Annotated in this window: 50 protein-coding genes, 1 pseudogene, 1 riboswitch and 1 other annotated feature (1 of these 53 running past the window's edge); of the genes and pseudogenes, 42 read left to right on the top strand and 9 right to left on the bottom strand. The window is 33.3% G+C overall.

Annotation, left to right across the window (positions count from 1 at the left end; translation table 11 throughout):
- Positions 1-586 carry the 5' portion of a MocR-like pyridoxine biosynthesis transcription factor PdxR gene (locus HMPREF2897_RS00925; protein WP_038813070.1) on the bottom strand. 779 nt of this gene lie to the left of the window's left edge, so 586 of the gene's 1,365 nt are visible here — the first part of the coding sequence; the start codon lies at positions 584-586; its stop codon lies beyond the left edge, outside the window.
- 96 nt (positions 587-682) lie between these two features.
- Between HMPREF2897_RS00925 and pdxS the strand changes: the two genes are divergently transcribed.
- Both pdxS and pdxT read left to right on the top strand, forming a co-directional pair.
- Positions 683-1,570 (top strand): pyridoxal 5'-phosphate synthase lyase subunit PdxS, encoded by an 888-nt coding sequence (gene pdxS, locus HMPREF2897_RS00920; protein ID WP_001830030.1) that lies wholly within the window; start codon positions 683-685, stop codon positions 1,568-1,570.
- Between the two features lie 2 nt (positions 1,571-1,572).
- On the top strand, positions 1,573-2,130 hold the full coding sequence (gene pdxT / locus HMPREF2897_RS00915; RefSeq protein WP_032603020.1) for a pyridoxal 5'-phosphate synthase glutaminase subunit PdxT: 558 nt from the start codon (positions 1,573-1,575) through the stop codon (positions 2,128-2,130).
- A gap of 575 nt (positions 2,131-2,705) precedes the next feature.
- On the opposite strand, the gene HMPREF2897_RS00910 is transcribed toward pdxT, so the two are convergent.
- The gene (locus tag HMPREF2897_RS00910; protein WP_002458655.1) at positions 2,706-3,920 is read right to left on the bottom strand and encodes a NupC/NupG family nucleoside CNT transporter; all 1,215 of its coding nucleotides are present in this window, start codon (positions 3,918-3,920) and stop codon (positions 2,706-2,708) included.
- 156 nt (positions 3,921-4,076) lie between these two features.
- On the opposite strand from HMPREF2897_RS00910, the gene HMPREF2897_RS00905 reads away from it, so the two are divergent.
- The 28 genes from HMPREF2897_RS00905 (at position 4,077) to tuf (ending at position 35,852) form a co-directional block, all read left to right on the top strand.
- Complete coding sequence (locus HMPREF2897_RS00905; RefSeq protein ID WP_001832288.1) at positions 4,077-4,538, top strand: CtsR family transcriptional regulator; 462 nt, start codon at positions 4,077-4,079, stop codon at positions 4,536-4,538.
- A gap of 20 nt (positions 4,539-4,558) precedes the next feature.
- The gene (locus HMPREF2897_RS00900; protein WP_002475503.1) at positions 4,559-5,122 is read left to right on the top strand and encodes a UvrB/UvrC motif-containing protein; all 564 of its coding nucleotides are present in this window, start codon (positions 4,559-4,561) and stop codon (positions 5,120-5,122) included.
- The gene (locus tag HMPREF2897_RS00895) at positions 5,112-6,119 is read left to right on the top strand and encodes a protein arginine kinase (RefSeq protein ID WP_080035617.1); all 1,008 of its coding nucleotides are present in this window, start codon (positions 5,112-5,114) and stop codon (positions 6,117-6,119) included. Before HMPREF2897_RS00900 ends, HMPREF2897_RS00895 begins: the two co-directional genes overlap by 11 nt.
- Positions 6,120-6,132: 13 nt before the next feature.
- Complete coding sequence (locus tag HMPREF2897_RS00890; protein ID WP_002458652.1) at positions 6,133-8,586, top strand: ATP-dependent Clp protease ATP-binding subunit; 2,454 nt, start codon at positions 6,133-6,135, stop codon at positions 8,584-8,586.
- Positions 8,587-9,290: 704 nt separating this feature from the next.
- Entirely contained in the window at positions 9,291-10,664 is a 1,374-nt protein-coding gene (gene radA, locus HMPREF2897_RS00885; protein ID WP_002458651.1) for a DNA repair protein RadA, read from the top strand.
- A gap of 53 nt (positions 10,665-10,717) precedes the next feature.
- Complete coding sequence (locus HMPREF2897_RS00880) at positions 10,718-11,776, top strand: PIN/TRAM domain-containing protein (RefSeq protein WP_002475537.1); 1,059 nt, start codon at positions 10,718-10,720, stop codon at positions 11,774-11,776.
- A 409-nt stretch (positions 11,777-12,185) separates the two neighbouring features.
- Positions 12,186-13,640, top strand: coding sequence for a glutamate--tRNA ligase (gltX, locus tag HMPREF2897_RS00875; protein WP_038813067.1), 1,455 nt, complete (start codon positions 12,186-12,188; stop codon positions 13,638-13,640).
- 408 nt (positions 13,641-14,048) lie between these two features.
- Positions 14,049-14,678, top strand: coding sequence for a serine O-acetyltransferase (gene cysE, locus HMPREF2897_RS00870; RefSeq protein ID WP_172952487.1), 630 nt, complete (start codon positions 14,049-14,051; stop codon positions 14,676-14,678).
- On the top strand, positions 14,662-16,062 hold the full coding sequence (gene cysS, locus HMPREF2897_RS00865) for a cysteine--tRNA ligase (protein WP_038813066.1): 1,401 nt from the start codon (positions 14,662-14,664) through the stop codon (positions 16,060-16,062). Before cysE ends, cysS begins: the two co-directional genes overlap by 17 nt.
- Positions 16,063-16,066: 4 nt before the next feature.
- Entirely contained in the window at positions 16,067-16,453 is a 387-nt protein-coding gene (locus HMPREF2897_RS00860; protein WP_002486691.1) for a Mini-ribonuclease 3, read from the top strand.
- 7 nt (positions 16,454-16,460) lie between these two features.
- Positions 16,461-17,210, top strand: coding sequence for a 23S rRNA (guanosine(2251)-2'-O)-methyltransferase RlmB (gene rlmB, locus HMPREF2897_RS00855; RefSeq protein WP_070592449.1), 750 nt, complete (start codon positions 16,461-16,463; stop codon positions 17,208-17,210).
- Positions 17,207-17,734, top strand: a complete 528-nt coding sequence (locus HMPREF2897_RS00850) for an NYN domain-containing protein (protein WP_070592446.1) — start codon at positions 17,207-17,209, stop codon at positions 17,732-17,734. The genes rlmB and HMPREF2897_RS00850 overlap by 4 nt, the downstream gene beginning before the upstream one ends.
- Before the next feature lie 69 nt (positions 17,735-17,803).
- Entirely contained in the window at positions 17,804-18,379 is a 576-nt protein-coding gene (locus HMPREF2897_RS00845; protein WP_002458644.1) for a sigma-70 family RNA polymerase sigma factor, read from the top strand.
- A gap of 123 nt (positions 18,380-18,502) precedes the next feature.
- Entirely contained in the window at positions 18,503-18,646 is a 144-nt protein-coding gene (gene rpmG / locus HMPREF2897_RS00840) for a 50S ribosomal protein L33 (protein WP_001832285.1), read from the top strand.
- Between the two features lie 62 nt (positions 18,647-18,708).
- Positions 18,709-18,891 (top strand): preprotein translocase subunit SecE, encoded by a 183-nt coding sequence (secE, locus tag HMPREF2897_RS00835; protein WP_002438679.1) that lies wholly within the window; start codon positions 18,709-18,711, stop codon positions 18,889-18,891.
- Between the two features lie 10 nt (positions 18,892-18,901).
- The gene (gene nusG / locus HMPREF2897_RS00830; RefSeq protein ID WP_002458643.1) at positions 18,902-19,450 is read left to right on the top strand and encodes a transcription termination/antitermination protein NusG; all 549 of its coding nucleotides are present in this window, start codon (positions 18,902-18,904) and stop codon (positions 19,448-19,450) included.
- A 330-nt stretch (positions 19,451-19,780) separates the two neighbouring features.
- Entirely contained in the window at positions 19,781-20,203 is a 423-nt protein-coding gene (gene rplK / locus HMPREF2897_RS00825; RefSeq protein ID WP_001832298.1) for a 50S ribosomal protein L11, read from the top strand.
- A gap of 213 nt (positions 20,204-20,416) precedes the next feature.
- Positions 20,417-21,112, top strand: coding sequence for a 50S ribosomal protein L1 (gene rplA, locus HMPREF2897_RS00820; RefSeq protein WP_001832314.1), 696 nt, complete (start codon positions 20,417-20,419; stop codon positions 21,110-21,112).
- 87 nt (positions 21,113-21,199) lie between these two features.
- Positions 21,200-21,347, top strand: a sequence feature (ribosomal protein L10 leader region).
- A 39-nt stretch (positions 21,348-21,386) separates the two neighbouring features.
- Positions 21,387-21,887, top strand: a complete 501-nt coding sequence (rplJ, locus tag HMPREF2897_RS00815; RefSeq protein WP_001832306.1) for a 50S ribosomal protein L10 — start codon at positions 21,387-21,389, stop codon at positions 21,885-21,887.
- Positions 21,888-21,924: 37 nt separating this feature from the next.
- Positions 21,925-22,293, top strand: coding sequence for a 50S ribosomal protein L7/L12 (rplL, locus tag HMPREF2897_RS00810; RefSeq protein ID WP_001832283.1), 369 nt, complete (start codon positions 21,925-21,927; stop codon positions 22,291-22,293).
- A 191-nt stretch (positions 22,294-22,484) separates the two neighbouring features.
- Entirely contained in the window at positions 22,485-23,093 is a 609-nt protein-coding gene (locus HMPREF2897_RS00805) for a class I SAM-dependent methyltransferase (protein WP_038813071.1), read from the top strand.
- 215 nt (positions 23,094-23,308) lie between these two features.
- Positions 23,309-26,860, top strand: coding sequence for a DNA-directed RNA polymerase subunit beta (gene rpoB, locus HMPREF2897_RS00800; RefSeq protein ID WP_001833083.1), 3,552 nt, complete (start codon positions 23,309-23,311; stop codon positions 26,858-26,860).
- Between the two features lie 158 nt (positions 26,861-27,018).
- Positions 27,019-30,615: a DNA-directed RNA polymerase subunit beta' gene (gene rpoC, locus HMPREF2897_RS00795; RefSeq protein ID WP_162484264.1), complete on the top strand. Its 3,597-nt coding sequence runs from the start codon at positions 27,019-27,021 to the stop codon at positions 30,613-30,615.
- A gap of 327 nt (positions 30,616-30,942) precedes the next feature.
- Positions 30,943-31,203 (top strand): ribosomal L7Ae/L30e/S12e/Gadd45 family protein, encoded by a 261-nt coding sequence (locus tag HMPREF2897_RS00790; protein ID WP_002475490.1) that lies wholly within the window; start codon positions 30,943-30,945, stop codon positions 31,201-31,203.
- A 90-nt stretch (positions 31,204-31,293) separates the two neighbouring features.
- The gene (rpsL, locus tag HMPREF2897_RS00785) at positions 31,294-31,707 is read left to right on the top strand and encodes a 30S ribosomal protein S12 (RefSeq protein ID WP_001833079.1); all 414 of its coding nucleotides are present in this window, start codon (positions 31,294-31,296) and stop codon (positions 31,705-31,707) included.
- A 70-nt stretch (positions 31,708-31,777) separates the two neighbouring features.
- Positions 31,778-32,248: a 30S ribosomal protein S7 gene (gene rpsG / locus HMPREF2897_RS00780; RefSeq protein WP_001137495.1), complete on the top strand. Its 471-nt coding sequence runs from the start codon at positions 31,778-31,780 to the stop codon at positions 32,246-32,248.
- 119 nt (positions 32,249-32,367) lie between these two features.
- Positions 32,368-34,449, top strand: a complete 2,082-nt coding sequence (fusA, locus tag HMPREF2897_RS00775; protein ID WP_001832287.1) for an elongation factor G — start codon at positions 32,368-32,370, stop codon at positions 34,447-34,449.
- A 218-nt stretch (positions 34,450-34,667) separates the two neighbouring features.
- On the top strand, positions 34,668-35,852 hold the full coding sequence (tuf, locus tag HMPREF2897_RS00770) for an elongation factor Tu (protein ID WP_001832289.1): 1,185 nt from the start codon (positions 34,668-34,670) through the stop codon (positions 35,850-35,852).
- A 124-nt stretch (positions 35,853-35,976) separates the two neighbouring features.
- On the opposite strand, the gene HMPREF2897_RS00765 is transcribed toward tuf, so the two are convergent.
- Entirely contained in the window at positions 35,977-37,146 is a 1,170-nt protein-coding gene (locus tag HMPREF2897_RS00765; RefSeq protein WP_038813062.1) for a M20 family metallopeptidase, read from the bottom strand.
- A gap of 532 nt (positions 37,147-37,678) precedes the next feature.
- Between HMPREF2897_RS00765 and HMPREF2897_RS00760 the strand changes: the two genes are divergently transcribed.
- Both HMPREF2897_RS00760 and HMPREF2897_RS00755 read left to right on the top strand, forming a co-directional pair.
- Positions 37,679-38,188 (top strand): GNAT family N-acetyltransferase, encoded by a 510-nt coding sequence (locus HMPREF2897_RS00760; RefSeq protein WP_002475526.1) that lies wholly within the window; start codon positions 37,679-37,681, stop codon positions 38,186-38,188.
- Positions 38,189-38,443: 255 nt separating this feature from the next.
- Complete coding sequence (locus HMPREF2897_RS00755) at positions 38,444-39,394, top strand: ornithine cyclodeaminase family protein (RefSeq protein WP_002475595.1); 951 nt, start codon at positions 38,444-38,446, stop codon at positions 39,392-39,394.
- An 87-nt stretch (positions 39,395-39,481) separates the two neighbouring features.
- Here HMPREF2897_RS00755 and HMPREF2897_RS00750 read toward each other — a convergent pair whose 3' ends face one another.
- Positions 39,482-39,691, bottom strand: a complete 210-nt coding sequence (locus HMPREF2897_RS00750; protein WP_002475516.1) for a hypothetical protein — start codon at positions 39,689-39,691, stop codon at positions 39,482-39,484.
- Between the two features lie 260 nt (positions 39,692-39,951).
- On the opposite strand from HMPREF2897_RS00750, the gene HMPREF2897_RS00745 reads away from it, so the two are divergent.
- The 6 genes from HMPREF2897_RS00745 to HMPREF2897_RS00720 all read left to right on the top strand — a co-directional run bounded on the left by HMPREF2897_RS00745 (position 39,952) and on the right by HMPREF2897_RS00720 (position 47,231).
- Positions 39,952-40,908 (top strand): NAD-dependent epimerase/dehydratase family protein, encoded by a 957-nt coding sequence (locus HMPREF2897_RS00745; RefSeq protein WP_002496960.1) that lies wholly within the window; start codon positions 39,952-39,954, stop codon positions 40,906-40,908.
- A 458-nt stretch (positions 40,909-41,366) separates the two neighbouring features.
- Entirely contained in the window at positions 41,367-42,443 is a 1,077-nt protein-coding gene (locus HMPREF2897_RS00740; protein WP_002458636.1) for a branched-chain amino acid aminotransferase, read from the top strand.
- A gap of 271 nt (positions 42,444-42,714) precedes the next feature.
- Positions 42,715-43,431 (top strand): IspD/TarI family cytidylyltransferase, encoded by a 717-nt coding sequence (locus HMPREF2897_RS00735; RefSeq protein ID WP_002445744.1) that lies wholly within the window; start codon positions 42,715-42,717, stop codon positions 43,429-43,431.
- Positions 43,424-44,455, top strand: coding sequence for an alcohol dehydrogenase catalytic domain-containing protein (locus tag HMPREF2897_RS00730; protein ID WP_002445745.1), 1,032 nt, complete (start codon positions 43,424-43,426; stop codon positions 44,453-44,455). Before HMPREF2897_RS00735 ends, HMPREF2897_RS00730 begins: the two co-directional genes overlap by 8 nt.
- Before the next feature lie 16 nt (positions 44,456-44,471).
- Positions 44,472-46,166 (top strand): CDP-glycerol glycerophosphotransferase family protein, encoded by a 1,695-nt coding sequence (locus HMPREF2897_RS00725; RefSeq protein WP_070592444.1) that lies wholly within the window; start codon positions 44,472-44,474, stop codon positions 46,164-46,166.
- A 369-nt stretch (positions 46,167-46,535) separates the two neighbouring features.
- A complete protein-coding gene (locus HMPREF2897_RS00720; protein WP_002491423.1) occupies positions 46,536-47,231 on the top strand; it encodes an HAD family hydrolase in 696 nt (231 codons plus the stop codon).
- 88 nt (positions 47,232-47,319) lie between these two features.
- Here HMPREF2897_RS00720 and HMPREF2897_RS00715 read toward each other — a convergent pair whose 3' ends face one another.
- The 4 genes from HMPREF2897_RS00715 to HMPREF2897_RS00700 all read right to left on the bottom strand — a co-directional run bounded on the left by HMPREF2897_RS00715 (position 47,320) and on the right by HMPREF2897_RS00700 (position 51,052).
- On the bottom strand, positions 47,320-48,624 hold the full coding sequence (locus tag HMPREF2897_RS00715) for an NtaA/DmoA family FMN-dependent monooxygenase (RefSeq protein ID WP_002499559.1): 1,305 nt from the start codon (positions 48,622-48,624) through the stop codon (positions 47,320-47,322).
- Between the two features lie 48 nt (positions 48,625-48,672).
- A complete protein-coding gene (locus HMPREF2897_RS00710; RefSeq protein WP_002491425.1) occupies positions 48,673-49,425 on the bottom strand; it encodes a 3-oxoacyl-ACP reductase in 753 nt (250 codons plus the stop codon).
- Between the two features lie 100 nt (positions 49,426-49,525).
- A riboswitch (TPP riboswitch) is annotated at positions 49,526-49,625 on the bottom strand.
- Positions 49,626-49,779: 154 nt separating this feature from the next.
- Positions 49,780-50,442, bottom strand: a complete 663-nt coding sequence (locus HMPREF2897_RS00705) for a deoxynucleoside kinase (RefSeq protein WP_002458630.1) — start codon at positions 50,440-50,442, stop codon at positions 49,780-49,782.
- The gene (locus HMPREF2897_RS00700; protein WP_002456016.1) at positions 50,435-51,052 is read right to left on the bottom strand and encodes a deoxynucleoside kinase; all 618 of its coding nucleotides are present in this window, start codon (positions 51,050-51,052) and stop codon (positions 50,435-50,437) included. Before HMPREF2897_RS00700 ends, HMPREF2897_RS00705 begins: the two co-directional genes overlap by 8 nt.
- A gap of 66 nt (positions 51,053-51,118) precedes the next feature.
- Here HMPREF2897_RS00700 and tadA point away from each other — a divergent pair, with 66 nt between their 5' ends.
- The 4 genes and pseudogenes from tadA to sdrG all read left to right on the top strand — a co-directional run bounded on the left by tadA (position 51,119) and on the right by sdrG (position 56,379).
- The gene (gene tadA / locus HMPREF2897_RS00695) at positions 51,119-51,625 is read left to right on the top strand and encodes a tRNA adenosine(34) deaminase TadA (protein ID WP_002491445.1); all 507 of its coding nucleotides are present in this window, start codon (positions 51,119-51,121) and stop codon (positions 51,623-51,625) included.
- 167 nt (positions 51,626-51,792) lie between these two features.
- Positions 51,793-52,671 carry a Cof-type HAD-IIB family hydrolase gene (locus tag HMPREF2897_RS00690; RefSeq protein WP_002486812.1) on the top strand — a complete coding sequence of 293 codons (879 nt, stop codon included), beginning with the start codon at positions 51,793-51,795 and terminating at the stop codon, positions 52,669-52,671.
- Positions 52,672-52,675: 4 nt separating this feature from the next.
- A complete protein-coding gene (locus tag HMPREF2897_RS00685; protein WP_002490265.1) occupies positions 52,676-53,242 on the top strand; it encodes an NADPH-dependent FMN reductase in 567 nt (188 codons plus the stop codon).
- A gap of 442 nt (positions 53,243-53,684) precedes the next feature.
- Positions 53,685-56,379: pseudogene (sdrG, locus tag HMPREF2897_RS00675) on the top strand (MSCRAMM family adhesin SdrG).
- Positions 56,380-56,745: 366 nt separating this feature from the next.
- Here sdrG and HMPREF2897_RS00670 read toward each other — a convergent pair.
- A partial coding sequence (locus HMPREF2897_RS00670; protein ID WP_141751271.1) for a glycosyltransferase family 4 protein occupies positions 56,746-57,671 on the bottom strand: 926 nt, incomplete at its 5' end.

Genomic DNA, 57,671 nt, shown 5'->3' with positions numbered 1-57,671 from the left:
GTGGATAACTTGGCTGTTCAATAATAAACTCTTCTTTTTTTAGTAAATTGGTTATCATATCGAGTAACTGGCTTGTTGATGATCCAATAATAACTTGATTTGGGTGACAAGTGACGCCACGACTATTAAATAAGTAATGTGAAATTTGTTGCCTTAAAATATATTCTCCTTGACGCTCACCTCGTTGTAATAGTGATAGCTGATGATCTTCAAAAACGTCTTTCGCATATTTTCTAAAAATATGCATAGGAAAACTTTCAGAATCAATTTCAGCTAAATTAAAAGCATATTTATATTGTCGTTGCTTCTTTTCTAAGTTATCAGTGTTTAATTGATTTGTTTGTCGATGTATCACTGGCAATGATTCTATATCGGAAACGAAGTATCCAGATCTAGGTTTCGAATAAATGAAACCTTCATCTACAAGTAATTGATATGCATGTTCTATTGTAGTGTGGCTAACAGATAAATAGTTACTTAACTGTCGTTTAGATGGAAATCTATCATTTGATTGATATTGACCTTCGATAATTTGATTTTTTAACTTTTCATATAACGATAAATAAAGTGGTTGATTTACTTTCAATTAACTGACCCCTATCTTTATGTACAAATTGAACCTTTTTAAATATCAGTTTATCTCGTAAAATATATTTAATCAATAAGAAAAGGGGTAAGTAGTATGTCTAAAATAGTAGGATCAGATCGAGTGAAAAGAGGAATGGCTGAAATGCAAAAAGGCGGTGTCATTATGGACGTCGTTAATGCAGAACAAGCGAAAATTGCTGAAGAAGCCGGAGCTGTTGCCGTAATGGCATTAGAGCGTGTACCATCAGATATTCGTGCTGCTGGTGGTGTTGCACGTATGGCAAACCCTAAAATAGTTGAAGAAGTTATGAATGCTGTTTCAATTCCTGTTATGGCTAAAGCCAGAATTGGTCATATTACAGAAGCGAGAGTTTTAGAATCGATGGGTGTTGACTATATAGATGAGTCTGAAGTGCTAACACCTGCAGACGAAGAATATCATTTAAGAAAAGATCAATTTACAGTTCCTTTTGTGTGTGGCTGTCGTAACTTAGGTGAAGCAGCACGACGCATTGGTGAAGGTGCGGCGATGTTGCGTACGAAAGGTGAACCTGGTACTGGTAATATAGTTGAAGCTGTTCGTCATATGCGACGTGTTAATTCTGAAGTTAGCCGTTTAACAGTTATGAACGATGATGAAATTATGACATTTGCAAAAGATTTGGGTGCACCTTATGAAGTATTAAAACAAATTAAAGATAATGGACGTCTTCCTGTAGTTAATTTTGCAGCTGGTGGTGTTGCTACGCCTCAGGATGCAGCACTAATGATGGAATTAGGTGCAGATGGTGTATTTGTTGGTTCAGGTATATTTAAATCTGAAGATCCTGAAAAATTTGCTAAAGCTATCGTTCAAGCTACTACACATTATCAAGATTATGAGTTAATTGGAAAATTGGCAAGTGAGCTAGGTACGGCTATGAAAGGTCTAGATATTAATCAAATTTCACTAGAAGAAAGAATGCAAGAGCGTGGTTGGTAATGATTAAAATTGGTGTTTTAGCCTTACAAGGTGCTGTACGTGAACATATTCGTCATATTGAATTAAGTGGTTATGAAGGCATTGCTATAAAAAGAGTAGAGCAGCTAAATGAAATTGATGGTCTAATATTACCTGGTGGCGAGTCAACAACATTACGTCGTTTAATGGATTTATATGGATTTAAAGAAAAGTTACAACATTTAGATATGCCAATGTTTGGAACATGTGCTGGATTAATCGTTCTTGCAAAAAATGTTGAAAATGAGTCTGGTTATTTAAAGAAATTAGACATAACTGTTGAGCGTAATTCATTCGGTAGACAAGTCGATAGCTTTGAATCTGAACTTGATATTAAAGGGATAGCAAATGATATTGAGGGAGTATTTATTAGAGCACCTCATATTGCTAAAGTGGATAACGGAGTGGAAATACTTAGTAAAGTTGGAGATAAAATAGTAGCCGTCAAACAAGGACAATATCTCGGTGTTTCTTTCCATCCAGAACTAACTGATGATTATCGTATCACTAAGTATTTTATTGAACATATGATTAAACATTAATCATTTTGTAATATTTGATTTTCAAATTACTTTCTATCAAATTTAACAATTTATTTTGAAAGAAGTTTTATAAATTGTAGATTATTTTACTCTACGTATGCGATAACGATTGATTGTTCTAATTATTTGTCAAAATTCTAATATTTAAATCATTTAAAACATACTAAGATTAGCTATGAAGAAATCTATGACGATAGATTTTTTCATAGCTATTTTTTATAGTTATAGAGAGGAGTAGACTGTCCAGACTCTTGGATTTTAAATCCGTATAAAAAACAAGTCAGCTTTACTCTCGCCTTTTGAAATTCGTTTGTAGTATGTTGGGTTCCTGAAACCGTGTATAGGAAAATGAAATGAGAAAGGTTAAGTAAAGTAATGCTTATTTTAATTATAAGTACTTGACTAATCGTAGGAAGAAGTCTGGGACAAACACTTGTCTCAGGCTTTTTCAATACATTGACAGATTGAGTGTCATTGAAGAAGCTCGGAATTTAGAAAAATGTATCTTTACGATTTGAATTAAAATAAAAGCAAGAGAAACAAAACGTTACTCTTGCTTAAATCTACGTATGTTATTAGATGAAGAATCCTGCAATAGCCGCTGATATAAACGAAACAAGTGTTGCACCAAATAATAATTTTATTCCGAAACGAGCAACAACGTCACCTTTTTCATCATTCAATGATTTAATAGCTCCTGAAATAATACCAATTGAACTAAAGTTTGCGAATGATACTAAGAAGACAGAGGTAATTCCTTTAGCATGTTCCGATAATCCAGTCGCTTTACCTAAATCTTGCATTGCTACAAATTCATTAGATAGTAATTTTGTAGCCATTACTGAACCAGATTGAACTGCATCTTGCCATGGTATTCCAGTTAAAAAAGCGAAAGGTGCAAAAATAAATCCAATAAGCGTTTGGAAGTTCCATTTAATAGCACCGCCAGACACAAAGCTTAAGATTCCACTCACCATTCCATTTAATAAAGCAATAATTGCAATATAACCTATTAGCATAGCGCCTACAATAACTGCTACTTTAAATCCATCTAGTATATACTCCCCAAGCATTTCAAAGAAAGATTGTTTTTTTGTTTCGTTCTCATCAATTAATAATTTGTCGTCTTCCTCATTGACTTTATAAGGATTAATGATAGATGCAATGATAAAACCACCAAACAAGTTAAGCACTACTGCAGTCACAACATATTTTGGTTCAATAAGTGTAAAATAAGCGCCTATAATTGATGCTGATACTGTTGACATCGCTGAAGCAGTTAATGTATATAAGCGTTGTTTAGGTATGTAAGGTAATTGTTTTTTTAATGAGATAAAGACTTCAGATTGTCCTAGAATTGCTGCTGCGACCGCATTGTAAGATTCTAAACGGCCCATTCCATTAATCTTTGAAATTAAAAATCCCAGTAAGTTAATAATTAGTGGCAGTATTCGTGTATATTGTAATATACCTATCAATGCTGAAATAAAAACAATAGGTAACAAAACGCTAAAGAAGAATGGTGGTTGTTTAGGATCAACAAATTTAAAGCCACCAAATACAAAATTGACACCGACCGCTGCTTTAGCTAATAAATAATTAAAACCATCTGAAATACCCCCAATAACTGAAATTCCCAAATTAGTTTTGAGTAATATAAATGCAAATATTAATTGAATTACTAATAGTAATCCAACATATCGCCAGCGAATATTTTTTCTGTCTGAACTAAATAAAACTGCTAGTGCTAAAAAGAAAATGATTCCTAATATCCCAATCACAATATGCATATTTTTTCATTCCTTTAAATTTTTTCTATTTTCTATCATACAACAAAATGAACACGCTAACATCATTAATTTGAAATTTTAAAATCAAATTGGTTGAAAAAGGTCAAAGATGGTCATATAATATAGTCAAAGAAGGTCAAAAAAGAGGTGATATCTATGCACAATATGTCTGACATCATAGAACAATACATTAAGCGGTTATTTGAAGAAGCAGATGAAGATGTTGTAGAAATACAACGCGCTCATATTGCTCAACGTTTCGATTGTGTTCCTTCTCAACTTAACTATGTTATTAAGACACGTTTCACCAATGAACATGGTTATGAAATTGAAAGTAAACGTGGTGGCGGTGGCTACATTCGAATCACTAAAATTGAAAATAAAGATGCAACAGGTTATATTAATCACTTACTACAATTAATAGGTCCATCTATTTCTCAACAACAAGGGTATTATGTCATAGATGGTTTGTTAGATAAAGGTTTGATTAATGAAAGAGAAGCTAAAATGATACAGACCATTATCGATAGAGAAACTTTAAAAATGGATGTTGTTGCACGCGATATTATAAGAGCTAATATCTTAAAACGATTACTACCAGTTATTAATTATTACTAGGTTAGGTGAGGTGTTTAAAATTGCTTTGTGAAAATTGCCATTTTAATGAAGCGGAAGTTAAACTTACTGTTAAAGGTATAGATAGTACGCATGAAAAATGGGTATGTTCAGTATGTGCCCAAGGAGAAAATCCCTGGTTACATTCTAACGATGATAATACGTATCATACACACCAAGACGATATAGAAGAAGCATTTGTGGTGAAACAGATACTTCAACACCTTGCTGCAAAACATGGTATTAATTTTCATGAGATGGCATTTAAAGAAGAAAAAAGATGCCCAACATGTCAGATGACACTTAAGGATATTGCACATGTTGGTAAGTTTGGGTGTGCTGACTGTTATGCTACGTTTAAAGAAGACATCATTGATATAGTTCAACGTGTTCAAGGTGGTCAATTTGAGCATGTAGGAAAAACACCACAATCATCGTATAAGAAACTTGCAATAAAAAAGCAAATTGAAGAAAAATCAAAATATCTAAATAAATTGATAAATGATCAAGAGTTTGAAGAGGCAGCGATTGTTCGTGATGAAATTAAAGCTTTAAAAAGTGAAAGCGAGGTGTCTCATGATGAGTAATATCCATACTAATATTAGTGAGTGGATGAAGATGTCTGAGGAGACACCTGTTATTATTTCTTCTAGAATTCGATTAGCTAGAAATCTTGAAAATCATGTCCATCCACTTATGTTCCCTTCAGAGCAAGAAGGATATCGAGTGATTAATGAAGTTCAAGATGTGCTTCCCAACTTAACTTTAAATCGTTTAGATACGATGGATCAACAAAGTAAAATGAAATTGGTTGCGAAACATCTTGTAAGTCCTGAACTAGTGAAACAACCTGCTTCAGCAGTAATGTTAAATGATGATGAATCGGTAAGTGTCATGATAAACGAAGAAGATCATATACGAATACAGGCTCTAGGAACTGATTTATCGCTAAAGGATTTATATCAACGTGCTTCTAAAATTGATGATGAATTAGATAAAGCGTTAGACATTAGTTATGATGAGCATTTAGGATATTTAACTACCTGTCCTACTAATATTGGTACAGGAATGCGTGCAAGTGTGATGTTACATTTACCTGGACTCTCCATTATGAAAAGAATGAACAGAATTGCACAAACAATTAACCGTTTTGGATTTACAATTCGAGGTATATACGGAGAAGGGTCACAAGTATATGGTCATATTTATCAGGTTTCAAATCAACTTACATTAGGGAAAACAGAAGAAGCCATCATCGATAACTTAACTGAAGTCGTAAATCAAATTATAAATGAAGAAAAGCAAATAAGAGAAAGACTTGATAAACACAATCCTGTAGAGACACTAGATAGAGTTTATCGATCATTAGGTGTACTACAAAACAGTAGAATTATTTCTATGGAAGAAGCCTCATATCGTTTAAGCGAAGTGAAACTAGGTATTGATTTGAATTATATTTTGCTTGAAAATTTTAAATTTAATGAATTAATGGTAGCAATACAGTCGCCATTTTTAATAGATGACGAAGATAATAGAACAGTAAATGAAAAAAGAGCTGATTTATTAAGAGAGCATATAAAATAGGAGGTATTTATACATGTTATTTGGTAGATTGACAGAGCGTGCACAACGTGTGTTGGCACATGCACAAGAAGAAGCAATTCGTTTGAACCATTCTAATATTGGAACAGAACATCTTTTGCTTGGTTTAATGAAAGAGCCAGAAGGTATAGCTGCAAAGGTATTAGAAAGTTTTAATATTACTGAAGATAAAGTCATCGAAGAAGTTGAAAAACTTATCGGTCACGGTCAAGAGCAAATGGGCACACTACATTATACACCGAGAGCAAAAAAAGTAATTGAACTGTCTATGGATGAAGCTCGAAAGCTACATCATAACTTTGTAGGAACAGAGCATATTCTATTAGGTTTAATTAGAGAAAATGAAGGTGTTGCAGCACGTGTGTTTGCAAACCTAGATTTAAATATTACTAAAGCACGTGCCCAAGTTGTAAAAGCTTTAGGAAGTCCAGAAATGAGTAATAAAAATGCGCAAGCTAATAAGTCTAATAACACGCCTACATTAGATGGATTAGCTAGAGATTTAACTGTTATTGCTAAAGATGGAACGTTAGATCCAGTTGTAGGACGAGATAAAGAGATTACTCGTGTAATTGAAGTTTTAAGTCGTCGTACTAAAAATAATCCTGTGCTAATTGGTGAACCCGGTGTTGGTAAAACAGCAATTGCTGAGGGACTTGCGCAAGCAATTGTTAAAAATGAAGTACCAGAAACTTTAAAAGACAAACGTGTAATGTCATTAGATATGGGTACAGTCGTAGCTGGCACTAAATATCGTGGTGAATTTGAAGAAAGATTGAAAAAAGTAATGGAGGAAATTCATCAAGCTGGTAATGTTATTCTATTTATCGATGAACTTCATACTTTAGTTGGTGCTGGTGGCGCAGAAGGAGCAATTGATGCATCTAATATTTTAAAACCTGCTTTAGCTCGCGGAGAATTGCAATGTATAGGTGCCACAACATTAGATGAATATCGTAAAAATATAGAAAAAGACGCTGCACTAGAACGTCGTTTCCAACCAATTCAAGTGGATGAACCTACAGTTGAAGACACGATTGAAATCTTAAAAGGATTACGTGACCGTTATGAGGCTCATCACAGAATTAATATTTCAGATGAAGCTTTAGAAGCGGCTGCTAAATTGAGTGATCGCTATGTTTCAGATCGTTTCTTGCCCGATAAAGCCATTGACTTAATTGATGAGGCAAGTTCAAAAGTTAGACTTAAAAGTCATACAACTCCAAGTAATTTAAAAGAGATTGAACAAGAAATTGATAAAGTAAAAAATGAAAAAGATGCTGCAGTTCATGCCCAAGAATTTGAAAATGCCGCTAATTTAAGAGATAAGCAATCTAAACTTGAAAAGCAATATGAAGATGCTAAAAATGAATGGAAAAATGCACAAGGTGGTTTAGATACTGCCTTATCTGAAGAAAATATCGCTGAAGTAATAGCTGGTTGGACGGGTATTCCTCTAACTAAAATTAATGAAACTGAATCAGATCGTTTATTGAATCTTGAAGATACACTTCATAAACGTGTCATTGGACAAAACGATGCTGTCAATTCAATTAGTAAAGCTGTTCGAAGAGCTCGTGCTGGTCTTAAAGATCCAAAACGTCCAATCGGTAGTTTTATTTTCTTAGGACCTACAGGTGTCGGTAAAACTGAATTAGCACGTGCTTTAGCTGAATCTATGTTTGGTGAAGATGATGCAATGATTCGCGTAGATATGAGTGAATTTATGGAGAAACATGCTGTCAGTCGATTAGTTGGTGCACCTCCAGGATATGTAGGACATGATGACGGCGGTCAATTGACTGAAAAAGTTAGACGTAAACCATACTCTGTCATTTTATTTGATGAAATTGAGAAAGCACATCCTGACGTTTTTAATATTCTTCTACAAGTTTTAGATGATGGTCATTTAACAGATACTAAAGGTCGTACTGTGGACTTCCGTAATACTGTGATTATTATGACTTCTAATGTGGGAGCTCAAGAATTACAAGACCAACGCTTTGCTGGTTTCGGAGGTGCTTCAGAAGGTAGTGACTACGAAACTGTCAGAAAAACAATGATGAAAGAATTAAAAAATTCATTCCGACCAGAATTCTTAAACCGTGTTGATGACATTATTGTCTTCCATAAACTTACAAAAGATGAATTAAAAGAAATTGTTACAATGATGGTAAATAAACTTACACACCGTCTTTCAGAGCAAAATATTAATATTGTTGTTACTGATAAAGCGAAAGAAAAAATTGCAGAAGAAGGATATGATCCTGAATATGGTGCTAGACCACTCATTAGAGCAATTCAAAAAACGGTTGAAGATAATTTAAGTGAATTGATTTTAGATGGAAATAAAATTGAAGGTAAAGAAGTAACAATTGATCATGATGGTAAAGAATTTAAGTATGATATTCATGAAAGTACAACCAAAAAAGAAACAACAGAATCATAATTAAATTTTTATAACTTTAATTTCACATATTGAATTACTACAATTATAACGTTAAATATTAAATTAAAAAGAGTGAGATAGAAAGCTTAAGTAATTCGCTGTCTCACTTGGCAATGAGGACTAGAGTTGAAAATTGAGATTAGACTAAGTAAAACTCGGTTGTCAATTGCCAATAAATAAAATGCCTGGGACAATCGTTGTCTCAGGCATTTTATTTACTAAGATAAGTAACACTTGAATGAGGGAAATCAATTTGAAATTTTTAATGACATACTTAACAATATTTGTTAATCATAATATTTTAGTTCATTACTAAATAATTAATCGCTTTTAATCATTGGTTCACGTATTAAATGAAAACAGTATTATGAGATTTTTCATAGGTTATTGTTTTAATTCTTATTAATTATCGATGACATGATTATCTTTATAATATTTTTTTATAAAATTAATAGACCACTAAATCAAAGGTTCCTAGTTTTTATTTAAAAATTCACTTATATTTTTGCTGAATCATCATTAAGGTAATTGCCAGAATGTATAAACAGATAAGCATATGATAAATGTTATAGGTTCATTATAGAAATATTATGAAAGGGTTATAGACTTATAAGTGTTATCAACATCATTATTTATTTTTAATTTGTCAGATTCAACTTGTCAGTTTAAAATAGATTTGTTCATATTAAATCGGAGGTGTCTCAATGGCCAAGAAAAAAGTAATATTCGAATGTATGGCATGTGGCTATCAATCTCCTAAGTGGATGGGTAAGTGCCCTAACTGCGGCGCGTGGAATCAAATGGAAGAAATAGTAGAAAAGGTTGCTCATCCTAAACATGGTGTAAAAACAAAAGAAACAGCAGGTAAGGTACAAAAGTTAAATAGTGTTAAGCATGAAGCTACCCCTAGACTACTTACAGAATCAAAGGAATTTAACCGCGTTTTAGGTGGAGGTATTGTAAGTGGTTCATTAGTACTAATAGGTGGAGACCCAGGTATTGGTAAGTCGACTTTATTGCTACAAATTTGTGCTGCGCTGTCACAAAATAAGAATGTTTTATATATTACTGGTGAGGAATCTATTAATCAAACTAAGTTGCGCGCTGATCGTTTGGAAGAAGATTCTAGTCATCTTAATGTTTTAGCCGAAACTGATTTAGAAGTGATACATCAAACTGTAAAAGAAGAGAGACCTGACTTACTTGTTGTTGATTCGATTCAAACAATCTATCATCCGGAAATTAGTTCTGCACCTGGATCGGTATCACAAGTAAGAGAGAGTACGCAGAGTTTAATGAACATTGCTAAACAGATGAATATTGCCACATTTATTGTGGGACACGTAACAAAAGAAGGACAAATCGCCGGACCAAGATTATTGGAACATATGGTTGATACAGTTCTTTATTTTGAAGGAGACGAGCATCACGCTTATCGTATCCTTAGAGCAGTAAAAAATAGATTCGGTTCTACAAATGAGATGGGGATTTTCGAAATGAAGCAAAGTGGATTAAAAGGTGTACTTAATCCTTCTGAAATGTTTTTAGAGGAACGTTCTACAAATGTTCCGGGCTCTACAATCGTCCCCACTATGGAAGGAACAAGACCACTACTCATTGAAGTCCAAGCGCTTGTTACACCAACTACATTTAATAATCCTAGACGAATGGCTACAGGTATAGATCATAATCGATTAAGTTTACTTATGGCGGTTCTAGAAAAAAAGGAAAACTATTTACTCCAACAACAAGATGCCTATATTAAAGTAGCAGGTGGCGTCAAATTAACAGAACCTGCTGTTGATTTAAGTATTATTGTTGCGACAGCATCAAGTTTTAAAGATCAAGCTGTTGATGGATTAGATTGTTTTGTGGGTGAAGTTGGATTAACAGGTGAAGTACGCAGAGTATCTCGCATAGAGCAACGTGTTCAAGAAGCGGCCAAACTAGGGTTTAAAAGAGCTATTATTCCACAGACAAATATTGGAGGTTGGACATTCCCAGAAGGCATCCAAGTCGTTGGTGTTTCATCAGTACATGAAGCTTTAAAATATGCATTACATTCAAAACCGAGGTAAGCCGTATTATTAAGCCATACTAGGATATAACATCAATGGAAGGAGGATATAAGTTGAATATAACAAAAGCAATTGTTGTAGCAATCTATATCATTGTTGGTGCAGCTCTTGGTGTTATAATTATACCCGAAGTTGTTAAAGATCTTGGCATTCATCATCATGCGGTTATCACTAATTATTATGTAGATAGTTTCATAGGTATTATTATATTTTTTATTATATTTGGATTATTCATTAATAAAGTAACATATGCTTTTAAACAATTTGAACAATTAATCATGAGACGCAGTGCGGTAGAAATATTATTTGCTACAATTGGTTTAATTATTGGTTTATTTATTTCAGTGATGGTTTCTTTTATCTTAGAAATGATAGGTAATTCCATATTAAATCACTTTGTACCTATGATTATCACTATTATTTTATGTTATTTAGGCTTTCAATTTGGTCTGAAAAAAAGAGATGAAATGCTTATGTTTTTACCAGAGAATATGGCACGTTCGATGTCTAATAATACACGAAGAGCGACACCTAAGATTGTAGATACAAGTGCAATTATCGATGGAAGGATATTAGATATTATACGTTGCGGATTTATCGATGGTGATATATTAATACCACAAGGCGTTATAAATGAATTACAAGTTATAGCGGATGCTAAAGATAGCGTGAAACGTGAAAAAGGTCAAAGAGGATTAGATATTTTGAATCAACTTTATGATTTAGATTACCCTACACGCGTTATACATCCAACTCAATCCCATAGTGATATAGATACATTATTAATTAAATTAGCACAACAGTATCACGCACATGTGATTACGACTGATTTTAATTTAAATAAAGTATGTCATGTTCAAGGAATTACTGCACTCAACGTTAATGATTTATCGGAAGCAATCAAACCTAATGTACATCAAGGCGACCAGTTAAGTATTTTATTAACGAAGATAGGTAAAGAGCCAGGACAAGGCGTAGGATATTTAGATGATGGTACAATGGTGGTTGTTGATAACGCGAAGAGTTACATTGGTCAACAGGTTGATTTAGAGGTCTTAAGTTTGTTACAAACATCATCAGGAAGAATTGTTTTTGCGAAATTTGTTGACTGAAAATTTAATAGATTATCTTTGTTAGAATAAGGGTTTCATGTGAAACGTACCTTACGAATTTAGGTGCTATATTTAATTGAAATATTTCAAATTGGTTTTATTTAACAGGTTATACATATTAAACATGTGACTTATCAAAGAGGCCTTTAAGTGCTACAATATTATTGAAATGTTAGGTGGATTAGAATATTCAATATTTAATCAAGTTATTCATCAAGGTATACTTTAGCGTATCCTTATCGTTTGAATAACTTTTTTAAAATTAAACGACTTACAATAAACTACTGCATTTATTTGCATATTTTGTTAGTGGTCATAGTTATCATTTTATTGATGTATAATTTGCAAAGTATTTTAATTAATATTTGGCTATTTATTATCCACACAATTAATAGTAGGAGTGAAAATAATGAGTGAACGTATCAGAGTAAGATATGCGCCAAGTCCAACAGGATATTTGCATATTGGTAATGCAAGAACAGCATTATTCAATTATTTATTTGCTAAACATTATAATGGTGATTTTGTTGTTCGCATCGAAGATACAGATAGTAAACGTAATTTAAAAGATGGTGAATCTTCACAATTCGATAATCTAAAATGGTTAGGTTTGGATTGGGATGAATCCGTCGATAAAGATAAAGGTTTTGGACCTTATCGTCAATCTGAACGTGCAGAAATCTATAATCCACTAATTCAACAGCTATTAGAGGAAGACAAAGCATATAAATGTTATATGACTGAAGAAGAGTTAGAAGCAGAGCGTGAAGCTCAAATTGCCCGTGGAGAGATGCCAAGATATGGTGGACAACATGCGCACTTAACAGAAGAACAGCGTCAACAGTACGAAGCGGAAGGGCGTAAACCATCAATTCGTTTCCGTGTGCCTAAAGATCAAACATATACGTTCAATGACATGGTTAAAGGAGAAATTTCCTTTGAATCTGACAATATCGGAGACTGGGTAATTGTAAAAAAAGATGGTGTTCCGACTTATAATTTTGCAGTTGCCGTAGATGATCATTATATGCAAATATCAGATGTTATACGTGGTGATGACCATGTTTCGAATACACCTAAGCAGTTAATGATATATGAAGCATTTGGATGGGAAGCACCTCGTTTTGGTCATATGTCACTCATTGTTAATGAAGAGCGTAAAAAGTTAAGCAAGCGGGATGGTCAAATCCTACAATTTATCGAGCAATATCGTGATTTAGGATATCTTCCAGAAGCATTATTTAACTTTATTACATTATTAGGTTGGTCACCTGAAGGTGAAGAGGAAATCTTTTCTAAAGAAGAATTTATAAAGATTTTTGATGAAAAACGCTTGTCTAAGTCTCCAGCTATGTTCGATAGACAAAAACTTGCTTGGGTTAACAACCAGTATATGAAAACAAAAGATACAGAAACAGTATTTGAACTTGCATTACCTCATTTAATCAAGGCTAATCTTATACCTGAAAACCCATCAGAAAAGGATAGAGAATGGGGACGTAAATTAATAGCGTTGTATCAAAAAGAAATGAGTTACGCTGGTGAAATTGTTCCATTATCAGAAATGTTCTTCCATGAAATGCCGGAACTAGGAAAAGATGAACAAGAGGTATTACAAGGAGAACAAGTGCCAGAACTAATGAACCATTTATATGGTAAATTAGAATCTTTAGAATCATTTGAGGCAACTGAAATTAAAAAAATGATTAAAGAAGTTCAAAAAGAAACTGGTATTAAAGGTAAACAATTATTTATGCCTATTCGTGTTGCTGTTACTGGACAAATGCATGGTCCTGAATTACCTAACACAATTGAAGTATTAGGCAAAGATAAAGTATTGTCACGCTTAAAAAAACTTGTTTAAATAAATAGGATTAGTTATTTATTTAATAAATATTAAGTCATAAAGTGTTTACGACTTGAAATTTTACAAGTGACAACATATGATTATAAATATAAAATGATTCAAAGGATTAGTAGTTAAATGTTTATGTGTCAGAGAGTGTGCGGGAGCTGTGAGCACATCATAAATATTAATGAATGCACCTTTGTTAATAAAAATAAATAATTGAGATGAGAATAGTAATAAATCAAATATGAGTATTGCTATTAAATGAAGAGTGGAACCGTGCGAGAGCGCCTCTAGCAACAAATGTTAGAGGTGCTCTTTTCATATTTTTAAACTATGCTATCAGTGATATTCCGTGTAGTGATTTAAACGTGTTGAAATTAATTTGATTAGACTAAGGGGGAGACGTTCGTGTTAAAAAGAATGAGAGACGATATAAAGATGGTGTTTGAACAGGATCCTGCAGCGCGCTCGACTTTAGAAGTAATAACTACTTACGCTGGATTACATGCAGTTTGGAGTCACTTAATTGCCCATAAATTATATAAAAATAGACGTTATGTAGCAGCCAGAATGATTTCTCAATTATCACGTTTTTTCACCGGAATCGAAATACATCCAGGTGCAAAAATTGGTAAGCGTTTATTTATCGACCATGGCATGGGTGTAGTTATTGGAGAAACATGTACAATTGGTGATAATGTCACTATTTATCAAGGAGTTACTTTAGGTGGTACAGGTAAAGAAAAAGGAAAGCGCCATCCTGATATTGGTGATAATGTGTTGATAGCAGCTGGATCTAAGATATTAGGTAATATAAAAATTGAATCAAATGTGAATATTGGAGCTAATTCTGTAGTATTACAGTCAGTTCCTAGTTATACAACTGTAGTAGGTATACCAGGTCACATTGTTAAACAAGAAGGTAGACGTATTGGTAAAACATTTGATCACCGTAACTTACCTGATCCACTTTTTGAACAAATTAAACACTTAGAAAGACAGCTTGAAAAAGCTAAGAATGGAGAGATTCAAGATGATTACATTATATAATACCTTAACACGTCGGAAAGAGACGTTTGAGCCCATTGAACCAGGTAAGGTCAAAATGTATGTATGTGGGCCGACAGTTTACAATTATATTCATATTGGAAATGCACGACCAGCTATTAATTATGATGTAGTCAGAAGATATTTCGAATATAAGGGATATGAGGTCATTTATGTTTCTAATTTCACAGACGTTGATGATAAACTCATTAATCGCTCTAAAGAACTCAATGAAAGTGTTCCTGAAATTGCTGAAAAGTATATTAAAGCTTTTTATGAGGACGTTGGTGCTTTGAATGTGAAAAAGGCTACATCTAATCCGCGTGTGATGCACCATATGGGTGAAATTATTGATTTTATCAAGGAATTAGTAGATGAAGGTTATGCATATGAAAGTGACGGTGATGTCTATTTTAGAACACGTCAATTTGATGGATATGGTAAGTTAAGTCATCAATCATTAGATGATTTGAAAGTTGGCGCTCGTATTGAAGCTGGAGAACAAAAAGAAGATGCGTTAGATTTTACTTTATGGAAGAAAGCTAAGCCAGGGGAAATTAGTTGGAATAGTCCGTTTGGTAAAGGTAGACCAGGTTGGCACATTGAATGTTCGGTAATGGCTTATCATGAACTAGGACCTACAATAGATATTCACGCAGGTGGTTCAGATTTACAATTTCCGCATCATGAAAATGAAATTGCTCAATCAGAGGCTCATAATCATGCTCCTTTCGCAAATTATTGGATGCATAATGGTTTTATTAATATTGATAATGAGAAAATGAGTAAGTCTCTAGGAAATTTCATTTTAGTTCACGATATCATTAAAGAAGTCGATCCAGACGTATTACGATTCTTTATGATTAGTGTGCATTATCGTAGCCCAATAAACTACAATTTAGAATTAGTAGGTGCGGCGCGAAGTGGTCTTGAACGTATACGTAATAGCTACAAGTTAATTGAGGAAAGAGAAGAAATTGCTACAGATTTGGAAGAACAATCAGAATATATACAACAAATAGATAAAATACTAAATCAATTTGAAACAGTAATGGATGATGACTTTAATACTGCTAATGCAGTAACTGCATGGTATGACTTAGCTAAACTTGCAAATAAATATGTATTAGAAAACACAACTTCAACAAAAGTTTTAAATAGATTTAAAGAAGTGTATAGCATTTTTAGTGACGTTCTTGGTGTACCACTTAAGAGTAAAGAAACAGAAGAGTTACTAGATGAAGACATTGAACAATTGATTGAGGAGCGTAATGAAGCACGTAAAAATAAAGATTTCGCACGAGCAGATGAAATTAGAGATATGTTAAAAACACGTCATATCATTTTAGAAGATACCCCACAAGGTGTAAGATTTAAACGTGGCTAAACATATGAATGTAAAACTTCTTAATCCTTTAACATTGGCATATATGGGTGATGCAGTACTTGATCAACATGTGCGTGAATATATCGTGCTAAAATTACAAAGTAAACCTCATCGTTTGCACCAAGTATCGAAAAGTTACGTTTCAGCGAAAAGTCAAGCTGAGACTTTAGAGTATTTGTTAGAGATTGACTGGTTTACAGAGGAAGAGCTAAGTGTTTTAAAACGAGGACGTAACGCTAAAAGTTATACAAAAGCTAAAAATACTGACATTCAAACTTATCGTAAAAGCTCAGCGTTAGAAGCTGTTATCGGATTTTTATATTTAGACCATCAATCAGAACGCTTAGAAAACTTATTAGAAACAATTGTTAGGATAGTGGATGAAAGGTAGTGTGAATGTGGAAGATATAGTGATAGTAGGTAGACACGCAGTTAAAGAAGCGATTATATCAGGTCACGCCATAAATAAGATTTTGATTCAAGATGGTATAAAAAAGCAACAAATTAACGACATTTTAAAAAATGCAAAATCACAAAAATTAATTGTACAAACGGTACCAAAATCTAAATTAGATTTTTTAGCAAATGCACCTCACCAGGGTGTGGCTGCTTTAGTAGCCCCATATGAATATGCAAACTTCGATGAATTTTTACAAAAACAAAAGAAAAAAGACCGTTATTCAACTGTTATCATTTTAGATGGTTTAGAAGATCCGCATAATCTTGGCTCTATATTAAGAACAGCAGATGCTTCTGGTGTTGATGCGGTTATTATACCTAAAAGACGATCAGTTGCGTTAACACAGACCGTTGCCAAAGCTTCTACAGGAGCGATTCAGCATGTTCCGGTCATAAGAGTTACTAATCTTTCGAAAACTATCGATGAATTAAAAGACAGCGGCTTTTGGATTGCGGGTACAGAAGCTAGTAATGCAACGGATTATAGAGATTTACAAGCAGATATGTCACTAGGTATTGTTATAGGTAGTGAGGGGCAAGGTATGAGTCGTTTAGTGAGTGATAAGTGTGATTTTCATATTAAGATTCCAATGGTTGGACATGTCAATAGCTTGAACGCTTCTGTGGCTGCAAGTTTAATGATGTATGAAGTATATCGTAAACGTCATCAGTTAGAGGAAAATTCATGAAGAAAAGATACTTAATTATAGATGGCTACAATATGATTGGCCAATCCTCAACACTTAGCACTGTTGCTAAAGAGAATTTAGAAGAAGCTAGAGAGCAATTATTAGACACAATTGCCAACTACAATGCATTAATAGCAGATGAAATTGTCTGTGTATTTGATGCCTATGAACAGTCAGGGATAAAAAGGGAATACTTCTATCATGGCGTCAAAACAATCTTTACTAAAGAAAAAGAAACTGCAGATAGTTTTATAGAACGCTACGTGTATGAACTATATAATAAACACACGACACACATTACCGTTGTAACAAGTGATATGAGTGAACAACATGCTATTTTTGGTTCAGGTGCATATCGTATTTCTTCAAGAGAAATGTGGCGTGAATTAAAAGAAAATGAGGTTGTTGTTAACAAGTCACTTGATGATTTTAGCGAAAAGAAACCAAGAATTAGAATTCCGTTATCTAATGAGATACTTGAAGAATTTGAAAAGATTAGACGTGGCAATCAGAAAAAAGACTAATTTTGCTCTGTTGTGATTTTAGATAGATTTCATATAAACTAATTTCAACTTACTCGAAAGGTTAGATATATGAATCTGAATAAACAGCAACAAGAATATACAGCAATGTGTCTATCGCAAACAGAAAATAAATGTTCTGAAGAACTATTTGAGTCTTTAATAGAAGAACTAAAGCCACTGATTTACAAAAAAATAAGGTATATCTCCCATAATAAGTATGACATTGAGGATATGTATCAAGAGATTGTTATTAAATTCTACCGTGCCTTGCATAAATTCGACCATCAACAAGGTGTACCAATAGAACATTATATTTACTTCTTAATTCGTTCGGTTAAATATGACTATCTTAGAAAAGTAAGAGCGAATTATAAACGTCAACCGCTACTTGTTAATGAATGTATTGTTGAATATAATGCTACTTTGGCATTAAACGATATAGAAAGATCGATAATTAGAAAAGAATTAACATTAGCTTTTAAAAGAAGCGAAGACAAACTCAGTCGAATGGAAAGACGTATTATTCGATTACTACTTAATGATTACAAGCCAAAAGAGATTGCCATGGTTTTAAATTTAGAATCCAAAGTTGTTTATAATGCGATTCAACGTAGTAAATGGAAACTTAAAAGAAGTTTTAAATAAGAAAATAATATGTAAAGAGTATACTGTATAGTGAGGAAATTATAGCGTGGCGTATAAGTTTGACATTTAATACAATACTTATGTATAGTATATTGGTATTATAATGAGTAAAGGTGAATAATTGTGAAGAAAGTACCTTTGAATTGTGAGAATTGTGGCAATCGGAATTACAATGTTCCTAAAAAAGAAGGCTCAGCAACGAGACTTACTTTAAAAAAATACTGTCCAAGATGTAACGCGCATACAGTTCATAAAGAATCAAAATAAGATGATATCAATTAATTGAATATGACTTTCATTAGAAAGTCATAGAGTGTGGAGGTCTTATGATGGCTAAAAAAGAAAGTTTCTTTAAAGGTGTTAAGTCAGAAATGGAAAAGACGAGTTGGCCAACTAAGGAAGAATTATTTAAATATACAATAATAGTTGTATCTACAGTGATATTCTTCTTAGTCTTTTTCTATGCCTTAGACATAGGAATTAATGCATTAAAACAATTATTTTTAGGTTAGGAGTGAAGACATGTCTGAAGAAGTAGGCGCTAAGCGTTGGTATGCTGTACATACCTATTCTGGATATGAAAATAAAGTTAAAAAGAATTTAGAAAAAAGAGTAGAATCTATGAATATGACTGAACAAATTTTCAGAGTTGTCATACCAGAAGAGGAAGAAACTCAAGTTAAGGACGGGAAAGCTAAAAAGCTTGTGAAGAAAACATTTCCTGGATATGTGTTAGTTGAGTTAATCATGACAGATGAGTCGTGGTATGTAGTTAGAAATACTCCTGGAGTTACAGGATTTGTCGGATCTGCAGGTGCAGGCTCAAAACCTAACCCACTACTTCCTGAAGAAGTACGCTTCATTCTTAAGCAAATGGGTCTTAAAGAGAAAACAATAGATGTTGAACTCGATGTTGGAGAACAAGTTCGTATCCAATCAGGTCCTTTTGCTAATCAAGTTGGAGAAGTACAAGAGATTGAAGCGGATAAATTCAAGCTTACTGTACTTGTGGATATGTTTGGTCGTGAAACACCTGTAGAAGTTGAATTTGACCAAATTGAAAAATTATAAAACCATTTTGTTTAAATTTATTCAAAACACATTTGAATAGATTAAAAAAGATATTCATTAAAAGAAAATAGAATTGTAGGTTAGAAAAGTATATTCCTTTATTTATAAGTGATGGATGTACATTAACAAACGATATGAATGTATAAAATAAAACAAATAATAATAGCGTAGTTAGTAAAGATGAAATTTTACTATTGATTTTTTATCAATATGAGTGTTAAAATAATGTGGTCGCGCTTTTATAGCGCTCATTTCGTCACGAAATGTTTAAGAGTGGGAGGGCAAAACTAAGCCCTGTGACCACATCACGATATCAAGGAGGTGCACATCGTGGCTAAAAAAGTAGAAAAAGTAGTTAAATTGCAAATTCCTGCAGGTAAAGCGAATCCAGCACCACCAGTTGGTCCAGCATTAGGTCAAGCAGGTGTGAACATTATGGGATTCTGTAAAGAATTCAATGCTCGTACGCAAGAACAAGCAGGTTTAATCATTCCGGTAGAAATCAGTGTTTATGAAGACCGTTCATTTACATTCATTACAAAAACTCCGCCGGCTCCAGTACTACTTAAAAAAGCAGCTGGTGTTGAAAAAGGTTCTGGGGAACCTAATAAAACTAAAGTTGCAACAGTAACTAAAGATCAAGTACGCGAAATTGCTCAAACAAAAATGCAAGACTTAAATGCTGCAGACGAAGAAGCGGCAATGCGTATTATTGAAGGTACTGCACGTAGCATGGGTATCACTGTACAATAATAAAGCGAAACTTTTTAAATTAATTTGAAATAAACTTAATTTAGACGATAAAAAGCAGGTAACAGATAGGTATACAATGAATATTGTCTATTGGTTTGCTAACATTGCAAAGTAGTGATGTTAACGTTCATCTCTGTTATCTGCTCTTAACTTGCAAGGCGCAAGTGAATGTGGGAGGAAATTCCGCTAAAACCACTAAAGGAGGAACTATAAATGGCTAAAAAAGGTAAAAAGTATCAAGAAGCAGCTAGTAAAGTTGACCGCACTCAATACTATAGTGTTGAAGAAGCAATCAAATTAGCTAAAGAAACTAGCGTTGCTAATTTCGATGCTTCTGTTGAAGTTGCATTCCGTTTAGGAATTGATACACGTAAAAATGACCAACAAATCCGTGGTGCAGTAGTATTACCACACGGTACTGGTAAATCACAACGTGTACTCGTTTTCGCTAAAGGCGATAAAATCACTGAAGCTGAAGAAGCAGGTGCAGATTATGTAGGTGAAGCAGATTACGTACAAAAAATCCAACAAGGTTGGTTTGATTTCGACGTAGTTGTAGCTACACCTGACATGATGGGTGAAGTTGGTAAACTTGGTCGAGTATTAGGACCTAAAGGTTTAATGCCTAACCCTAAAACTGGCACTGTAACAATGGATGTTAAAAAAGCAGTTGAAGAAATCAAAGCTGGTAAGGTAGAATATCGTGCTGAAAAAGCAGGTATTGTACATGCGTCAATTGGTAAAGTGTCATTCGATGAAGAAAAATTAGTTGATAACTTCAGAACTTTACAAGATGTATTAGCGAAAGCTAAACCAGCTTCTGCTAAGGGTACTTACTTCAAATCTGTTGCTGTTACAACAACAATGGGTCCTGGAGTGAAAGTCGATACTTCATCTTTCAAACTATAAATTTTAAATAGAAAACAAATTACAGGCTAACTATCAATTTTAGTCTGTAATTTTTTGTTGACTTTTTATACTAAAGCAGTTATATTAATACTTGTGATTATTTTACCTAAGACAGTAGGAGTTATTAATAACTTAAAACAATATCCTACCGAGGCTAAAATTGACTTGAACGTGATGATTAATGATCTTTCAAGCACTTTTTGCCGTGGGTAGAAAGTGCTTTTTTTATTGTGATTAAAAAAAGCACCCAATAAATTTAAATGGAGGTGTCTGAATGTCTGCTATCATTGAAGCAAAAAAACAACAAGTCGATACTATCGCTGAACAACTTAAAAATTCAGTTTCAACAGTTATCGTTGACTACCGTGGTTTAACTGTAGCAGAAGTTACTGAATTACGTTCACAATTACGTGAAGCTGGTGTTGAGTATAAAGTATACAAAAACACTATGGTTCGTCGTGCTGCTGAACAAGCAGGTATCGAAGGCTTGGATGAATTCTTAACAGGTCCTACAGCAATCGCAACTTCTACTGAAGATGTTGTTGCACCAGCAAAAGTTATTGCGGGATTTGCAAAAGAACATGAAGCTTTAGAAGTTAAAACAGGCGTTATGGAAGGTAACGTTATCTCTGCTGAAGAAGTTAAAACAGTTGGTTCATTACCTTCACACGATGGTCTTGTATCTATGCTTTTATCTGTATTACAAGCACCTGTACGCAACTTCGCTTATGCAGTTAAAGCTGTTGGAGAACAAAAAGAAGAAAGCGCTGAATAATTGCGCATAAAAATTAAATTAATGGAGGAAATATAAAATGGCTAATCAAGAACAAATCATTGAAGCAATTAAAGAAATGTCAGTATTAGAATTAAACGATTTAGTAAAAGCAATTGAAGAAGAATTTGGTGTAACTGCAGCAGCTCCAGTAGCAGCAGCAGGTGCAGCTGGTGGCGGAGATGCTGCAGCTGAAAAAACTGAATTTGATGTTGAATTAACTTCAGCTGGATCTTCAAAAATTAAAGTTGTTAAAGCAGTTAAAGAAGCAACTGGCTTAGGATTAAAAGATGCTAAAGAATTAGTAGACGGAGCTCCTAAAGTAATTAAAGAAGCTATGCCTAAAGAAGATGCTGAAAAACTTAAAGAACAATTAGAAGAAGTTGGAGCTAGCGTAGAATTAAAATAGTTTCTACTTTCTAATTAAATAGTTAGGTTGAAAATGTATGTTTAACCTATTTAATATAGATTTCAATGCAAATGCAACCTGAATTCTTTGAGAAGTTAAAACCCCGTTATTCTAATAACGGGGTTTTTCAATTAATTAATACAAGCATACTAAATGCTTTTGGATTGAATGATAAAAATAGAGGTGAAGAAATGAGTCATTATTACGATGAGCAACCTGATGTTAAAAGTAACCCAAAAAGAATTAGTTATCAAATAAAAAATGTGCAACTAGAACTTACTACTGACGCTGGAGTGTTTTCAAAAGATAGTGTGGATTTTGGATCAGACTTACTAATTAAAACATTTTTAAAAGAACATCCTCCAGGTCCAAGTAAAACCATTGCGGATGTAGGATGTGGATATGGTCCTATCGGTTTAGCAATAGGAAAAGCATCTCCACACCATCAGATTACAATGTTGGATATTAACAATAGAGCCTTGGCGTTGGCAGAAATGAATAAGACGAAAAATCAAGTGGATAATGTAACGATTATGGAAAGTAATTGTTTATCTACTGTCAATCATCAGTGCTTTGATTACATTTTAACTAATCCCCCTATTAGAGCTGGTAAGGACATTGTTCATCGAATCTTTGAACAAGCGTTTGACAGACTCAAGACTACAGGTGAACTTTATGTCGTCATTCAAAAAAAGCAAGGTATGCCTTCAGCTAAAAAGAAAATAGAAGAACTATTTGGCAATGTAGAAATTATAGCTAAGAGTAAAGGATATTATATTTTGAAAAGTATAAAAGGTTGATTTCGAAATGGTATTCTGATATAGTTATAAAATGTAAAAATTTATGTTCAATAAGTGTGTACTTTTACGTAAAATGGATAAATTAATTAAGTGTAAATAGAAATCGAAAATGGTGTCATCATATGTGTTGCCGTTTTCTTTTTGTCTTTTATATTATTTATTATATTCAATTGAAAAGTAAGGGTGAACACACAATTTTTGAGGGGTGAATCTGTTTGGCAGGTCAAGTTGTCCAATATGGAAGACATCGTAAACGTAGAAATTACGCGAGAATTTCAGAAGTATTAGAATTACCAAACTTAATAGAAATTCAAACAAAATCTTATGATTGGTTCCTTAAAGAAGGTTTATTAGAAATGTTCAGAGATATTTCTCCAATTGAAGATTTCACTGGCAACCTATCTTTAGAATTTGTAGATTACAGATTAGGTGAACCTAAATATGATTTAGAAGAATCAAAAAACCGTGACGCTACTTATGCAGCACCTCTTCGTGTGAAAGTGCGTCTTATTATTAAAGAAACTGGTGAAGTTAAAGAACAAGAAGTCTTCATGGGTGATTTTCCACTGATGACAGATACAGGTACGTTCGTAATTAATGGTGCTGAACGTGTTATCGTATCTCAATTAGTTCGCTCACCATCCGTGTATTTTAACGAGAAAATCGATAAAAATGGACGTGAAAACTATGATGCAACAATCATTCCTAACCGTGGTGCTTGGTTAGAGTATGAGACAGATGCTAAAGATGTTGTATATGTTCGTATCGATAGAACACGTAAATTACCATTGACTGTATTACTACGTGCGCTAGGTTTCTCAACTGATCAAGAAATTGTTGACTTATTAGGAGACAGCGAGTATTTACGTAATACATTAGAAAAAGATGGGACAGAAAATACAGAACAAGCTTTATTAGAGATTTATGAACGTTTACGTCCTGGCGAACCACCAACAGTAGAAAATGCTAAAAGTTTATTATATTCTCGTTTCTTCGACCCTAAACGTTATGATTTAGCTAGTGTAGGTCGTTATAAAGCGAACAAAAAATTACACCTAAAACATCGTTTGTTCAATCAAAAATTAGCAGAGCCAATTGTTAACAGTGAAACTGGTGAAATTGTCGTTGACGAAGGAACAGTTTTAGATCGTCGTAAACTTGACGAAATCATGGACGTATTAGAAACAAACGCTAATAGCGAAGTATTTGAACTTGAAGGTAGCGTAATTGACGAACCTGTAGAAATCCAATCTATTAAAGTATATGTGCCTAACGATGAAGAAGGTCGTACGACTACTGTCATTGGTAATGCACTACCTGATTCTGAAGTTAAATGTATTACTCCAGCAGATATTGTTGCCTCAATGAGTTATTTCTTCAACTTATTGAATGGCATTGGTTATACAGATGATATTGATCATTTAGGTAATCGTCGTTTACGTTCTGTCGGTGAGCTATTACAAAATCAATTCCGTATCGGTTTATCAAGAATGGAACGTGTTGTTCGTGAAAGAATGTCAATACAAGATACAGATTCTATTACGCCACAACAACTGATTAATATCAGACCAGTTATTGCATCAATCAAAGAATTCTTTGGTAGTTCACAATTATCTCAATTCATGGACCAAGCTAACCCGTTAGCAGAGTTAACGCACAAACGTCGTTTATCTGCTTTAGGGCCTGGTGGATTAACACGTGAACGTGCTCAAATGGAAGTGCGTGACGTTCACTACTCTCACTATGGGCGTATGTGTCCAATTGAAACACCTGAGGGTCCTAATATTGGTTTAATAAACTCATTGTCAAGTTATGCTAGAGTGAATGAATTTGGTTTTATTGAAACGCCATATCGTAAAGTGGATTTAGATACAAACTCAATCACCGATCAAATAGATTATTTGACAGCTGATGAAGAGGATAGCTACGTTGTTGCACAGGCTAATTCTAGACTTGATGAAAATGGACGTTTCTTAGATGATGAAGTTGTTTGTCGTTTCCGTGGTAATAACACTGTTATGGCTAAAGAGAAAATGGATTACATGGACGTTTCACCAAAACAAGTTGTTTCAGCAGCAACAGCATGTATTCCATTCTTAGAAAATGACGACTCTAACCGTGCGTTAATGGGAGCAAACATGCAACGTCAAGCAGTGCCTTTAATGAATCCTGAAGCTCCATTTGTGGGTACAGGTATGGAACATGTAGCCGCAAGAGACTCTGGTGCTGCAATCACTGCTAAGCATAGAGGGCGCGTTGAACATGTTGAATCTAATGAAATTTTAGTTCGTCGTTTAGTTGAAGAAAATGGAACTGAGCATGAAGGTGAATTAGATCGTTATCCTTTAGCGAAATTCAAGCGTTCAAACTCTGGTACTTGTTATAACCAACGTCCGATTGTATCAATTGGTGATGTTGTTGAATATAATGAGATTTTAGCGGACGGTCCTTCAATGGAATTAGGAGAAATGGCATTAGGACGAAATGTAGTTGTTGGTTTCATGACATGGGACGGTTACAACTATGAGGATGCTGTAATTATGAGTGAACGACTAGTTAAAGATGATGTATATACATCTATTCATATTGAAGAGTATGAGTCAGAAGCTCGTGATACGAAATTAGGACCTGAGGAAATCACACGTGATATTCCAAACGTATCTGAAAGTGCACTTAAGAACTTAGATGATCGTGGTATCGTTTACGTTGGTGCAGAGGTTAAAGACGGTGACATCTTAGTAGGTAAAGTAACGCCTAAAGGTGTAACAGAATTAACAGCTGAAGAGAGATTATTACACGCTATCTTTGGTGAAAAAGCACGTGAGGTTCGTGATACATCATTACGTGTACCTCATGGTGCTGGCGGTATCGTTTTAGATGTTAAAGTCTTTAATCGTGAAGAAGGAGACGATACTTTATCTCCTGGAGTTAACCAATTAGTACGTGTATATATTGTCCAAAAACGTAAAATACATGTTGGTGACAAAATGTGTGGTCGTCACGGTAACAAAGGTGTTATTTCTAAGATTGTTCCAGAAGAAGATATGCCATATTTACCAGATGGTCGACCAATCGACATTATGTTAAACCCATTAGGTGTACCATCACGTATGAACATTGGACAAGTATTAGAATTACATTTAGGTATGGCAGCTAAAAACTTAGGAATCCACGTTGCTTCTCCAGTGTTTGATGGTGCCAACGATGATGACGTTTGGTCAACTATCGAAGAAGCTGGAATGGCGCGTGATGGTAAAACTGTCCTATACGATGGACGAACTGGTGAACCTTTCGATAATCGTATTTCAGTTGGTGTCATGTATATGCTTAAACTTGCACACATGGTAGATGATAAGTTACATGCACGTTCTACTGGACCATACTCACTTGTTACACAACAACCATTAGGTGGTAAAGCACAATTTGGTGGTCAACGTTTCGGTGAGATGGAGGTATGGGCACTTGAAGCTTATGGTGCTGCTTATACTTTACAAGAAATCTTAACTTATAAATCTGATGATACTGTAGGTCGTGTTAAAACTTACGAGTCTATAGTTAAAGGTGAGAATATTTCTAGACCTAGTGTTCCAGAATCATTCCGAGTATTGATGAAAGAACTACAAAGTTTAGGTCTAGATGTTAAAGTGATGGATGAGCATGATAATGAAATCGAAATGGCCGATGTTGATGACGAAGATGCAGCAGAACGCAAAGTAGATTTACAACAAAAGAGTGCTCCAGAATCACAAAAAGAAACTACCGATTAATAAGCACTTAAGATAACTGAAACCATAGAGGTATGAAATGCTAGTCATTTCAACCTCTTTAAGGTATTTAATTTCAATGAATGTAATCAATCAAATAGCACAGCTAATCTAAATTGAAGGAGGTAGGCTCCTTGATTGATGTAAATAATTTCCATTATATGAAAATAGGATTGGCTTCACCTGAAAAAATTCGCTCTTGGTCTTATGGTGAAGTTAAGAAACCTGAAACAATAAATTACCGTACACTTAAGCCTGAAAAAGATGGTCTATTCTGTGAAAGAATTTTCGGACCTACTAAAGATTGGGAATGTAGTTGTGGTAAGTACAAACGTGTACGCTACAAAGGTATGGTATGTGATAGATGTGGCGTTGAAGTAACGAAATCAAAAGTGCGTCGTGAAAGAATGGGTCATATTGAATTAGCAGCACCCGTATCTCACATTTGGTATTTCAAAGGAATTCCAAGTCGTATGGGGCTATTATTAGATATGTCTCCTAGAGCATTAGAAGAAGTAATATACTTCGCTTCATATGTTGTAGTTGATCCAGGACCAACTGGACTTGAAAAGAAAACATTATTATCTGAAGCTGAATTCAGAGAATATTATGACAAATACCCAAATCAATTTGTTGCCAAAATGGGTGCAGAAGGTATAAAAGACCTATTAGAAGAAATTGATTTAGATGAAGAATTAAAAGAGTTACGTGATGAGCTTGAATCTGCAACAGGTCAAAGATTAACACGTGCGATTAAACGTTTAGAGGTAGTTGAGTCATTTAGAAATTCTGGGAATAATCCTTCTTGGATGATTTTAGATGTATTACCTATTATACCACCTGAAATTCGTCCGATGGTTCAATTAGACGGTGGACGTTTCGCTACAAGTGATTTAAATGACTTGTATCGTCGTGTTATCAATCGTAACAACCGTTTAAAACGTTTATTAGACCTTGGAGCACCAGGCATCATTGTTCAAAATGAAAAACGTATGTTACAAGAAGCAGTCGATGCTTTAATTGACAATGGTCGTCGTGGTCGTCCTGTAACGGGACCAGGTAACCGTCCATTGAAATCTCTTTCACATATGCTTAAAGGTAAGCAAGGACGTTTCCGTCAAAACTTACTAGGTAAACGTGTTGACTATTCAGGGCGTTCAGTTATCGCAGTTGGACCAAGCTTGAAAATGTATCAATGTGGTTTACCAAAAGAAATGGCGCTTGAATTATTTAAACCATTCGTTATGAAAGAGTTAGTTCAACGTGAGATTGCTACAAACATTAAAAATGCTAAAAGTAAAATTGAACGTATGGACGATGAAGTTTGGGATGTGCTTGAAGATGTTATAACTGAACATCCAGTACTATTAAACCGTGCTCCAACACTACACAGACTAGGTATTCAGGCATTTGAACCTACTCTAGTAGAAGGTCGTGCAATTCGCCTTCACCCTCTTGTTACAACTGCTTATAATGCAGACTTTGATGGTGACCAAATGGCTGTTCACGTTCCATTATCAAAAGAAGCTCAAGCTGAAGCACGTATGCTTATGCTTGCAGCACAAAACATCCTAAACCCTAAAGATGGTAAGCCAGTTGTAACACCATCACAAGATATGGTTTTAGGTAACTATTACCTAACATTAGAGCGAAAAGATGCCGTGAATACTGGTGCAATCTTTAACGATACTAATGAGGTTTTAAAAGCTTATGCAAATGGTTATGTACATCTACACACTCGTATAGGTGTTCATGCTAATTCATTTAATAATCCAACGTTTACTGATGAGCAAAATAGCAAAATTTTAGCTACTTCAGTAGGTAAAATTATTTTCAATGAAATTATTCCTGATTCATTTGCATACATTAATGAACCAAGTCAAGCTAATCTAGAAAGAACGACACCTGATAAATACTTTGTTGATTCTACACAATTAGGTGAAGGTGGACTAAAAGAATACTTTGATAATACAGAACTTATTGAACCTTTCAACAAAAAGTTCTTAGGAAATATCATCGCAGAAGTATTCAATAGATTTAGCATTACTGATACTTCAATGATGCTTGATAGAATGAAAGATTTAGGATTCAAATTCTCATCTAAAGCTGGTATTACTGTTGGTGTTTCTGACATTGTTGTACTTCCAGATAAACAAGACATTTTAGATGAACATGAAAAATTAGTTGAACGTGTGACTAAACAGTATAATCGTGGTTTAATCACTGAAGACGAGCGTTACAATGCTGTTGTAGAAATTTGGACTGACGCAAAAGACCAAATTCAAGGCGAATTAATGCAGTCTCTTGAAAAAACTAACCCAATATTTATGATGAGTGATTCTGGTGCCCGTGGTAATGCATCAAACTTCACTCAATTAGCTGGTATGCGTGGATTAATGGCAGCACCATCTGGTAAGATTATTGAATTACCAATCACATCTTCATTCCGTGAAGGTTTAACGGTATTAGAATACTTTATTTCTACACACGGTGCGCGTAAAGGTCTTGCCGATACAGCACTTAAAACAGCTGATTCTGGTTACCTTACTCGTCGTCTTGTTGATGTAGCACAAGATGTTATCGTTCGTGAAGAAGATTGTGGTACAGACCGTGGTTTATTAGTTTCTGATATAAAAGAAGGAACTGAAATGATTGAACCATTTATCGAACGTATCGAAGGTCGTTATTCTAAAGAAACAATTCGACATCCTGAAACAGACGAAGTAATTATTCGCCCAGACGAATTAATTACACCAGATATTGCAAAACAAATCACTGATGCAGGTATTGAGCAAATGTATATACGCTCAGCATTTACATGTAACACACGTCATGGTGTATGTGAAAAATGTTATGGTAAAAACCTTGCTACTGGTGAAAAAGTTGAAGTGGGTGAAGCAGTTGGTACAATTGCCGCTCAATCTATCGGTGAACCAGGTACCCAACTTACAATGCGTACATTCCACACTGGTGGTGTAGCAGGAAGTGACATCACTCAAGGTCTTCCTCGTATCCAAGAAATCTTTGAGGCACGTAATCCAAAAGGTCAAGCTGTGATTACTGAAATCGAAGGTGTAATTGATGATATTAAATTAGCAAAAGATCGCCAACAAGAAATAATTGTTAAAGGTGCTAATGAAACTAGATCTTATCTAGCATCAGGTACTTCAAGACTTAAAGTTGAAATAGGTCAATCTGTTGAACGTGGTGAAGTTCTAACAGAAGGTTCAATTGAACCTAAAAACTATTTATCTGTAGCAGGCCTAAATGCAACTGAAAGTTACTTATTAAAAGAAGTACAAAAAGTTTACCGTATGCAAGGTGTTGAAATTGACGACAAACACGTTGAAGTTATGGTAAGACAAATGTTACGTAAAGTTCGCATCATTGAAGCTGGTGACACTAAATTATTACCAGGTTCACTAGTTGATATTCATAACTTTACTGACGCTAACAGAGATGCATTCAAACATCGTAAACGTCCAGCTACAGCTAAACCAGTATTACTTGGTATTACTAAAGCTTCTCTGGAAACTGAAAGCTTCTTATCAGCAGCTTCATTCCAAGAAACAACACGTGTGCTTACTGATGCAGCTATTAAAGGTAAACGTGATGATTTACTTGGTCTTAAAGAGAATGTTATTATTGGTAAGTTAATTCCTGCTGGTACTGGTATGAGACGTTATAGTGATATTCAATACGATAAAGCTACTGCACCAGTAACAGAAACAAGTGAAGAAGTTGAAACGATAGATTAATGAGTCTAATTAGACTTTGATTTATGACATTATCACAAATCATACATTAGACCGAAAATTATGAACCATAAAATTCTAGTACAGAGATTTTCAGACGAAAATATTTGTGCTAGAGATATCATTCAAGAGTGGGACGATGCGTTTAGCTTAATTTATGTCCCACTCTCTTCTTTTTGCTATAAATTATAGATGTTGTAATAATTACTATGAAATTTTGAAGTGCTTTGTATTTTATTTATAAATGCAAATATAAGTTGTTGACTATTAGTAACAAATAATGTTAATATATTAAAGGTTGATGCAAGCAGAACTTTGGAGGATATGTAGATGTCTAATGAAAAAGTTGCACGCTTTAACAAACAACAATATGTAGTTGGTCTTAAAGAAACGCTTAAAGCGTTAAAGAAAGATCAAGTTACATCATTGATTATTGCTCAAGACGTTGAAGTTCATTTACTAACTCGCGTGTTAAGCTATATCAATCATAAAAACATACCAGTCTCATTTTTTTCTAGCCAACATGCGTTAGGAAAATATGTAGGTATTAATGTTAATGCGACAATAGTTGCATTAATAAGTGAGAATTAGTAAGTGTTTTACTTACTAAATTTTATTTAACCTTAAAATGAACCACCTGGATGTGTGGGATTAAAAAACGAAGAGAGGAGGACATATTCAATGCCAACTATTAACCAATTAGTACGTAAACCAAGAAAAAGCAAAACGAAACAATCAGATTCACCAGCTTTAAACAGAGGTTTCAATAGTAAAAAGAAACAATTTACTAACTTAAACTCACCTCAAAAACGTGGTGTATGTACTCGTGTAGGTACAATGACACCTAAAAAACCTAACTCTGCGTTACGTAAATATGCACGTGTGCGTTTATCAAATAACATTGAAGTTAACGCATACATTCCTGGTATCGGACACAACTTACAAGAACACAGTGTTGTACTTGTTCGTGGTGGACGAGTGAAAGACTTACCTGGTGTGCGTTACCATATCGTACGTGGTGCACTTGATACTTCAGGTGTTGATGGACGTAGACAAGGACGTTCATTATACGGAACTAAAAAACCAAAAAATTAAGTTTAAGATTACGTAAATTTTAAATATATCTTTTAATAATATACTATAATAGGAAGGGAGGATTTAGATTATGCCTCGTAAAGGATCAGTACCTAAAAGAGATGTATTACCAGATCCAATTCATAACTCTAAGTTAGTTACTAAATTAATTAACAAAATTATGTTAGACGGTAAACGTGGAACAGCTCAAAGAATTCTTTATTCTGCATTTGATCTTGTTGAACAACGTAGTGGTCGTGATGCATTAGAAGTGTTCGAAGAAGCAATTAATAATATTATGCCAGTATTAGAAGTTAAAGCTCGTCGTGTAGGTGGTTCTAACTACCAAGTACCAGTTGAGGTGCGCCCAGAACGTCGTACTACTCTTGGATTACGTTGGTTAGTAAACTATGCGCGTCTTCGTGGTGAAAAAACTATGGAAGATCGTTTAGCTAACGAAATCTTAGATGCTGCAAATAATACAGGTGGTGCAGTCAAAAAACGTGAAGACACTCACAAAATGGCTGAAGCGAACAAAGCATTTGCTCACTACCGCTGGTAAGATTAAAGCTATTACCCTGAGTGTGTTCCGTTACGTGGTTTACCAATAAATGGCTCATGCTTAGGGCATCGCCATATCTATAGTACTTATTCAGTAAATACTGGAAGGAGAAAAAATACATGGCAAGAGACTTTTCTTTGAAAAATACTCGTAATATCGGTATCATGGCTCACATTGATGCTGGTAAGACAACTACGACTGAACGTATTCTTTACTACACAGGTCGTATCCATAAAATTGGTGAAACACATGAAGGTGCTTCACAAATGGACTGGATGGAACAAGAGCAAGACCGTGGTATTACTATCACATCTGCGGCTACAACTGCACAATGGCAAGGTCACCGTGTAAACATCATCGATACTCCTGGACACGTAGACTTCACAGTTGAAGTTGAACGTTCATTACGTGTACTTGATGGTGCCGTTACTGTACTTGATGCACAATCAGGGGTAGAACCTCAAACTGAAACAGTTTGGCGTCAAGCAACAACTTATGGTGTACCTCGTATTGTTTTTGTAAACAAAATGGACAAATTAGGTGCGAACTTTGAATATTCAGTAAGCACTTTACATGATCGTTTACAAGCAAATGCAGCACCTATCCAATTACCTATTGGTGCAGAAGATGAATTTGAAGCAATCATTGACTTAGTAGAAATGAAATGCTTTAAATATACAAACGACCTAGGTACAGAAATCGATGAAATCGAAATCCCAGAAGATCATAAAGAGAGAGCTGAAGAAGCTCGTGCTCAATTAATTGAAGCTGTTGCTGAAAACAACGACGATTTAATGGAGAAATATCTTGGGGATGAAGAGATTTCAGTTGATGAATTAAAAGATGCTATCCGCCAAGCTACTACTGACGTAGAATTCTACCCAGTACTTTGTGGTACAGCGTTCAAAAACAAAGGTGTTCAATTAATGCTTAACGCAGTAATTGATTATTTACCTTCACCATTAGATGTTAAACCAATTATTGGTCATCGTGCGAACAACCCTGATGAAGAAGTTGTTGCTAAACCAGATGATTCAGCAGAATTTGCTGCTTTAGCATTTAAAGTTATGACTGACCCTTATGTTGGTAAATTAACATTCTTCCGTGTATACTCTGGAACATTGTCTTCAGGGTCATATGTGAAGAACTCTTCTAAAGATAAACGTGAACGTGTTGGACGTTTATTACAAATGCATGCGAACTCACGTCAAGAAATTGACACTGTTTACTCAGGTGAAATTGCAGCTGCAGTTGGCCTTAAAGAAACAGGTACTGGTGATACTTTATGTGGAGAGAAAAATGACATTATCTTGGAATCAATGGAATTCCCAGAACCAGTTATCCACTTATCAGTTGAACCAAAATCTAAAGCTGACCAAGATAAAATGACTCAAGCTTTAGTTAAATTACAAGAAGAAGACCCAACATTCCATGCACACACAGATGAAGAAACTGGACAAGTTATCATCGGTGGTATGGGTGAATTACACTTAGATATTTTAGTTGACCGTATGAAGAAAGAATTCAACGTTGAATGTAACGTAGGTGCTCCAATGGTTTCTTATCGTGAAACATTTAAACAACCTGCACAAGTTCAAGGTAAATTCTCACGTCAATCTGGTGGTCGTGGTCAATATGGTGATGTTCACATTGAATTCACTCCTAACGAAACAGGTGGCGGTTTCGAATTCGAAAACGCTATTGTTGGTGGTGTAGTTCCTCGTGAATACATTCCATCAGTTGAACAAGGTCTTAAAGATGCTATGGAAAATGGTGTCTTAGCTGGTTATCCATTAATTGATGTTAAAGCTAAATTATTTGATGGTTCTTATCATGATGTCGATTCATCTGAAATGGCCTTCAAAATTGCTGCTTCATTAGCGCTTAAAGAAGCTGCTAAAAAATGTGATCCAGTTATCTTAGAACCAATGATGAAAGTTACTATCGAAATGCCTGAAGAGTATATGGGTGATATCATGGGTGACGTAACTGCTCGTCGTGGACGTGTAGACGGTATGGAACCACGTGGTAATGCTCAAGTTGTTAACGCATATGTACCACTTTCAGAAATGTTTGGTTATGCAACTTCATTACGTTCTAACACGCAAGGTCGCGGTACTTACACAATGTACTTTGACCACTATGCAGAAGTTCCTAAATCAATTGCTGAAGAAATCATCAAGAAAAATAAAGGTGAATAATATAACTTGTTAAGACTAGCTAAGCTAGGTTAAAATACAGGTTGAGCTTATTTATAAGCTGACATTTTTATGATTTGATTTTTAGGGGTAAATGCATTATAAAAGAATTATAAATTCTTTTATGCTATACTCAATCAATTTTCTTCTCATGATGGTGAGAAACTATCATGAGAGATAAATTTGAAATAACTTTTATTAAGAATAGGAGAGATTTAATAATGGCAAAAGAAAAATTTGATCGCTCAAAAGAACATGCCAATATTGGTACTATCGGTCACGTTGACCATGGTAAAACAACTTTAACAGCTGCTATCGCAACTGTATTAGCTAAAAATGGTGACACTGTTGCACAATCATACGATATGATTGACAACGCTCCAGAAGAAAAAGAACGTGGTATTACAATCAATACTGCACATATCGAATACCAAACTGACAAACGTCACTATGCTCACGTTGACTGCCCAGGACACGCTGACTATGTTAAAAACATGATCACTGGTGCAGCTCAAATGGACGGCGGTATCTTAGTTGTATCTGCTGCTGACGGTCCAATGCCACAAACTCGTGAACACATCTTATTATCACGTAACGTTGGTGTACCAGCATTAGTTGTATTCTTAAACAAAGTTGACATGGTAGACGACGAAGAATTATTAGAATTAGTTGAAATGGAAGTTCGTGACTTATTAAGCGAATATGACTTCCCAGGTGACGATGTACCTGTAATCGCTGGTTCTGCATTAAAAGCATTAGAAGGCGATGCTGAATACGAACAAAAAATCTTAGACTTAATGCAAGCAGTTGATGATTACATTCCAACTCCAGAACGTGATTCTGACAAACCATTCATGATGCCAGTTGAGGACGTATTCTCAATCACTGGTCGTGGTACTGTTGCTACAGGCCGTGTTGAACGTGGTCAAATCAAAGTTGGTGAAGAAGTTGAAATCATCGGTATGCATGAAACTTCTAAAACAACTGTTACTGGTGTAGAAATGTTCCGTAAGTTATTAGACTACGCTGAAGCTGGTGACAACATCGGTGCTTTATTACGTGGTGTTGCACGTGAAGACGTACAACGTGGTCAAGTATTAGCTGCTCCTGGTTCTATTACACCACACACAAAATTCAAAGCTGAAGTATACGTATTATCTAAAGATGAAGGTGGACGTCACACTCCATTCTTCACTAACTATCGCCCACAATTCTATTTCCGTACTACTGACGTAACTGGTGTTGTAAACTTACCAGAAGGTACAGAAATGGTTATGCCTGGCGACAACGTTGAAATGACAGTTGAATTAATCGCTCCAATCGCTATCGAAGACGGAACTCGTTTCTCAATTCGTGAAGGTGGACGTACTGTTGGATCAGGCGTTGTAACTGAAATCTTTGAATAATATATTATTCATCAAAAAAGACTCCCATTAGGGAGTCTTTTTTGTTATATATCTGAATATAATTCATTCATTGTTCATTATGCTATTTTATTTAAATGATTTAATATACTTAGTTATCCTCTTATTAAAAAACATTTTCAATTTCTAATATTTTTAAAAATTCACTGGCTGCATATTTTAATGAAGATTCATCAATGTCAAAATGAGGATTATGATGGGGTGCAGTAATGCCTTTGTCTTTATTACCACAACCAGTTAAGAAGAATGCACCAGGTCGTACTTTAAGATAATGTGAAAAATCCTCACCAATCATCATTAAGTTTGACTCATTAAATCTTAAATGTAAATCATTAGCAGCTTGTTTGACTACATCATATGATTGTTGATGATTGTGTACTGGTAAATAACCTTTAATGTATTCCAATTCATAAGTAATATCGTTTGATAAAGATAAACCTTGTAAGAGCTTATCCATTTTATTTTGAACATGACTTTGTAATTTTGTGTCAAAAGTACGTACAGTCCCTTTACAAAAAGCTGTATCTGGAATAACACTATCTGTTGATCCTGCTTGAATCATTCCGAAAGTAAGAACAGCTTCCTTTACTGGATCAATTGTTCGAGAAATAATTTTTTGGGCACTTAAAATAAACTCAGCCATAATGACAATAGGGTCGATTGTTTCGTGTGGTTTCGCACCATGACCACCCTTTCCATATATAGTTACACTAAATTCATCTGGTGAAGCCATTATTGCTCCAGGCCTAGAATAGATTGTCCCAGACGGATAACCACTCCATAAGTGTGTGCCATAAATTTTATCGACGTTCTGTAGACAGCCATCATCAATCATTTCTTGAGAACCACCTGGCATAATTTCCTCACCATACTGGAATATAAAAACAACATTACCTTTCAATAAATGACGATGTTCGTGAACAATTTCAGCTACTCCAAGTAAAATAGCTGTATGGCCATCATGTCCACAAGCATGCATGCACCCTTTATTTTTTGAACGATAGGGTACATCATTTAATTCTTGAACAGGTAATGCATCGAAATCTGCTCGCAATGCAATCGTTGGGCCATTTGAATCAGATCCTTTAAAAGTTGCTTTTATTCCATTACGTCCAACTGGTGTTTCTATTGTGCATGCTAATTGGCTCAATTGATTTACAATAAAATCATGCGTGCGTTTTTCCTCAAAAGAAAGTTCTGGGTATTGATGCAAATATCGTCGTAATTGCACCATTCTCTTTTCTTTATTACTTGCTAATTGAAACCAATCAAACACATGTATCACTTCTTCCATCTTAATTATTGATATTAGTATATCATTATTATTTTAGCTTAAATAGACTTTGTTTTGTTAATACGATATCTAATATTTTTTCACACTATCTCATAACATTTGGAAACATTAAAATGATTAAATATAAAGGGATAGCCCTCATAAAAATACAACACAAATCATAAAACCACACCTAAAATTAATAAGAATAAATCATCCATAAAGTTTTTGTTATCAACTGTTACAATAAAAGATAATGTTTATGTAAAAGTATTCAAAAATATGTAGAATACTAAAATACTAAGAAGTGATGTGAATTAGTCGTATTTCTAAGAATTTAATTGGTATGAGACATTTTAATATAATATGAACATCTTGCTAAAGGAATATTAGAATTAGTAATTATAGCTTATTAGGAGTGGGAAAAATTAAAAAGTAAGAAAATTATGATGAGACAGTTTGTTATAATTTTTGATGTTCATACTTAGTCACATTAAAATAGAGTTATCAATAATATAAGATATGGGGTATTTAAGTGGAAGAAATCAGACCAATAACCTATCAAGATAAAGAGGCATACTATTATTATATTCAAGAGTGGTATGAAAATGAGGAAAAAGTGATACCAGGGAATACAGACATTGTCAATTATAATTCATTTAACAATATGGTTGATCGGCTTAATTCTAGTGAAGTTGATGAGGGCTTTGTACCGACTACAACACTATTTTATTTTAAAGATTCAATTATTATAGGTGCTGTTGATATCAGACATCAATTAAATGATAAACTATCAAATATTGGTGGTCATGTGGGATACGGTGTAGCTAAATCTTATAGAGGGAAAGGTTACGCTACTATCCTTCTAGAAAAGGCTTTAGATGAACTTAAGACATTAAATGTAGAGGTCGTACTTATGACATGTAATCCACTTAATTTTGCTTCTCAAACAGTGATGAAGAAATGTGGTGGATATCAAATTGAATCCTATATTAAAAAAAATGGTAAACCTGTTCATCGATATCATATACCTAATACAAAATAATCATGATTATTAAGAAGATATTGTGATAAAGCTAAATATATGATTTTTAATTTTTAAAATGATTAGAAAAATAGAACTTTTTAAAGTCAATATTATTTGAGATGGGAGCTTAGACTTTTAAGTTTATTTATAGCAAAAGAATTTTAATAGAGAATTATGATTTAACAACATCTTGTTATATTACACTTTGTGAAAAAGTTAATCATCTAAATAATCCTATTATAATATATTAAACGCGTAGGAGGATTCATAATAATGAAATATATAGATGAGCAAACACAAGCTCAATTATTAAACATGAATGAAGTCATTTTAGAAGTAGAAAAAGCTTTGCAAGCTTTTTCAGAGAATAAGACGATAACACCATTAAGATATGTTTTGCCATTTAATGAGCAAAATCGTTATTTAGTGATGCCAGCATTATCCGATGAATTAAATATCGTTGGACTTAAAACAGTCTCATTTGCACCTGAAAATTCAAAAAAAGAGAAAGCGACTATTACTGGATCGGTTATTTTAAGTGACTATGAAACAGGAGAAACATTGTCTATATTAGATGGTGGTTTTCTTACTAAAGTAAGAACAGGTGCAATTTCAGGTGTAGCTACTAAATATCTAGCAAAAGAAAACGCTAAAACACTTAGTGTAATAGGGGCAGGTGTACAAGCTGAAGGTCTGATTGAAGCGATACTTGCTGTTAGGGATATTGAAAACATTCACATCGCTAGTAGAACGTTTGAAAAAGCAGAAAATTTTGCTCAAAATATACGAAATCGATTTAATATTAAAGTGAGTGTATTTAAATCGGCAGATGAAGCGATAGACAGTGCAGATATTGTAGTTACAGCAACAAATGCAAGTCAGCCCGTTTATACCCATTCTTTACATCCAGGCGTGCATTTAAATGCAGTCGGATCCTTTAAACCAGATATGCAAGAAATACCTTCAGAAACAATGCTTGTTGCTAATAAAATTGTTGTTGAATCTATGGAAGCAGCTTTAGAAGAAACAGGTGATTTAAAAATTCCTCAATCAGAAGGAATATTAACTAAAAATATGCTACATAGTGAATTAGGCGACATTATTTCTGGTGAAAAAGTGGGTCGCGAAACTGAAGAAGAAGTGACAGTCTTTAAATCGGTCGGTCTAGCAATTGTGGATATCATTGTGGCACAATATTTTTATAAAAAATTAATACAATCTTAGGTTAAATCAATGTTAGTGAAAATAGAGCAGGTAGATTCGTAACTGCTCTATTTATTTTTTATCTGACGATAGGGCAATTACTTTTATCTAAGATTGATGTTTATAATTAGTTATACATTTGAACAATGCAACTACAAATAACATGATAAAAATAATTAAACTGATACTTGATAATAGCAAAGGTGCAACTTGATGTTTATAAATAAGTACATTGATATCTACAATTATAAAAATAACGAAAATAATCATAGATATAATTAAATTTGATTGATGACGTATGTATGAGCTTCTTTTCATCTACAATACAAATCCTCTCTATCATTCAATTCTTTTAGTATGTATTTTATCGTATGTTACTAACAAAGTTCAAATCCACCTTTTTAGTCGTCAGTCACTGTACCCTCAGACAAACGTCAGACTAACGCACGCGTGACTTTACAAATAAAGGACATATTTTATAAAGAAATTACCGTCATATTATTATATTTTATTTAAGTAAAAGGATTGTTCATTCTACAAAGGCTGTGTTTTATATTTTAATATAAGGAGATTAGTTTATGAAAAAAATAATAATCACTGGAGCACTCGGTCAAATTGGTACTGAATTAGTTATTAAGTGTAGAGAAAGATATGGAACTGAAAATGTATTAGCTACTGATATAAGAAAGCCAGAACCACACTCTCCAGTTAAAGACGGTCCTTTTGAAATCTTAGATGTTACAGATAGAAATCGTTTATTTGAAACAGTGAGATATTTCGATGCCGATACACTTATGCATATGGCCGCACTGCTTTCTGCTACAGCGGAAAAGAAACCACTAGTTGCCTGGGATTTGAATATGGGGGGACTTATAAATACACTCGAAGCAGCAAGAAGGTATCAATTAAAATTTTTTACGCCAAGTTCAATAGGAGCTTTTGGTATTTCGACACCTAAAGTAAATACACCTCAATTAACAATACAACAACCAACGACTATGTATGGTATAAACAAAGTAACTGGGGAATTATTATGTCAGTATTATTATGTCAAATTTGGAGTGGATACACGTAGCGTTAGATTTCCTGGGTTAATTTCACATGTTAAAGAACCTGGCGGTGGCACAACGGATTATGCAGTTGATATGTATTTTAAGGCAGTTAAAAAAGGACATTATACAAGCTATATTAATCGTTACACTTATATGGATATGATGTACATGGAAGACGCTATTGATGCGATTATCAAATTAATGGAAGAAGACAGTGTTAAATTAAAAACAAGAAATGGCTATAACTTAAGTGCAATGAGTATTGAACCTGAAATGTTAAAACAAGCTATACAAGTATACTATCCAGATTTTACCTTAGACTATGACATTGATTTAGAGCGTCAAGATATTGCATTAAGTTGGCCAGATAGTATAGATACGAGCTGTGCTGAGGATGAGTGGGGATTTGATCCTAAATATGATTTACCAACTATGACTAAAGTGATGTTAGAGGCAATTGAGAAAAAACAAAAAGAATGCTGAGCCTATACGTACTTTTTAAAGTATATAGCTATCTTTTAAAACTTTAATAAAAGATACTACTTCAAAATATTGAATGACAAGAGAAGTTCGAATCAGTTTGTCGAGTAACTACATTGCACAAATTGTCCGATTTATATATCCCCTCATACAGATATTTTTTTAGATTCAAATGGTCAAAGTGAATGATAGGATATAGGGTAAAGAAAACTCTATCTTAGTTCCAAGTTTACTTTTAAAGAAGCTCATTTTCGATTAGAACACAAATTTAATTACCGAAAAAATAAGTGTTGATAATAACATAACTTGTAACTTAATAAATGTAGTGTTTTACTTATACTGTATACATAATAAAGTGAATATCTATTTTGAATATTTAGAAAATTCATTGAATAGTAGAATCACGATTGATATAATTTAGTGTATCTATTTAATTGGAATTATATTAGGAGGCAACAGTCATGTCAGAAAAAATAAAATTCGAAAAAAGAGAGTCTTTAAAAGAAAAGCCTGATACAGCAAACTTGGGATTTGGACAATATTTCACAGACTATATGCTAAGTGTTGATTATGACGCTGATCAAGGATGGCATGATATGAAGATTGTGCCGTACGCACCATTTGAAATTTCACCAGCAGCGCAAGGGTTACATTATGGGCAAGCAGTTTTTGAAGGCCTTAAAGCTTATAAACATAATGGCGAAGTTGTATTATTCCGTCCAGACCAAAATTTCAAACGTATTAATAATTCTTTAGCACGTTTAGAAATGCCAGAAGTTGATGAAGCAGCATTATTAGAAGGATTAAAGCAGCTTATCGATGTTGAACGAGATTGGGTACCTGAAGGCGAAGGTCAGTCGTTATATATTCGTCCTTTTGTATTTGCTACTGAAGGTATTTTGGGTGTACGTTCTTCACATCAATATAAATTACTAATTATTTTATCTCCGTCAGGGGCTTATTATGGTGGTGACACATTAAAGTCAACTAAAATTTATGTCGAAGATGAATATGTACGTGCAGTACGTGGAGGTGTAGGTTTCGCTAAAGTTGCAGGTAACTATGCAGCTAGCTTACTTGCACAAACAAACGCTAATAAATTAGGTTATGACCAAGTATTATGGCTTGATGGTGTTGAACAAAAATATGTTGAAGAAGTTGGTAGTATGAATATTTTCTTCGTAGAAAATGGCAAAGTAGTTACGCCAGCATTAAACGGTAGTATCTTGCCTGGTATTACTAGAAAGTCAATTATTCAATTAGCTGAAGATTTAGGTTATGAAGTTGAAGAGAGAAGAGTTTCTATAGAAGAGCTGTTTAACGCATATGATAAAGGTGAACTTACAGAAGTATTTGGTTCAGGTACAGCAGCTGTTATCTCTCCTGTAGGTACACTTCGCTATGAAGATAGAGAAATTGTTATTAATAACAATGAACCTGGTAAAATCACTCAAAAATTATATGACACATATACTGGTATTCAAAGTGGCAAATTGGAAGATAAATACGGATGGAGAGTAGAAGTTCCTAAGTATTAACAATAGAGTTTTCAATTATTTATTAAATAGCATCTATAGTATATTTATTATTTGGCAGATTGATTTTTTAAATTTCGATCTGCTTTTTTAAAATCCGTTTATATAAAAATATTTTTTAATTAATTAATCACTTCATATTTTTGTTGTGTGTGGTAAAATACAATTGATATAAAATGAATATAAATCAATTAAATTTAGACAGAGAAATTTTTTTAACATATGTTTTTTCTGTCTTTTTTTATTTACACAACTAAGAATAAGGAGAGATAAAATGATTTATGCGGGTATATTAGCAGGTGGTATTGGTTCTAGAATGGGAAATGTTCCATTACCCAAACAATTTTTATTATTACAAGGAAAACCTATTATTATTCATACAGTAGAAAAATTTTTAATGTATAAGGACTTTGATGAAATCATTATTGCCACGCCTCAAAAGTGGATCAATTATATGCACGATTTGCTAAACAATTATCGATTAGACGATAAGAAAATAAAAGTAATACAAGGCGGCGACGACAGAAATCACACTATAATGAATATTATAGAAAGCATTGAGCAACATAAAAAATTAAATGATGAAGATATCATCGTTACCCATGATGCAGTTAGACCATTTCTAACAAATCGAATTATTAGAGAGAATGTGGAATATGCTAGTCAATATGGCGCTGTCGATACGGTTGTTAATGCTGTTGATACTATCATTTCTTCAAATGATGCACAATTTATTTCTGAGATTCCAATTAGAAGTGAGATGTATCAAGGACAGACGCCTCAAACTTTTAAAATAAAAGAGTTAAAGGATAGCTATTTATCGTTAACTCAATCTCAAAAGGAAATATTAACTGACGCGTGTAAAATACTCGTAGAATTGGGTAAGCCAGTAAAATTAGTCAAAGGAGAGTTATTTAACATAAAAATTACAACACCATATGATTTAAAAGTTGCGAATTCAATTATTACTGGAGCTGTTGATAATGATTAATCAAGTATATCAATTAGTAAGTCCAAGACAATTTGAAGCAACATTTAAAACTATTGATTTACATAATCATAATAGCAAAGTTATTGTTCGACCCTTATATTTGTCAATTTGTGCAGCCGATTTGAGATATTATTGTGGAAATAGAGATAGCAAAATTTTATCTAAGAAATTACCTATGTCATTGATTCATGAAAGTGTAGGTGAAATTGTATACGACTCTGAACATCGACTAAAAAATGGAACTAAAGTTGTTATGATTCCCAATACACCGTCTAAATCGCATAATATCATTGCAGAAAATTATTTAACTTCTAGTCATTTTAAGTCAAGTGGTTATGATGGTTTTATGCAAGATTATATAGTCATGAAACCTGATAGAGTAGTCACTTTACCACAAGAAATTGATTTGAGTGTAGCGTCGTATACTGAATTAGTTACAGTTAGTGTTCATGCAATAGATCGTTTTAAAGCAAAAGCAATACCACAATTTGAATCATTGGGGATATGGGGGGACGGTAATTTAGGATATATCACTGCAGTTTTACTAAAAAAACTATATCCTACTACTAAAATTATAGTTTTTGGAAAAACATTATATAAATTAAGCCGTTTTTCATTTGTAGATGAAATCATTCAAATTGACAATATTCCTCAACATATCAAAATTGATCATGCATTTGAATGTGTGGGTGGTAAAGGAAGTCAGCAGGCTATTGAACAAATTATCAATATTATTAATCCTGAAGGGAGTATCGCTTTATTAGGAGTGAGCGAACTGTCTATACAAGTGAATACAAGAATGGTTTTAGAAAAAGGTTTAACTATAATTGGTAGTAGCAGAAGTGGTTTAAAGGATTTTGAAAAAACTATTGAATTGTATCGTAAATATCCTGAAGTTCTTAATCAATTAGCATTACTTAAAGGTAAAGAATTTGAAATAAATACCATAGAAGACCTCATTACAGCGTTCGAATATGATATTTCTAACGCATGGGGAAAAACAGTTTTAAAGTGGAATATTTAAAGAAAAGGAAACAACTATGACAAAGCAAAATATATTTATAGATGACATTTATTGGGAACGTGTCCAACTCTACGTCAAAGGACATTTTGAAGGAGTAAAACCTACAAGAAATTTCCTTCTCAGAAACCTAACAGAAACAAAGCTGTTAAATGCTAATCGTGTTAATATTCAAGGATCAACTTTTGAGGCAAGATTTAATATTGCTATTTTAGAAAAAGGCAATTTTTTAAGTACAGGTAATTATATATTAATCAACCGACAAGAAGATGAATACGTCTGCCAAATTAATCCAAAATTTTTGAATGATAAAAAAAAGCAAATGACTTTAGAGGAGTTAAGAGATTACAACTCACTTGAGACCCAATCGTTACAAAAAAGTTATTTATTAAAAAATTATGGTAAGAGTTTTCAAAGATATAATAACAAAGAGATTAAATCTTACGTCATTGTTCCAGCAATTTCCCAAGAAATTAATGAGTTTATTTTTAAAGTTCAATATAAATCTGAAATAAATAAAATAAGTAAACTTAAGCATTTATCATTCATATTACATAAAGCTTTGAGGAAAATTAGTTTCAATGTAAGAGATAAAATCTATTTGTCGATATTTAACATTTCCAAAACAGTATATAAGAATAATAAAAATCATGTTTTGTTTACATCAGATTCTAGAGCAAATATGTCAGGAAATTTTAAATTTATATACGAAGAAATGCTTAAACAACAATTGGACAAAACACTTGTCATTCATTCCATTTTTAAACCTAATATAGCAAATAGGAGATCGTTTATTGATAAATTAAAATTCCCATATTTTTTAGGAAAATCTAAATATATTTTGGTTGATGATTATCATCCGATGATATATAAACTTCAATTTAGAGAAAACCAAGAAATAGTTCAAGTATGGCATGCCGTGGGTGCTTTCAAGACTGTAGGATTTAGTAGAACTGGGAAAAAGGGAGGACCTTTCATAGACTCTATTGGCCATAGGAATTATAGTAAAGCTTATGTTTCGTCAAATAATGATATTCTTTACTATGCTGAAGCTTTTGGAATTGAAGAACATAAGGTTATTCCAACAGGTGTTCCACGTACGGATGTCTTGTTCGATGAATCTTATAAAACACGCATTAAACAAAGTTTAGAAACAAAATTACCAATTATAAAAAATAAAAAAGTCATTCTTTTTGCACCTACATTTAGAGGAAGTGGACATCGCACAGCACACTATCCTTTCTTTAAAATTAATTTTGCAAGATTAGCTAGTTATTGTGAAAAACATCAAGCTACTGTTTTGTTTAAAATGCATCCTTTTGTTAGAAATAAATTAAATATCCCAGCAATTTATAATAAATATTTTTTAGATATTTCAAATTACCGCGAAGTAAATGATGTATTGTTCATTACGGATATTTTAATCTCTGATTATTCTTCTTTAATCTATGAATTTTCAGTTTTTAAAAAACCAATGCTTTTTTATGCTTTTGATTTGGAAGATTATATTTACACGAGAGATTTTTATGAACCTTATGAAACCTTTGTTCCTGGTAAAATAGTGAAAACTTTTGATGAACTTATTTTAGCGTTAGAAAATAATGATTTTGAATTTGAAAAGGTAAAACCGTTTTTAAATAAGAATTTTAAATATAAAGATGGTAAATCGAGTGAACGATTAGTTAAAGATTTATTTAACAAATTTTTTCAGTAAAAGAATTTAAAGGTTCTAATTTATGCTAATTGTAACAATAGATAAATAACAAGTTAGAAAATTTATATCATAGTGAAACAACTCTAAATCTAGTTATGTCTAGTAAATTTTCAAAGTATAGTTAAGTCATTTCGTTTTTAGCAAGTTCTAGATTAGTGATGTACAATACGTATTATGAATAGAGTCTTTTAAAGTATGTATTAATTAATAAAAGTACCTAAAGAAAAATAGCCATTTTTAATTTTGAACCCAATTTTAGTTTTTATACTTAAATAAAGTTCAGTTTCCTATAATTGTCATGCAATCTATAATATAATAGTTGATGTAACTATAATTAATATAAAAATCATTTTCAGGAGAGAATTAAAAGTGGAATGGATATTATTTGATAAAGATGGTACATTGATTGAGTTTGACAGTAGTTGGGAAAAAATTGGCGTACGTCTCGTTGATCAACTTTTAGAAACCTTTCCAGTACATGATAAGGAAGCGGCACATCGCCAATTAGGCATTATCGATAAAAAAATTAAGCCAGATTCTGTTATGGGATCGGGTTCATTAGGTGAAATTATAGAGTCTTTTAATGGTGTAACAGGTAAAGAAACATCAGATTGGACAAAGGATACGAGTCAGGAACTCATTGATTCAAGAGTGCCTGAAAACAATTGGATTGATGGTGTACAAGAAACTATTCAAGCTCTTAGAAATGAAGGATATCACATAGGTATAGTAACAAGTGATACTAAAAAAGGAGTCGATCAATTTCTGGAGGAAACGCAAACTAGAAATCTCTTTGATTTAGTAATTTCTACAGAGACACACGCAGAAGAAAAGCCACATCCTAAAGTTTTAGATCCACTATTTAATGCTTTTGATGTTGAACCAGAAAAGGTAGCAATAGTAGGAGATACGGCCAACGATATGAAAACCGCGATTAATGCAAATTTAGGATTAGCTATCGGTGTGCTAACAGGCGTGGCTAAAAAAGAGGAACTCTACGACGCAGATGTCATCATTAATAGTGCAAAAGATGTTAAACAAGTTATAGAGCAATACGGAAAATAAAATTTTAAAATTGAGTAAGACGTAGATGTGTGAGTCGATTCGCACGTCTACGTCCTTTTTCTTTTAATAATACAAAAAAACATCGGTTTTATGAGTCGAGATTTAATAATGTACGTAGTGTAGATTGATTATAAGAATTTTTAAATAAAGCACGACGTTGTAGTTCTGGTATAATGTATTTTACAAAATCTTCAAGGCTATGGGGTAATGAAGGTGGCATCAGATTAAAGCCGTCTGCAACGCCTTCATTAAACCACTGCTCCATCTCATCCACTATCTCCTCAGGTGTACCTATAAGAGTAAGATGACCACCACCGGCACTTAAGTAACCTAATAATTCTCTTACAGTCGGTTGTTTATCTTTTATAATGGCTAAAACTGTTTCATATCGACCAATTGGACCTTTGAAATTTTTAACAGGAGGTAAGGGAGGAACTGGTTCATCTAATTCCCAATCTGAACAATCTTGTTGAACAAAAAAACTGAGTTGCTTTAAAGCATCTTCAATGGGTAATTTTTGATCAAGTTCTGCTTTTTTTGATAATGCTTTTTCATGGGTTTCACCTACATAAGTTACTAAACCAGGGAAAATTTTAATTTTTCTATCTGGATGTTGAGTTTTAGAAATAGCATCAGACAATTTCTTTTTATAACTACGTGCTTGCTTGATATCCCATGAAACAGAGTAAACAGCATCAGCATATTTTGCTGCTAATGCAATACCTTCTTTTGACGCACCGGCTTGCATAGATACTGGTTTACCTTGAGGACTTTGTGGTGTTGTATGTGGTCCTCGTACTTGAAAATAGTCTCCCTCATGATAAAAAGGTTTAATATCTTTAGACTCAATAATTTTGTTGTTGTTTTTATCTGGTACATAAGATGCAGTTGACCAAGAAGTGAATAGCTGATTCATTACCGATGCAAATTCATCTGCTTTTTTGTAGCGCTCATGTCTTTCTGGTAAGCATTGAAGACTGTGATTTTGGGCTTCAATATCTGTCATGGATGTGACTAAATTCCAACCCACACGGCCATGAGATAAGTAGTCTAGACTTAATAATTGACGAGAAGCGGTGAATGGATTTGAAAATGTACTCGATATTGTTGGCACTAATCCTATATGTGATGTAACTTGTGCAATAGCTGATAAGTTAATTATAGGATCAAACCAAAAAGCGGGCATAGTAGTATTATCACTTGCATTAAAGGCTTGATTATCTGCAAAAAAGACGATATCCAAAAGACCTTTTTCAGCTATTTGAGCTAAATGCTGATAATAAGATATGTTGCCGATATCCTCAATATTAGAATCTTTCGTACGCCATGCCGCTTGATGATGACCACATCCGTACAGTAACACACCTATGTTAAGAAAGTGATTATTTGTCATATGAACACCTCATTAATTATTATCTTTTTGTAAAAAATACACAAACAATTAGTTCATTGTTAAACCACCGTCAACGGTAATATTTTGACCTGTTACGCCACGTGCTTCATCTGAAGCGAGATATACGACCATATTGGCTACATCTTGAGGTGATGTTACTTTTCTAAGAGGTGTAGTTTGAGCAATTAAATCAAACACTTCAGGTGTAGTGACTGCACTTGCATCAGTCGTTTTGAGTAATCCTCCAGAAACAACATTTGCTGTAATACCATATTGTCCAAGTTCTGCAGCAATATTACGAGTAAAGCCAATGAGACCTGCCTTTGCTGTTGTATACTCATGATAAGGTACGACTGGATTTTGATACAAATTGGTTCCAATGCTAACAATGCATCCACTTTGTTGTTCTATAAATTGTGGTATGACGCTTTGAGTCACATTAAATGCTCCTTTTAAAGTACCATTAAGTTGTTGTTGATAATCTTCCCAAGTTAAATCTTTAAACGATTTTTGCTGATTTGGATCAAATTTAAAACCAACAAGTGCATTATTAATGACTATATCTATTTTTCCAAAATGTTGTGTGGCAGTTTGAATCATTCGATTCACATCGTTTCTGTCTGTCACATCAGCTTGAAGAGCTATAGCCCTACTTTGATTATAATTTCTAATTAATTTTTCAGCTTTATCCTTATTTTGTTTGTAATTAACAACAACATTGTAGCCTTTTTCTAGTAAAGTTATTGCAATTTTAGCGCCTAATCCACGACTACTTCCTGTGATAATTGCAGTTTTTTTCATCTTCATGCCCCCAATATTTTTATTTGTATAAGAAAAAATGCACAACCTTCATGAGAAAAGTTGTGCATCCAAATCAATATATAAAGACAGAATGATAATTAGATGAGATTCAACACTTTCCTCCGCTAGTATAAGCTAGTTCAGGTTCAAAGGGTTTGGATGATATCCATCTCAGTTAAAAAACACCCCTAGTGCATATAATTCACTTATAGTATAAACATAGAATTTTTATAAAATATTGTCAACATTCTTAATAATAGCTATATCTGTTATTTTAATATTTGAGTAAAAGGTATATGAAATAACTTGTGAAAGTATATAAATATGAGCTCTAACTTTCTATAATTAGATATATTATCTCGTATCCACTTGTCGGTATGCTTTAATAACTTGAGCAATTTTATCAATGACTGGATCAAGGGAGTCTACGTCTTCGTGTATGTCATATTCGTTAATATTAAGTCGAACAACAGGACATGCATTAAAATTGTTAATCCAATTTTCATACCGTTTAAATAGTTTTTTCCAATATTCTGGATCTGTATTGATTTCCATGTCACGTCCCCGCTGTTGAATACGATCAATCACTTCATCATAATCACATTCTAGATAAATCAGAACATCAGGCTTTGGAAAATAAGGTGTCATAACCATTGCATTAAATAATTCGTAATACGTGTGGTAGTCGTCAGCACTCATTGTTCCTTGTTCTTCGTGCATTTTTGCAAAAATATCCACATCTTCATAAATTGAACGATCTTGAACGAATCCGCCACCATACTCAAACATGCGTTTTTGTTCCTTAAAACGTTCAGCAAGAAAGTAAATTTGAAGATGAAAGCTCCAACGTTCAAAATTATGATAAAATTTATCTAAATAAGGATTATGGTCTACATTCTCAAAGGAAGTTTTAAAATTTAACTTGTCAGCAAGTGCTTGTGTTAACGTAGATTTACCAACCCCTACAGTACCAGCAATGGTTATTACTGCATTTTGAGGAATACCATAATTATTCATCTTTATTTTCTCCAATCATAGGTTTTACTAAATTTAAAATATTTTGGTAATCGTAATCATTTTTAACGAAATCTTGTTGCGACGTATCAATTCGAATGACATTTGCACCGTCATTCTTTAATGATTCATAATAAGCAAGATAATCTTTTTTTAAAGTAAGTAAATAGTCATCTTCTATTTGAGATTCAAAGCTACGATTACGTTGTGCAATTCTAGATTTTAATACATCTAAATCAGCATCTAAAAAGATAATTGTATTTGGCATTTCGATATCTTCAGTTAAAATATCAAAAATACGACTGAATTTATCAAATTCTTTAGCATCTAAAGTATTTTTAGCAAAAATTTTATTTTTATGAATGTGATAATCGCTAACTATACCTTGATTTAGCGACTCAATATCTCTAATCTGTTTATATCTGTTACATAAAAAGAACATTTCAGTTTGAAAACTCCATTTTTCTATATCATCATAAAAATCAGATAGAAATGGATTTTCATCAACAATTTCCTTCTCTTCATAAAAACCAAACGTCTTGCTTAAACGATGAGCAAGAGAGGATTTACCAACACCTATAGGTCCTTCGATTGCAATAAATGGTTTATTCATAATCACTTCTCCAAATGTTAAGATAGACAATGAGTATTGTACCATAAGTGAGGTGTTCCAACACATATGAAAAAAAATCATGATTACATGCGCTTAGCAATTAATGAAGCATACAAAGCCAAAGCATTAGGAGAAGTTCCAATCGGAGCAGTTATTGTTAAAGAGGATCAAGTCATTGCACGTGCACATAATTTAAGGGAAACATTGCAGCAACCTACTGCCCACGCAGAGCACATAGCGATAGAACGGGCGTCAGAAGTTGTCGGCAGTTGGAGATTAGAAGAATGTACGTTGTATGTTACATTAGAGCCCTGTGTCATGTGTGCGGGCACTATTATTATGAGCCGTATTCCCAAGGTTGTGTATGGTGCTACTGATCCCAAAGGAGGTTGTTCAGGAAGTCTTATGAATTTATTAGAACAACCCCAGTTTAATCATAGGGCAATCGTAGAAAAAGGAATTTTAGAAGAAGAGTGTGCAGAACTATTGAGAAGTTTTTTTAAGGAAATACGTGAAAAGAAAAAAGCAGAAAAACAGGGGAAGATACAAAAGGATATAAATTTGTTAAAATGATGTCGTACATAAATAAACGTATTTTTGAAGTCTAGTAAATCGTTAAAGATTGTGTGATAACATATAACAATGATGAAGTTAAGACACATGCTACACACATTAATTTTAAATCAATTAAAAAAATTCATATAGCATCACTTTAAAATAAGTGGAAACGAGGTCAACTAATGATAAAGCTAATAGCAACTGATATGGATGGAACATTACTTAACGCTGGTCATGAAATCACCACTATGAATCAAGAAGCGATAAAATTTGCGCAAGCGAACGGCATTACAGTAGTTATTGCAACTGGCAGAGCGTTTTACGAGGCACAAACACCTGTTGCTGAAACAGACTTAAAAGTACCTTACATATGTTTGAATGGTGCAGAAGTTCGTGATGAATCATTTAATATAACGAGTACATCGCATCTTAATCATGATTTAGTACACAAAATTACGACAGCACTTAAAAATAATCATATTTATTATCAAATTTACACAAACCGTGGCATATATACAGAAGATCCTAAACGTGATTTAGCAATCTATATAGATATTGCAGAACGTGCGGGTCAAAAAGCAGATGTAGCCAAGATACGAAATAATATACAAAAACGCATAGATAACGGTACTTTAAAAGTTGTAGATAATTATGATTCAATTGAAGATATTCCTGGAGAACTTATTATGAAGGTGTTAGCTTTTGATGCAGATTTAAGTAAAATCGACAAAGTGGGTCAAGAGTTAGCATCATCACCAAATTTAGCAGTATCCTCATCATCAAGAGGTAATCTAGAAATCACTCATTCAGACGCTCAAAAAGGCATTGCCTTATCAGCTATTGCTCATCAATTGGGTATAAATTTAACAGATGTGGTAGCAATAGGAGATAATTTAAATGATATTTCGATGCTAGAACGAGTAGGTTATCCAGTAGCAATGAATAATGCTACAGACGAAGTTAAACATATTGCTAAATATGTCACAGAAACCAACGAAAATAGTGGAGTTGGAAAAGCAATCATGAAAATATTAAAAGAGGAAAATAATTTAGAGGTGTAAAATAATGAAAGGTTTAATTATTATAGGGAGTGCTCAAATAGGGTCTCATACGAACGCTTTATCGAAGTATTTAAAAGGGCAACTCGGTGAACACGATGTTGAGGTGGAAATCTTTGACCTAGCTGAGAAACCCATTCATCAATTGGATTTTGCTGGTACAACACAAGCAGTTGATGAAATTAAAAACAATGTCAAATCTTTACAAAATAAAGCAATGGAAGCAGATTTCTTAATTTTAGGAACGCCAAATTATCATGGATCGTTTTCAGGTATTCTTAAAAATGCACTTGACCACCTTAATATGGACCATTTCAAAATGAAACCCGTGGGACTCATTTGCAATAGTGGAGGAATAGTAAGTTCTGAGCCATTATCACACTTAAGAGTCATCGTACGTAGTTTACTTGGTATTGCTGTACCAACGCAAATTGCTACACATGACTCTGATTATGCTAAATTAGAAGATGGTACCTTATACTTAGAAGATAATGAATTTCAACTACGCGCAAAATTGTTCGTTGATCAAATTGTATCTTTCGTAACAAATAGTCCATATGAACACTTAAAATAATCATATTTTATGATTTGTTTTTATCAAGCAATATCATTAAATTAGCTCCCTTTGATGTTTTTAGTAAACATTAAAGGGAGTCTTTATATTTATTGCCTTAATAAAACATATACATGATTTTTGAGATTTAACTTTAAAATATTCCATAAAACACTGTGACAGAGATGTGCATAATACTAATATGAAACACCGCGGTTATTTATATTTTTATCATTTGAAATAGTTTGGTGACAATTTTTTTGATGAATATAGTAATAATTTCAACTATTTATGTTATTAGAATTTTAAGAAATGTAGAGCGAATTAATTAACTGTTTATTAAATGTTTGTTAACATATTTAAAAAATATTGCAAAAAAGACTTATATACTATATTGTATTTTACTCTAGAAACGATTTTTACTTGAAAATTACATTGAAATAGTCAAAGATAAGGAGTTTTTATGATTAAAAAAAATAATTTACTAACTAAAAAGAAACCTATAGCAAATAAATCCAATAAATATGCAATTAGAAAATTCACAGTAGGTACAGCGTCTATTGTAATAGGTGCAACATTATTGTTTGGTTTAGGTCATAATGAGGCCAAAGCTGAGGAGAATACAGTACAAGACGTTAAAGATTCGAATACGGATGATGAATTATCAGATAGCAATGATCAGTCCAGTAATGAAGAAAAGAATGATGTAATCAATAATAGTCAGTCAATAAACACCGATGATGATAACCAAATAAAAAAAAGAAGAAACGAATAGCAACGATGCCATAGAAAATCGCTCTAAAGATATAACACAGTCAACAACCAATGTAGATGAAAACGAAGCAACATTTTTACAAAAGACCCCTCAAGATAATACTCAGCTTAAAGAAGAAGTGGTAAAAGAACCCTCATCAGTCGAATCCTCAAATTCATCAATGGATACTGCCCAACAACCATCTATTCAAACAAGTGATAATGAAGAAAATTCCCGCGTATCAGATTTTGCTAACTCTAAAATAATAGAGAGTAACACTGAATCCAATAAAGAAGAGAATACTATAGAGCAACCTAACAAAGTAAGAGAAGATTCAATAACAAGTCAACCGTCTAGCTATAAAAATATAGATGAAAAAATTTCAAATCAAGATGAGTTATTAAATTTACCAATAAATGAATATGAAAATAAGGTTAGACCGTTATCTACAACATCTGCCCAACCATCGAGTAAGCGTGTAACCGTAAATCAATTAGCGGCAGAACAAGGTTCGAATGTTAATCATTTAATTAAAGTTACTGATCAAAGTATTACTGAAGGATATGATGATAGTGATGGTATTATTAAAGCACATGATGCTGAAAACTTAATCTATGATGTAACTTTTGAAGTAGATGATAAGGTGAAATCTGGTGATACGATGACAGTGAATATAGATAAGAATACAGTTCCATCAGATTTAACCGATAGTTTTGCAATACCAAAAATAAAAGATAATTCTGGAGAAATCATCGCTACAGGTACTTATGACAACACAAATAAACAAATTACCTACACTTTTACAGATTATGTAGATAAATATGAAAATATTAAAGCGCACCTTAAATTAACATCATACATTGATAAATCAAAGGTTCCAAATAATAACACTAAGTTAGATGTAGAATATAAGACGGCCCTTTCATCAGTAAATAAAACAATTACGGTTGAATATCAAAAACCTAACGAAAATCGGACTGCTAACCTTCAAAGTATGTTCACAAACATAGATACGAAAAACCATACAGTTGAGCAAACGATTTATATTAACCCTCTTCGTTATTCAGCCAAAGAAACAAATGTAAATATTTCAGGGAATGGCGATGAAGGTTCAACAATTATCGACGATAGTACAATCATTAAAGTTTATAAGGTTGGAGATAATCAAAATTTACCAGATAGTAACAGAATTTATGATTACAGTGAATATGAAGATGTCACAAATGATGATTATGCCCAATTAGGAAATAATAATGACGTGAATATTAATTTTGGTAATATAGATTCACCATATATTATTAAAGTTATTAGTAAATATGACCCTAATAAGGACGATTACACGACGATACAGCAAACTGTGACAATGCAAACGACTATAAATGAGTATACTGGTGAGTTTAGAACAGCATCCTATGATAATACAATTGCTTTCTCTACAAGTTCAGGTCAAGGACAAGGTGACTTGCCTCCTGAAAAAACTTATAAAATCGGAGATTACGTATGGGAAGATGTAGATAAAGATGGTATTCAAAATACAAATGATAATGAAAAACCGCTTAGTAATGTATTGGTAACTTTGACGTATCCTGATGGAACTTCAAAATCAGTCAGAACAGATGAAGAGGGGAAATATCAATTTGATGGGTTAAAAAACGGATTGACTTATAAAATTACATTCGAAACACCGGAAGGATATACGCCGACGCTTAAACATTCAGGAACAAATCCTGCACTAGACTCAGAAGGTAATTCTGTATGGGTAACTATTAACGGACAAGACGATATGACTATTGATAGCGGATTTTATCAAACACCTAAATATAGCTTAGGGAACTATGTATGGTATGACACTAATAAAGATGGTATTCAAGGTGATGATGAAAAAGGAATCTCTGGAGTAAAAGTGACGTTAAAAGATGAAAACGGAAATATCATTAGTACAACAACAACTGATGAAAATGGAAAGTATCAATTTGATAATTTAAATAGTGGTAATTATATTGTTCATTTTGATAAACCTTCAGGTATGACTCAAACAACAACAGATTCTGGTGATGATGACGAACAGGATGCTGATGGGGAAGAAGTCCATGTAACAATTACTGATCATGATGACTTTAGTATAGATAACGGATACTATGATGACGACTCAGATTCAGATAGTGATTCAGACTCAGATAGCGACTCAGATTCAGATAGTGATTCAGATTCAGCTAGCGACTCCGACTCAGACAGTGACTCAGGATTAGACAATAGCTCAGATAAGAATACAAAAGATAAATTACCGGATACAGGAGCTAATGAAGATCATGATTCTAAAGGCACATTACTTGGAACTTTATTTGCAGGTTTAGGAGCGTTATTAGTAGGGAACCGTCGCAAAAATAGAAAAAATAAAAATTAAATTATTCAAATGAAATTATTAGAAAGAAGCAGATACGACATTTGAATAGAAAGTATATTTAGTCCAACAAATGTAAGGTGTTGATTAAAACTATAATATAACTTTCACGTTTATCATATCTTGTGAAAAAGATGATGCAAACAAGGTCATTTTTATTAAAAATGACTGAAATGTATGATTTATAGAGAAATAGATACAATTCACAATCTGACAATGATTTAATAGAGGAACCGTGAATTTTAAATGAATTCATGGTTCCTTTTTATCGAATGAATAAAAAATTCTTTTATGTAATACAAAAAAATACTATGAAACCATTTAATAATAAATGACTTCATAGCAAAATTTGACTTATGTTTTTATGCTTTAGTTAAAATGTTGAAGTAAATTTTTCCACAGTAACATGATTTGTGTTCGAGAATACTTTTGTGCAGTTTCAACACAATGATGAGAAAAAGATTGTTGAAGTTGGGGGTTGTTGAGCAATAATTTTACTTTTTCAAATAGCATGTGTTGATTATTCTTTTCTATTAAATATCCATTCTTACCGTCCTGTATCAATTCACCTGGACCATATTGAATATCATAACTGATAGAAGGTACACCATGTGATTCACATTCTAATAATGCTAAGGAAAAGCCTTCCATATTACTTGTTATTAAATTTAGATATGCATCTTGATACTCATCAGTTAAATCTTTTAAAAAACCTCTTAATATTACGTGTTTTTCTAGTCCTAATTCTTGAATACGTTCTTTTAAATGTTGTTCTTCTTTACCAAAACCATACATATGTAGTTCGATATTTGTAAACGTATCTTTAAGCCTATTAATAAGTTCAATTTGTTGTATCAATTGCTTTTCAGGTGAGTATCTTGCGACAGAAATAATTTTTTTAGGTAAAACATAGTTATTTTTATTAGAGTCATCGTTCATTTCAATAGATGAATAACCAACTGGAATAGCATATACTGGAATGACTCCTCTGATTCTCTCAATTACATCAGCTTTTTGTTGTTGTGTTGAAACAATGATGGCTTTATACCTTTGTAAATGTTCAAAAACCCCTTTATAAACATTTTTGATTGGTGAATGCGTTAAATCAGTAACATCTTTAACATGAGTGCTATGTAACACTGCAATAACAGGGATGTAAGATGCAACTATGTTAAATATATGTGATGTAACAAGGTTACGATCGCTAAAGAATAAGTCACTACTTTGATATATTGTTTCAATAAAAAAAGCACCTAGCTCAGTGGACTGACCCCAATTAGTGGGAATTATATAAA

The organism is Staphylococcus sp. HMSC065D05, from assembly GCF_001813195.1.
GTDB classification, from domain to species: Bacteria; Bacillota; Bacilli; order Staphylococcales; family Staphylococcaceae; genus Staphylococcus; species Staphylococcus epidermidis.
This window is presented reverse-complemented; position numbering and strand designations above follow the sequence as displayed.

Excerpts from the sequence above, each read along its gene's own strand:
- pdxS (WP_001830030.1), top strand. The coding sequence starts at position 683 with ATGTCTAAAATAGTAGGATCAGATCGAGTGAAAAGAGGAATGGCTGAA.
- HMPREF2897_RS00910 (WP_002458655.1), bottom strand. The coding sequence starts at position 3,920 with ATGCATATTGTGATTGGGATATTAGGAATCATTTTCTTTTTAGCACTA.
- HMPREF2897_RS00905 (WP_001832288.1), top strand. The coding sequence starts at position 4,077 with ATGCACAATATGTCTGACATCATAGAACAATACATTAAGCGGTTATTT.
- HMPREF2897_RS00895 (WP_080035617.1), top strand. The coding sequence starts at position 5,112 with ATGATGAGTAATATCCATACTAATATTAGTGAGTGGATGAAGATGTCT.
- HMPREF2897_RS00890 (WP_002458652.1), top strand. The coding sequence starts at position 6,133 with ATGTTATTTGGTAGATTGACAGAGCGTGCACAACGTGTGTTGGCACAT.
- radA (WP_002458651.1), top strand. The coding sequence starts at position 9,291 with ATGGCCAAGAAAAAAGTAATATTCGAATGTATGGCATGTGGCTATCAA.
- gltX (WP_038813067.1), top strand. The coding sequence starts at position 12,186 with ATGAGTGAACGTATCAGAGTAAGATATGCGCCAAGTCCAACAGGATAT.
- cysE (WP_172952487.1), top strand. The coding sequence starts at position 14,049 with ATGAGAGACGATATAAAGATGGTGTTTGAACAGGATCCTGCAGCGCGC.
- cysS (WP_038813066.1), top strand. The coding sequence starts at position 14,662 with ATGATTACATTATATAATACCTTAACACGTCGGAAAGAGACGTTTGAG.
- HMPREF2897_RS00860 (WP_002486691.1), top strand. The coding sequence starts at position 16,067 with ATGAATGTAAAACTTCTTAATCCTTTAACATTGGCATATATGGGTGAT.
- HMPREF2897_RS00850 (WP_070592446.1), top strand. The coding sequence starts at position 17,207 with ATGAAGAAAAGATACTTAATTATAGATGGCTACAATATGATTGGCCAA.
- HMPREF2897_RS00845 (WP_002458644.1), top strand. The coding sequence starts at position 17,804 with ATGAATCTGAATAAACAGCAACAAGAATATACAGCAATGTGTCTATCG.
- secE (WP_002438679.1), top strand. The coding sequence starts at position 18,709 with ATGGCTAAAAAAGAAAGTTTCTTTAAAGGTGTTAAGTCAGAAATGGAA.
- nusG (WP_002458643.1), top strand. The coding sequence starts at position 18,902 with ATGTCTGAAGAAGTAGGCGCTAAGCGTTGGTATGCTGTACATACCTAT.
- rplA (WP_001832314.1), top strand. The coding sequence starts at position 20,417 with ATGGCTAAAAAAGGTAAAAAGTATCAAGAAGCAGCTAGTAAAGTTGAC.
- rplJ (WP_001832306.1), top strand. The coding sequence starts at position 21,387 with ATGTCTGCTATCATTGAAGCAAAAAAACAACAAGTCGATACTATCGCT.
- rplL (WP_001832283.1), top strand. The coding sequence starts at position 21,925 with ATGGCTAATCAAGAACAAATCATTGAAGCAATTAAAGAAATGTCAGTA.
- HMPREF2897_RS00805 (WP_038813071.1), top strand. The coding sequence starts at position 22,485 with ATGAGTCATTATTACGATGAGCAACCTGATGTTAAAAGTAACCCAAAA.
- rpoC (WP_162484264.1), top strand. The coding sequence starts at position 27,019 with ATGAAAATAGGATTGGCTTCACCTGAAAAAATTCGCTCTTGGTCTTAT.
- HMPREF2897_RS00790 (WP_002475490.1), top strand. The coding sequence starts at position 30,943 with ATGTCTAATGAAAAAGTTGCACGCTTTAACAAACAACAATATGTAGTT.
- rpsL (WP_001833079.1), top strand. The coding sequence starts at position 31,294 with ATGCCAACTATTAACCAATTAGTACGTAAACCAAGAAAAAGCAAAACG.
- rpsG (WP_001137495.1), top strand. The coding sequence starts at position 31,778 with ATGCCTCGTAAAGGATCAGTACCTAAAAGAGATGTATTACCAGATCCA.
- fusA (WP_001832287.1), top strand. The coding sequence starts at position 32,368 with ATGGCAAGAGACTTTTCTTTGAAAAATACTCGTAATATCGGTATCATG.
- tuf (WP_001832289.1), top strand. The coding sequence starts at position 34,668 with ATGGCAAAAGAAAAATTTGATCGCTCAAAAGAACATGCCAATATTGGT.
- HMPREF2897_RS00755 (WP_002475595.1), top strand. The coding sequence starts at position 38,444 with ATGAAATATATAGATGAGCAAACACAAGCTCAATTATTAAACATGAAT.
- HMPREF2897_RS00750 (WP_002475516.1), bottom strand. The coding sequence starts at position 39,691 with ATGAAAAGAAGCTCATACATACGTCATCAATCAAATTTAATTATATCT.
- HMPREF2897_RS00745 (WP_002496960.1), top strand. The coding sequence starts at position 39,952 with ATGAAAAAAATAATAATCACTGGAGCACTCGGTCAAATTGGTACTGAA.
- HMPREF2897_RS00740 (WP_002458636.1), top strand. The coding sequence starts at position 41,367 with ATGTCAGAAAAAATAAAATTCGAAAAAAGAGAGTCTTTAAAAGAAAAG.
- HMPREF2897_RS00735 (WP_002445744.1), top strand. The coding sequence starts at position 42,715 with ATGATTTATGCGGGTATATTAGCAGGTGGTATTGGTTCTAGAATGGGA.
- HMPREF2897_RS00730 (WP_002445745.1), top strand. The coding sequence starts at position 43,424 with ATGATTAATCAAGTATATCAATTAGTAAGTCCAAGACAATTTGAAGCA.
- HMPREF2897_RS00725 (WP_070592444.1), top strand. The coding sequence starts at position 44,472 with ATGACAAAGCAAAATATATTTATAGATGACATTTATTGGGAACGTGTC.
- HMPREF2897_RS00715 (WP_002499559.1), bottom strand. The coding sequence starts at position 48,624 with ATGACAAATAATCACTTTCTTAACATAGGTGTGTTACTGTACGGATGT.
- HMPREF2897_RS00710 (WP_002491425.1), bottom strand. The coding sequence starts at position 49,425 with ATGAAAAAAACTGCAATTATCACAGGAAGTAGTCGTGGATTAGGCGCT.
- HMPREF2897_RS00705 (WP_002458630.1), bottom strand. The coding sequence starts at position 50,442 with ATGAATAATTATGGTATTCCTCAAAATGCAGTAATAACCATTGCTGGT.
- HMPREF2897_RS00700 (WP_002456016.1), bottom strand. The coding sequence starts at position 51,052 with ATGAATAAACCATTTATTGCAATCGAAGGACCTATAGGTGTTGGTAAA.
- tadA (WP_002491445.1), top strand. The coding sequence starts at position 51,119 with ATGAAAAAAAATCATGATTACATGCGCTTAGCAATTAATGAAGCATAC.
- HMPREF2897_RS00690 (WP_002486812.1), top strand. The coding sequence starts at position 51,793 with ATGATAAAGCTAATAGCAACTGATATGGATGGAACATTACTTAACGCT.
- HMPREF2897_RS00685 (WP_002490265.1), top strand. The coding sequence starts at position 52,676 with ATGAAAGGTTTAATTATTATAGGGAGTGCTCAAATAGGGTCTCATACG.